The sequence below is a fragment of the Frondihabitans sp. VKM Ac-2883 genome, from assembly GCF_015350875.1.
Lineage (GTDB): Bacteria > Actinomycetota > Actinomycetes > Actinomycetales > Microbacteriaceae > Frondihabitans.
This window is the reverse complement of record NZ_JADKSF010000007.1, coordinates 1-55,005: the sequence shown is the minus strand read 5'-3', so window position 1 is coordinate 55,005 and position 55,005 is coordinate 1. Positions and strand designations below refer to the sequence as shown.

Sequence of the window (55,005 nt, the reverse complement as noted above, 5' to 3'; positions counted from 1 at the left end):
GCCCCTTAAGAGTCTGAGGACGGATGGCACGGATCGTCACCGGTGACCCTGAGGTGTTCTTGATGAGGAAGCTCGCCGCCATCGAGTGGAAGGTCGCGGCATCCGATTCTTGTGGCGATCCGCAGACGCCGATCTGCGGCCCCTGTATCGGTTCCGACCCCTGAGCTGGTTGCGAGGCGCTGATGGCGATGCCCGCGCCGACCGCCGCCGTGATCGCGAGTGCTGTCGACACCCCGAGTACTACCGACCCCACGTTCATGCCCAGAGCGTATCGGCTCGGCGACTCACTTTATGGCTGCGGGGTCTTCGTCAGCTTCGCAACGGGGCCCGAAGTTGACCTCTCGAGAGCCCCTAGCTCACAGTGCGAGCATCGACGTCGAAATGATCGGTCTCGCGAACCTCGAATGCCTCGAGGTCGGGATGGGTGACAATGCGCTGGATGAGGCTCTTCGAACCCCCGACGACGGTGGAGTCGAAGTCGATTTCGCTGGCAACGAGCCACTGATGGTCGTCAGGCCAGATCAAGTGCACACCCATGTCGAGGTCGTCATCGTGCTCGGCTAGGTCTCCCAGCTCCTGCAGGGTGGTGATCGACAGGTAGTACTCCCGGTAGGGCAACTCCAGATAGGGAACCTCGGAGGGTTGGCGCAGATTTCCTGAGCGGAGCTGCGACCACGCTTCCTCAGCCAGGCGCTCCATCAGTGCCCGCATTTCGGCGTCGGTCGGTGCCACTCGGGGCTCTGCTCCGTTCGGCCCGGACGAGGATGCGAACGCGGCCACCGTGCCTGTGCCGGCCTCGAGGCCGGATGCGTTCCAGACGCCGATTGTGATGTCATCTGGGGTCGTCGTCGCCCCCTCCAGAACGGAGGCGAGGTGGCGCAGCAGATGGGGTTCGAGGAGACCCTCCTGGCCAGGGGAGAGGAGGAGGCCACCGACCTCGACCTGGCCGTCGTGGCGCCCGATCGTGTTCCAGTCGACGAGGGGATGCATGCCGACTCCACGGCGCCGGGCGGCCTCGGCCCACGTCCAGTTGTGGTGAACGTACTCTCCATCGACTTCACCGGACGCACTCGCGGGATGAAGGATGCGCGCGTAGGCCTCCCATCCGGTCCCCGCTACGGTGGCAGAGCCGCCGTCGAAGGGAACTCGCTCTCGAAGCCACGCGCCCCGGTCGATGTCATCCGTCCACTTCACCGGCTCAGTCTGAGGCACGCCGACCTTTAGCTGCCACAAGTCGCTCGGTCGCACATTGTCGTGGGGGAGGTGATGGTCGTTCAGCTGCACGCCTCCCGCCCTCCCGAGCGATGAGTGTCCGCGATCTGCTGATGCCGGGCCGCGGACACCAGCAGGTCGGGGACAGTCACCGCTCACGGCGGGCCACCGCCGAGGAGAAACCGACTGCAAGGGCGGGCCCGGGCCGAGCGGCGGGGGTGGCGCCGCGCGACTTCCGGTACGTGCTCACGCTGGCGCCGGATCCTCGGCCCCTCCGCCAATTTGAGAGTGATCATGGCCAGAAGCCGGGCGGATCCGCGTCGAGTCGTTGGTTTTGCTCTCAAATTGGCGCCAGCGCGATCGCCGATGCAACGGGCCGTGAAGCCTCGAGCCGAGCGGCGGCCGCGGAAGAGGGTGCCGGGTGTGGTGGCCGAATCACTCGGAGCGGCGGCGGTTTGGGGCTCAACGGGACGCGAGTCGGGTGCTGAACGGGGCTTTTGTCGGAACGCACGCGGCGGAATGGTGCAGCGCGCTGGCGTAATCGACGCTTAATTCGGAGGGCACGCGACAGAAACGCAGCGGGCGAAGACTGGGCGCAGCCAACCTCGAGGAGAGCGCATGATCGTCACCGTTGTCGCCGGTAATCCCAAGCCGGCTTCTCGCACGCTCGATGCCGCACGGCACGTGGCCGAATCGCTGACCGGCCGAGCGCCCGACCGCGTGGTCGACGTCGTGACGCTGGGGCCCTCGCTGCTCGGCTGGGGCGACGAGACCGTGAAGGCCGCCGTCGAAACCGTCTCGGGCAGCGACCTCGTGGTCGTCGCGTCTCCGACGTACAAGGCGAGCTACACGGGGGTGTTGAAGTGCTTCCTCGACCAGTTCGCCGGAGCGACCGGGCTCGCGGGCGTCACGGTGGTGCCGCTGATGCTCGGGGCGGGGCCGGCGCATGCGTTGGCTCCGGAGTTGCTGCTCAAGCCGATCCTCGTCGAGTTGGGGGCAACCGCACCGACGCAGGGGCTGTATCTGAACGAGAACACGTACGCGGACGCAGGATCCTACGAGAAGTGGCTCGAACAATGGCGCGACATCGTCGTGGCTACGGCGTCGCTGAGCACGCACGAACAGAGCTCACGCGAGCAGACCCTGGCGGTGACGGCATGACCCTCGCCGAGTTCACTCCCGCCCTGCTCACCGGAGTGGAGGATCCCGACGCCGCCCTCGCGATCAAGTCCGCCTTTGGCGCCTTCCCGTCCGGAGTGGCGGCGCTCGCGGCCGAGATCGACGGCGTCAAGGTCGGCATGGTGTCGTCGTCGTTCAGCGTCGGAGTCTCGTTCGATCCGCCCATGGTCATGTTCTCGGTGCAGAATTCGTCGACCACCTGGCCGGTGCTGAAGCAGGCCGAGCGGATCGGCATCTCGATCCTCGCCTCAGCCCACGACGAGGCCTGCTACCAGCTGTCGAGCCGCACCCGCGACCGCTTCGCCGGGCTCGATCTGCACCAGCCCGAGTCGGGGGCGATCTTCGTGCACGACGCCGCGGTGTGGCTCGAATGCGTGATCCGCAGCGAGGTTCCGGCGGGGGATCACCATGTCGTCGTGCTCGAGGTGACGGCCGTGCGAGTCGGCGAAGGGCAGGATCCTCTGATCTATCACGGCACGCGTTTCCGTCACCTGACTGCTGTGTAGCTGGGGCCTCCCGTCTGCGCCCCCGGGGCGGTGAGTGTCCACGATCTGCTGATGCCCGGCCTCGAACATCAGCAGATCGTGGACACTCGCCACTCACCACGCGCCGCCACCCGCCGCGATGCGCCACCACCTCGGTAGCCTGAACCCATGGGGCGAACATGACGGAGTGGGTGACGCTCGCCGAGCCCGCGCCGACCGCCCGCGCCAGGCCAAGACGCCGTGACAAGCCAAGCCGCCGCGCCAAGCCAGGCCGCCGCATGAGGCCGAGCCGCCGCGCCAAGCCAAGCCGCCGCACGACCCCCGCCGCCACCGACGCCCCGCTCCGCCGCCGCCCCATCCTGCTCGGCGCCGTCGCGGTTGCCGTGCTGATCGTCGTCGCCGTCGCGCTCGCCGGGATCGTCGCCGCTCGCCACCTCGCTGAGGCGGAGGCCATCGCCGATGCCTCCTCGACCACGAACCTGCTCGCCGAGAGCGTCGTGCAGCCCGCTCTCTCCGACGACCTGACCGGAACCGGACAGGCCGCCGCCCGGGCCCGCGACGAGCTCGACACCGTCGTCGAGAAGTACCTCGCCACCGACTCGATCGTGCGAGTCAAGGTGTGGACCGCAGACGGGCGAATCGTCTACAGCGATGAATCGCGGCTCGTCGGCGAGACCTTCACCCTGGCCGAAGACGATCAGGAGGGCCTCGAGAGCAAGATCGTCCGCGCCGATGTCACCGATCTCGACGAGCCCGAGAACCGTTACGAACGCGGACGCGGCAAACTGCTCGAGGCATACCGCCAGGTCGCCCTGCCCGACGGCACGCCGCTGCTCTTCGAGGTCTACTTCAGCTACGACCGGGTGCTCGCGCGCAGCGGCCAGCTCTGGTTCGGCTTCGCGGGGATCACGGTCGGCAGCATCCTCCTCTTGACTCTGCTGCTGCTCCCGCTCGTCGCCTGGCTGCTGGCGCGGCTCCGCAAGGCCGAGGTGCAGCGCACCGCCCTGCTCGAACGCGCCCTCGATGCGTCTTCCGCCGAACGCCGTCGCATCGCCGGAGCCCTCCACGACGGCGTGGTGCAAGACCTCGCCGGAACAGCTCTTGGCCTGGCCGGTACCTCCCGGCGCGCAGCGGCCACCGGTGACACCGCGCAGTCCGAGACCCTCGACCTCGCCGCCGCGACCGTGCGCAACTCGATCAGCTCGCTCCGGACCCTGCTGGTCGACATCTACCCGCCGAACCTCGCGACAGCGGGCCTCGGTGCTGCCCTCGGCGACCTCGCGGCCACCGCTCGCGGACGCGGACTCACCGTCACCATCGACATCCCCGACCAGCCGAGCCTCACCGAAGACGATCAGCGGCTCGTCTTCCGCATCACGCACGAGTGCCTCTCGAACGTCATCGCTCACGCGGAGGCGACGACCGTCAGGATCCGACTGCTCCAGCACGCAGACGAGGCGACCCTCGAGATCAGCGACGACGGGCGGGGCTTCGACGCCGAGCACATTCTGCGGCACCCGGCCGACGGGCACTTCGGGCTCCGCGTCCTGGCAGACGTCGCCGCAGCGGCGGGCGCCGGGCTGCGCCTCAGCACGTCGCCCGGAGCGGGGACCCGCTGGATCCTTCGCATTCCCCTCCAAGGGCGAGACCGATGACGGCCGAGCCGACCACGAACGCGAAGGATCCGATGACCCGCGTTCTCATCGTCGACGACCACCCGCTCGTGCGTGCGGGTCTTGCGGGGTTGCTGGCCGCGGCCCATGATCTCGAGGTGGTCGCCGAGGCCTCCGGAGGCGAGCTGGCGCTGCAGCTCGCCGACTCGCACGAGCTCGACGTCGTGCTGATGGACCTCTCGATGCCGGGCATGGGCGGAGTCGAGGCCACCCGGCGGCTCTGCGCGGCGCACCCCGGCGTGCGCGTGGTCGTGCTCACGTCGCTGCACGACCCCGAGAAGGTCACGCAGGCGCTTCGAGCGGGGGCCACGGGCTTCCTGCTCAAAGACAGCGAGCCGGATGCGGTGCTGGCCGCCGTGCGCGGTGCGGCTCGCGGAGAGGTGCCGATCGACCCGCGGGTAGCGCAGGCGCTCCTGCCGAAGCCGAGCGTGGCGCTCAGCGCTCGCGAGGAACAGGTGCTGCGCCGGATCATGGCCGGCCTGTCGAACAAGCAGATCGGCTCCGAGCTCGGAATCGCCGAACGGACGGTCAAGGTGCACGTTGGCAACCTGTTCCGGCGGATCGGCGTGGCCGACCGCACGAGCGCCGCCATGTGGGCGCGCGACCACCTCGCCGACGGGTGACGAGGGGGTACTAGTACCAAGGTCCGATGGTGGGCGTTTTCGTCTCTCAGCAGACTGGGGGCATCACCTGGCCGGCATTCCAGCCAGCATCTCGGTCACCACGGAAGGAACCCCGATGTCCCCTCGCACTCGCACCTTTACTCGCACTCGACTTCTCACCGCCACCCTGACGGCTCTCGCCCTCACCGCCGGTGGCCTCGCGCTCGCCGGCCCCGCCATCGCCTCCGGCAAGACCAGCGCGGGCGGCGACTACGCGGTAACCGTCAACGGCACCACCTACAACCCCGCCGCCGGCAAGAGCACCAAGCTCGACGGCGTCACGCCGAAAGGCCGCATCGCCGTGCGGGGCGTCAACAACAGCTTCGACATCGACGTGTCGACCCTCGGCGTCTACGACTACACGCTGACCGGTGCGCCCGACACGCAGCGCATGGTCACGAAGCCCACCGTCATCTTCGCCTCGAAGGTGCCGACGCTGACCGCCGCGCAGCTCGCCGGAGCCACGATCACCAAGCTCGAGCTGAAAGACGACACCCTCGTCGTGCTGTTCGGCACCACGGCCGGCAAGTTCAAGATCCAGGCGAAAGACGGCGCCCAGGGCGGCATCTTCCAGATGGAGTCGGAGTTCGCCGGCCCCGTCGAGTTCGTGCACACTCTCGCCCCCGGCATCTTCTACTTCGTCAACCAGTACACCGGCAAGGTCAACTTCGGTGACGGAGTCGACGCCGTGACGAGCGGCGCAGGATCCCACCAGATGCTGCTCGGCAAAGACAGCCCCCAGGTCGCGACGAAAACGTTCCAGAGCGGCACCGTCACGAAGTGGCTCGTCACCTCGGGCGGACGCCTCGGCGGAGTGCTCGGCGAAGACGCCATCGAGCTGAGCGCCGGAGCCACGAACTGCACCAGCCAGTGCCAGGCGCAGAACCAGATTCGCGGATCGCTGCCGGTGCCGCCGAACCCGACCAACCCGACGCCGATCGGCTGACTAGCCGCTGCGTCGCTGAGTCACTACTGAGACGCCCCCGTGCTGGATCCTCGGATCCGGTGCGGGGGTTTCTGCCGTTCCGCTCGCCAATTTGAGAGCGATCGGGGCGGCGCGCCGGGCTGATCCGCGTCGGGTCGCGGCTTTCGCTCTCAAATTTGCAGGCCAGCCCAGGGCAAGGCGGCGGCCGGGGCCGGGCGGCCGGGGCCCGGGCGGCGAGCGCAGCCCGCTCAGCCCAGCGACACCACCCGCACGTCGACCACGGCCGGTGGGAACCCGCTCGCGGCGGCAGCGGTGCGAGCGGCAGCAGCCACCGCCCGGGCAACAGCGGGGCCGACCTGGCCGGGCGCGAGGGCGACGTCGAACTCGATGCGGGTGGATTCGTCGGTCACGTGCACGTCGATGGGCGACACCGAGCCGTCGGAGCCCGAGCCCGAGACGACCGCGACGCCCTCGCGCACGATGCGCGACAGCTGGCCGATGCCGGGGCGGGCGTAAACGCCGGCGACACCCGGAGTCGCCCGAGCGAGGGCGAGGATCGCGTCGGCGAGACTGCGAGACACGTCGACGCTCATTGCGAGGCCTCGCTTTCGAGCAGGTGCACGTCGCCGATCACGATGTCGACCGTCTCGACCACGAGCTCTTGCGCGGTCAGCCGATCGGCTACCGCCTGCCTCACCTCGTCGGCCATGGCGGGCACGAACTCGCCGCGGAGCGCGCTGATCGTCACCTCGACGTGCAGTGGCGCGCCCAGCTCGGTGACCGAACCGTCGATCGAGCACGAGATGACGACGGCCCCGGGTACCGAGTCGCCGGCCTCGCGGATGAGGCCGCGCACCGCGCCCTCGGTCACATGGAGGGTCTCGAACGCGTCGCTCGCGAGCAGAGGGATGTCTCGCCCGGAGCGGGCCTCGCGGCGCACGCGGTCCATCACCCCGGAGAACCAGCTCGGGTCGGGCTCCGGTTCGGCTGCGGCCTCGTCAGAGATGAGGCGCCCGGAGAGCGAGCGGAGCCGCTGCAGTACGGCCAACTGCCCGGCGTTCTCGGGGACGTCTTCGATCTCGGGGTCGTAGGGGAACCGGCCCGAATCCAGGTAGTCGGACAGCCGCTCGAGCGTCACGGTCTGCTCGCTCATCGCCACGCCTCCATCTCTCGGGTCAGGGTTTCTCGGGCGCGGGCGAGCTGACCGCGGGCTGCTGTGGTGGTGATGCCGAGGTGCTCGGCGATCTCGCCGTACGACTCACCGCCGACTTCGCGCAGGATCCAGCTCTGCCTCTGCAGAGCCGGAAGCCGATCGAGCGCCGCGCGCAGGCCCGACATGGCGTCGCCCGTGACGGCGAGACGAGCAGGATCCGCGGACTCGCTCACCGGCAACCGGTTCGAGACCGTCTCGTCGTCGATGTCATCCACCGGCTTCCGCGCGCGCATCAGATCGAAGGCCTTGCGCGACACGATGCGCATCATCCAGCCGCGCACCGCGTCGGGGGTGGTCAGCGTCGGCAGCTCGCGCCATATAGCGATCGACGCCTCTTGGACGGCATCGGAGGCATCGGCCCGCGACCCGGTGAGGCGGACTGCGTAAGCGGTCATCAGCGAGAGGTGGCGGCGGAGGAGCACCTCGAAGGCTCGTGAATCGCCATCGGCGGCCCTGCGAGCGAGAAGCCCGTCGGAGGCAGCATCGAGGCCGGCACCGGCCTGGGGGGCGAGCTGCCGCTCGGGCGGGTGCGGGGCCTCAGACGATGCGGCGACCTTCACCCGTTCAGCAAACACCATGCCGACGACAAACGGGGCCCCTAAAACTTTTTCGACGAATTCCGTGACGTTTCTGGAGCGGGTACCGTCTCACTCCTGAGCGGCGATTTCGTCGCCCTCTCACGCATCGAAGGAGCATCACATGGCCGACACCAAGCCCACCGTTCCCACCCCGACTTCGACCAGCCGCGTCGACAAGGTCGCGACCCCGGTCACCACCACGTCGAGTGCTGTCACCGCTTCCGCCGCGACCGGTAAGACCGTCATCGCCGACAGCGTGATCTCGAAGGTCGCCGGCATCGCAGCCCGCGAGGTTCCCGGCGTTTACGCCCTCGGTGGCGGTGCCGCTCGTGCGTTCGGTGCGATCCGCGACGTGATCGGCTCGACCGACCTGTCGCAGGGTGTGCGCGTCGAGGTCGGCGAGACCCAGGTCGCCGCCGACGTCACCATCGTCGTCGAGTACCCGGTGCCGATGAACTCCGTCGCCGAGCAGGTCCGTGTCGCGGTCGCCCAGGCGATCACCGAGCTCGTCGGCATGGAGGTCGCCGAGATCAACGTCGCAATCAACGACGTGCACATCCCCGGTGACGACGACGACAACGACGACCAGCCCGCCGAGAGCCGCGTCTCGTGACCGCCACCACCACCGGTATCGCGATCGGCGCCGTGCTCGGTGTCGTCGCGGTGGCGTTCGGCTTCTGGGCCTTGCTTCTCGTCGCCGTGTTTATCGCTATCGGCGCCCTCGTTGGCCGGATCGCCTCCGGCAAGCTCGACGCCTCGAGTCTCCTCGATGTGTTGCGCGGACGGCGCTCGTCCTGATGGGTCCCCACACCGCCGCGACCGGCGACGCAGCCGGCGCGGCCTCCAGCGAGTGGTCGTCGGATCCTGATTCCCCGACGGCCACTCTTAGCCGTGACGTGCCGGGTGCGAGCCCGGTCATCCCCGGCCACGTGAGCATCGCTCCACGCGCTCTTCAGCGCGTGGGCAGCGCAATCGTCGCAGACGAGCTGCGTGTCTCGCACCACGACGTGCGGGTCGACGCGCACGACGACGAGGGCCGGCTGGCCCTCCGCGTCGCGACCCCGCTGTCGATCCCACGGCTCGACGCCGCGACCGAGGCTCCCGTCGGCGGAGTGATCGGCACCGTGCGGTCGCTCCAAGAGACCGTCACCCGTCGCGTCAACGAGATCGCCGGTCGCGCCGTGTCGCGCGTCGACGTGACGATCACCGGCAGCCAGCTCGAAAAGAAAGAGGAGCTGCGATGACCACCGCACCCACCAGGGATCCCTCGGCCCGCTCCCAGTCGAAGCCGACGTCTGCTGTGGCGCGAGTTCCTTCGGGGGTGACCCGGCGGATCCTGCGTCGCGAGACCCACTCGTCGCGCTCCGGGGCCACCGTCGTGATGCTGATCGTGCTGATCCTCGTGGTCGGGTACGTCGGCGTCGAGGCCGTGTACGCGGCGCTCGGCCAACCGCCCCTGCTGTTCTCGCCCGTCGACGCCGTCGCCACTCTGCTGTCGGCCGCGACCGCACAGCCCGTGCTCGTCATCGCGGCCGGTATCGCCGCGGCCATCCTCGGCCTCGTGCTCGTCGTGATCGGGCTCACCCCGGGCCGCCGCGGTAGGCACACGATCGACGACGACCGCGTCGCCGTGGTCGTCGACGACCAGGTGATTGCCGCTTCTCTCGCCCGCAACGCGCGGCTCGCCGGCGGTCTCGCTCCCGGCCAGGTCGCCGCGTGGGTCGCTCGCTCGAGCGCCCGCATCACGATCACCCCGGCGTCGGGCTCCACCGCCGACACCGACGCCGTGCTGCGCGCCGCCAACGACGAGCTCGGTCGCATCGCATACCGCCCGCCCGTGACCGCCGATGCACGCGTCACCCCGAACGGAAGGCTCGGCGCATGACCACCACGAATCGCTTTGCGAACCGCCTCTTCTTGATCGTGCTCGGCGTCATCTCGCTCGCCGTCGGGCTCTTCGTCGCCGCGACGGCGCTGCCCGGAGCGCCGCTCCTGCGCGACTGGCTGACCACTGCCCGCGACGCCCAGTCGACTGCGCTCTCGAACACCCGGGCCGGCGGCAACGAGCCGTTCGACGGCAGCTACCTTCCGTGGCTGCTTGCCGTGCTCTGCCTGCTGATCGTCATCATCGCTCTGGTTGCCATCGTGACTCGAGGTCGCGGACGCACCGACCGGGTGATCGACCTCGACGAGAACGCCGGACGCGTGATCGTGTCGTCGAGCTTCGCCGAGACCGCTCTGGTCGATGCGCTGTCCTCTCGCCGTGACGTCGCCTCGGTCTCGGTCGTGGCGTACGAACTGAAGGGTGCGCCCGCACTCAAGATCCGCCTGCGGCTCACCGCCGGATCGGCCCCGACCGACGCCGTGCAAGCGGCCTCCGGTGCGGTGCGCGGCCTCGACCGCGTGCTCGGCGGAGAAGCGGAGATCCCGGTGCTGGTCGAGGTCGTCGGTGCATCGCCGGTGCGGCCCGGGGCTGACTCGCGCGTTCGCTGACGCCCCGCCGTCGCCTGCCGTCGGCTAAACACCCCGAATCGGCACAGGCCCGGAGAATCGGCACAGACCCGCAGAGTCGGCCTAAACATTCGCCCTAGGGCAGGTGTTGAGGCCGATCTTGCGGGTCTGAGCCGTCTCCGCGGGTCTGCGCCGAGCGGTCAGACGCCAGCTCGGCCCAGCTACACCTTCAGCAGCAGCTTGCCGATGTGCCCGCCGGCGTCCATCCTCCGGTGGGCGTCGGCGGCCTCGTCGAGCGGGAACACCTCGTCGATGATCGGCTTCACCATGCCGCGCTCGACCAGCGGCCACACATCGCGGCGCACTCCGGCCACGATGTCGGCCTTCTCCTCGATTGGCCGGGCGCGCAGGGTGGTCGCCCAGATGCGTCCGCGCTTCTGCATAAGCGCCCCCAGCTGGAACGACGACGCCTCACCGCTCTGGTTGGCGATCACCATGATCCGGCCGTTCATCGCGAGCGCGTCGATGTTGCGCGCCAGGTAGTCGCCGCCGACGAGGTCGAGGATCACGTCGACGCCACGGCCGTCCGTGAGCTGCTTCGCCGCTTCGACGAAGTCGGTCGAGCGGTAGTTGACTCCCGCGGCGCCGAGGTTGTTCATGAAGGTGACCTTGGCGTCGGATCCTGCGGTCGCGATGGTCTTCGACCCCAGCGCCGTCGCGAGCTGGATCGCGAAGGTGCCGATGCCGCTGGTTCCGCCGTGCACGAGGAGCGTCTCACCCGGCTGCAGGCCCGCGTGCCAGAACACGTTCGACCAGACTGTCGCGGCGACCTCGGGGAGGCCGGCGGCTTCGACGAGGTCGACTCCGGCGGGGACGGGAAGCACGAGGCGCGCATCGACCGCGACGAGTTCGGCGTAGCCGCCGCCCGCGAGTAGAGCGCAGACCTGGTCGCCGACCTTCCACCCGGGGGTGCCGGTGCCGGTGCCTGTGTCGTCGCCATCGCCGGAGTCGCTGGCGCTGGCCGTCTCGATCGCCGGGCCGATGGCCTCGATCGTGCCCGAGACCTCGAGCCCCGGCCACTCGGGGGCTCCGGGAGGCGGCGGGTAGTTGCCCTGGCGCTGGCCGACGTCGGCACGGTTGATGCCGGCGGCCGCGACGCGGATGAGGAGTTCGCCGGGGCCTGCCACGGGGTCGGGGGCGGTTGCGGTGACGAGGGCCTCGGGCCCTCCCGGCTGGGAAATCAGGACTAAGCGCATCCTTCGATCCTGCACCCTGGGGTTTCCGGCGGGCTGGACGCTTATGGCCTGAGTTGCCGACGCGGGGTGGGAGCGGGATCGAGGGGAGAGCGGCGTCGGGGCTGGAGCGGGGTCGGGCCGGATCCTTGTGGCCTGAGTTGTCGACGCGGGCTGCGGCGGGCCCCGGTTCAGTAGGCTGACCGCGTGCTGCTCTCCGACCGCGACATCAAGGCCGAACTCGAACTCGGACGAATCGGGCTCGACCCCCACGACCCCAGTCTCATTCAGCCGTCGAGCATCGATGTGCGCCTCGACCGCTTCTTCCGGCTGTTCGACAACCACAAATACCCGTTCATCGACCCGGCCGACGATCAGCCCGAGCTGACGCATCTCGTCGAGTCGAAGCCCGACGAGCCGTTCATTCTGCACCCGGGCGAGTTCGTGCTCGGCTCGACCTACGAGCGGGTCAGCCTGCCCGACGACATCGCGGCGCGCCTCGAGGGTAAATCGTCGCTCGGCCGGCTCGGCCTGCTGACGCACTCGACCGCCGGGTTCATCGACCCCGGATTCTCGGGCCACGTCACCCTCGAGCTCTCGAACGTCGCGACGCTGCCGATCAAACTGTGGCCCGGCATGAAGATCGGGCAGCTCTGCTACTTCCGGCTGTCGTCGCCGGCTGAGAACCCCTACGGCTCGTCGGTCTACGGGTCGCGCTACCAGGGGCAGCGGGGCCCGACGGCGTCGCGGTCGTTCCAGAACTTCAGCGCGACCGACACCGGCGCCGAGCCGTCGTCTGCTCGCGACTAGCTGCCGCCTCTGCTGCTGCCCTGCCGAATTTGAAGGAGAAACTCGCGATCCGGCAAAAGTGAGGCGGATCCGCGCGGCGTGTCGCGAGGATCTCCTTCAAATTTGCAAAGGCAGTGCCCGGGGCCCAGGATCCGGCGCCCCCGCCTGCAAAAGTGAGAGCAAAACGCGCGACCCGACGCAGATCGGCCCGGCCCGTAGCCGCGATCACTCTCACATTTGCAAGGGAAGCGGGTTGTGCCCGATCGGCGTCGACAGGCGCGCATTCGTCCAATCGGAGCGGCGGCGGCGCCCGGATCCTGGACGTTCTGCACTCGACTGGAACGGGAGCGGCCCGGCACCCATACTCGTGTCGTGACCGTCCAGCCAGCACTTGCTCCCAGCCTCGATTCCCGCCGATTCGTGATGGAGTCGTCGACCAACAGCCCTGTCGACCCCGATTCGCCCTCGCGCTTCCGCTACTTCGAGAAGGACGGCGTGATCTGGGGCGACTACGACGGAGACACCGTCACCTTTGGACGATTTGTCGGCACGAGGGTCGGTGACGACCTATCCGTCTCGTTCGTGCATGTGCTCGTCGAAGACGGCTCGGTCGTCGCGGGCACGGGCGGCAGCGAGGTCGTGGCCGGACCGGACGGCGTGCGCCTCGTGGAGCGCTTCGAGATCGACGGCGTCGACCACGTGAGCGTGTGCGTCGAAGAGCCGGCGCAGGACGAGAGCTAGAAGAACGGGCTACGTCGACAGCCTCAGCGAACCGAGTCGCGCCCGTTTCCGGCGGTCGTGAACCGTGTCATGCCGAGCCGGTTCGACGAGCCAGAGCGGTCGGGAATGTCGGTCGGCAGTAGGTACGACTTGCTCACCACCTCGTCGAGGATGACCACGCTCACCACCGATTTCACCTCGGGCCGCGCGGCCACGACGCCGGTCACGAAGTCGTGCACCCCGCCGATATCCAGGGATCGCACGAGCAGCATGGCGTCGTGCTCGCCGGTCGTGATGCAGCAGTATTCGACGTCGGGCATCTGCAGAATGCCCTCGCGGAACCGGTGCCAGCTCTGCGGGTGCACCGTCACGAACACGAGTGCGCAGACGTCGAGGCCGACCATGCCGGGGTCGATCTGGGCGGTGAAGCCGGTGATCACGCCGGTCGCGGTCATCCGCTCGACGCGGTTGTAGACGCTGGCTCGCGACACGTTAACGGTCTCGGCGAGCGAGGCCATCGAGATGCGTCCGTTCTCGCGGAGCACGCCGAGGATCCGAAGATCCACCTCATCGAGACCGGTCGCCCTTTGTCCAGGGGCCGGGCGGTTGTCTTGCTCGGTGTTCGACACTTGGTACTCCCATCGGGGGCTGAGTCGCAATTTATCCACAGATCAGGGCCTGAGGTGAAGAGGTGCTCGGAATCGTGCCACAGTTTCTCCACACCGTCCAAGGTGACCCCCCTTTCCCCCCAGGAGGAACACGTGGCTTTTTCCACGCGAAACAGCTCCACCACCACGAAGCACACGGCGAAGCGAGTCGCGATCGGTGCAGCAGCCCTCGCCCTCACCCTCGTCGTCGCCGGCTGCTCGTCCGGCAAGGCCTCGAGCACCGACGGCGCGTCGAAGACGCTGACCATCGACAAGGCGTTCGACCTCAAGACGGCCGACCCTGGCCGCATGTACGAGCCGACGGGCCAACTGGTCGACAAGGCCCTCTACGAGACTCTCCTCACCTTCAAGGGCGGCGACGTCTCGAAGGTCGTCGACGGCGTTGCAAGCCTCGACGAGTCGTCCGACGCGAAGATGTTCACCCTGACCCTGAACGGCACGCACACCTTCTCCGATGGCACCGAGATGACGGCCGACGACGTCGTGTTCTCGCTTCAGCGCGTCATCGGCCTCAAGGGCAACCCGTCGTTCCTCCTGGCCGGCGTCACCGTCGCGAAGAAAGACGCGAAGACCGTCGTCTTGACCACGAAGACCGCCACCCCGGCTCTCCCGTCGATCCTCGCCAACCCGGCGCTCGGCATCCTCAACTCCAAGGTCGTCAAGGCCAACGGTGGGGCAACCGACTCGGGTGACACCGCCGAGAAATACCTCAACGCCCACTCCGCCGGCTCCGGCCCGTACGTGCTCGACTCGCTGAACCTGTCGTCGAAGGTCGTTCTGACGGCCAACAAGAAGTACGACGGCGAGCAGCCCGGATACGGCCGCGTCGTGATCCAGAACGTCGAGGGCGCCACCCAGAAGATTAACGTGCAGGGTGGCAGCGCCGACGTGGCCCTCGATCTGTCGGGTACGCAGGCGGCGGGGCTCGGATCCTCGGTCGACGTCACCAGCGACCCGTCGGCCAACGTGATCTTCCTGCTGCTCAACCAGAGCTCTAAGGTGTCGAAGATCACCAGCAACCCCGACTTCGTCAAGGCCGTCAAAGAGGCCATCGACTACGACGACCTCGTCTCGATCGCCGGCACCGGCACCGCTCAGGCGGCCGGCGTCGTGCCGAGCATGTTCCTTGGTGCTCTCGGTGAGGGTGATGCCCTCAAGCAAGATCTGGCCGCGTCGAAGTCCGACCTCGCCAAGAGCGGCTACAACGGCGAGAAGATCACGCTGAACTTCCCCAGCGACATCACGCTCAACGGCATCGAGTTCCCGACGATCGCCCAGCGCCTGCAGTCGCAGTTCAAGACCGCCGGCATCACGGTCGATCTCGCTCCGGCTCCGGTCGCGACCGAGCTCGACGCCTACCGCAACGGCACCGAGACCGTCGGCCTCTGGTACTGGGGCCCCGACTACCCCGACCCGAGCGACTACCTCGTCTTCACCCCGGGCAACGTCGTCGGTCTGCGTGCCGGCTGGGCCGCGGGTGCCGACCCGGCGATCTCGAAGCTCGCCGATGCGGCAGCGGTCGGCGGCTCGAACGACGAGCGTCAGACGCGGTTCGAAGACCTGCAGAAGGCACTCAACGACGACGGCCCGTTCATCCCGCTGTTGCAGCCGGGCAACAACATCGCGGCCGCGTCCGACGTCACCGGCGTCGTTTACAACGCCGTCTGGACCATCGATATCGCGGCCCTCCGCAGCAAGTAGTCGACTGTGACAACCAGCACCGTCACCCGACCCCCGCGCGCACGCTCCGTGTCGCGCGGGGGTCACCCCTTCGCCCGGTACGCCCTGCGTCGCGTGATCACCTCGCTGCTGCTGGTGGTCGGTGTCACCCTGGTGACGTTCATCCTGACGAACCTCGTGCCGGGTGACCCGGTCGCGGCGGCGCTCGGTCAGCGGGCCGCAGAAGACCCCGCGATCGTCGCTCAGTTCCGGTCGGAGTACGGCCTCGACAAGCCGCTTGTGGTGCAGTACTTCACCTACCTCGGCAACCTCCTTCACGGCGACCTCGGCACGTCCACCACCACGCACAACGCGGTGACGTCCGACCTCTCCTCGGCACTTCCCGCGACGCTCGAGATCGCGATCGGCGCCATCGTGCTCAGCGTGATCATAGGCGTCGTGCTCGGCACGATCGCGGCCTACCGCCGCGGCAAGGCATCCGACCACGTGCTCCGCGTCGTCTCGCTCGCGGGCCTCAGCGTGCCGACCTTCTGGCTGGCGCTGGTGCTCTACTACGTCTTCTACTTCAAGTTGCACATCGCGCCCGGTTCGGGTCGACTGAGCAGCGACTTCAACGCCCCGCCGACGATCACCGGCCTCTACACGGTCGACGCGCTGCTCGCCGGTCAGCTCGACACGTTCCTCGACGCGGCCGCGCACCTCTTCTTGCCTGTGCTCGTGCTGACGCTGTACACGGTCGGCCTGCTCACCCGGTTCGTCCGCACGGCCGTGCTCGAGATCCTCGACCAGGACTACGTGCGGGCCGCCCGTGCCAAGGGCCTGCCGACCCGCACGGTGATCTGGAGCTACGTGCTCCGCGGCGCGAGCATCCCCATCCTCACCGTCGTCGGCCTCGCCTTCGGCAGCCTGCTGAGCGGCACCGTGCTGGTCGAATCGATCTTCGCCTGGCCAGGCATCGGCAGCTATGCGTACCAGGCCGCGTCGCACCTCGACCTCCCCGGCGTCATGGGCGTCGGCCTCCTGATCGGAGTGATGTACCTGCTGGTGAACCTCGTCGTCGACCTTCTCTACGGAGTCATCGACCCGCGCGTCAGGCTGGCGTCGTGAGCCGGCCCACGCTCGACCGGGCGTCCTCGAAAGCTGCCGCGTCGGATCCCGCGCTCGATCTTCCGGGCCGCTGGCGTCGCCCGCGACTGCGGCTCGGCCGCTGGTCGGCCCCGCTCGGCATCGCCGGCGCGCTAGTGGCCCTGCTGTGGATCGTCATCGCGATCCTCGCCCCGGTGATCCAGCCGCACGATACCCTCGCGCAAGACCTGCCGATCCTCCAGGCGCCCGGCCAGGGTACGTTCCTCGGCACCGACGCGCTCGGTCGCGACGTGTTCTCGCGGCTGCTGTCGGGTGCTCGCGTCACGATCCCGCTGGCTCTCCTGCTGGTCGTGATGAGCGTGCTGATCGGCGCGATCCTCGGGGCGGTCGCCGGCTTCTTCGGCCGCTGGGTCGACGAGCTGATCATGCGCGTCACCGACCTCGTGATGGCGTTCCCGACGGTGATCCTCGCGATGGTGATTGCGGCAGCCCTCGGCGCCTCGCTGCTCAACGCGGTGCTCGCGGCGCTGATCGTGTCGTGGCCGTCGTACGCGCGGCTGACCCGCGGCCTCGTGCTCGGGCTCCGCACCTCGAACTACGTCGTGTCGGGGCAGCTGCTCGGCTTCAGCCCGCTGCGGTCGCTCTGGCGCGACATCGCCCCGAACATCGTCGGGCCGATCCTGGTGCTCGCGAGTCTCGACATCGGCACGGCCATCCTGCTGCTGTCCGGGCTGTCGTTCCTCGGGCTCGGGGCCAAGCCGCCGACGCCGGAGTGGGGCTCGATGGTCTCCGACGCCGTCCAGAACTTCGACTCGTGGTGGCTCGGCGTGTTCCCGGGCCTGGCGATCCTCACGATCGTGGTCGCGTTCAACTTCGTCGGCGACGCCCTCCGTGACGCCCTCGACCCGAAGTCGCGCACGCTGCGCGGAGGAGGCCCGACCCTGTGACCGACTCGCTCACCATCACCGATCTGCGCATCGACCTCCGCACACCCGACGGCCCCCGGCCGATCGTCGGCGGCATCGATCTCGCGCTCGAACGCGGTCGCATCCACGGCCTGGCCGGCGAATCAGGATCCGGCAAGACCATGACGGCCTTGGCCGTCCTTGGCCTGCTCCCCGACACCATGACGGCCACCGGCTCGATCCTCCTGTCGACCCCCGTCTCGGCGGGCGGCGACTCTGTCGAGCTCGTGGGCGCGTCGCGCCAGGTGCTCGGCGCCATCCGCGGCCGTCGCGTGGCGATGGTGTTCCAGGATCCCTCGACCAGCCTCCACCCGCAGCTCACCGTCGGGCGCCAGCTCACCGATCACCTGCGGCACCACCTGAAGCTGAGCAAGGCGGCAGCGCAGGAGCAGGCGCACGGGCTGCTCGATCGTGTGCGGGTGCCGGATCCTGCGGGCGCTCTCGCGAAGTACCCCCACCAGTTCTCGGGCGGCCAGAGGCAGCGGATCGCCATCGCCGTCGCGCTGGCGTGCGGCCCCGACGTGCTGCTGGCCGACGAGCCGACCACCGCGCTCGACGTGACCGTGCAGGCCGGCGTGCTGCACCTGCTGCGCGAGCTCGTCGACGAGGGCGGGCTCAGCGTGCTGCTCGTCACGCACGATCTCGGCGTGATGAGTGCCGTCGCCGACGTGGTGACGGTCATGCGCCAGGGCGTCGTGGTCGAGTCGGCGCCGCGCGAGCAGCTGTTCACCGCGCCGCAGCACGACTACACGCGCTCGTTGCTGGCGGCCCTGCCCGGGTCGACGCTCGAAGAGACCCCCGACGAGCTCGTCGACGATCTGCTCGCAGAAGGCGGACACCATGACTCCTGAGCCACGCACCGGCGGCATCGGCACCAGCCGCCCTGGCAGCACCGCGGGTCCCGTTCTGACAGCGACCGACGTCGCCGTCGAGTATCGCCGCCCCGCCCTTCGCGCCGTCGACGGGGTGTCGCTCTCCATCGCCCCCGGCGAGGTCGTCGCGCTCGTCGGCGAGAGCGGGTGCGGCAAGTCGAGCCTCGCCCGCGCGGTGGTTGGCATCGAGAAGCGGGCCGGCGGCTCCGTGTTGCTCGGCGACGCCGAGGTGCCCGTGCTCGGGTTGCGACGCCGAAGCACCGAGATGACCGGCGTGCAGATGGTCTTCCAAGATCCGAACTCGTCGCTGAACCCCCGCCGCCCGGTGGGGGAGCAGATCGGCGACGGAGTGCGGGCCGCTGTCGCCCGCGGTGATGAGCCGTCCGATCCCGCGGAGTGGCTCTCTCGCGTCGGCCTCGACCCGGCCATGGTCGGCCGCTATCCGCACGAGTTCTCGGGCGGGCAGAAGCAGCGCATCGCCATCGCCCGGGCGCTCGCCGCGAGGCCGCGCCTGCTGGTCGCCGACGAGCCGATCTCGGCCCTCGATGCCTCGACCCAGACCAGTGTGGCGGCCCTGATGCGCACGCTCAGCGTCGAGGCCGGTGCCGGCATGCTCTTCATCTCGCACGACCTCTCGGTGGTCAGGCGCATCGCCGATCGCACGCTCGTGATGTACCGCGGGCGCATCGTCGAGTCGGGCCACACCGAGACGATCTGGCAGAACCCGGTGCACCCGTACACGCGTGCTTTGCTGGCGGCGATCCCGGTGCCCGACGGCTCGGGCCGGCTGCCGCTTGCCCCGGCCGAGGGCGATCGCGTCGACTGGACCGCGGCCCTGCCCGCCGCTCTCGAAAGGACCCCCGCGTGACGACCGTCGACGCTCACCCGTCCGCTCTCTGGCGCATGCCGCGGGCGCAGAACCGCGCTCCGCTCCCCGGCAACGGCGCGTTCATGCTGGCGGGCTGGGGCGATGCCGCTCCGGTGCTCACGGCCGACGACCCGGTCGTCTCGTACACGGCCGAGCGTCGCGCCCGGCTCGCCGAGGCGCTGCCGGCCGAGCTGCTCGTGATCCCGACCGGCGAGATCCGCACCCGGTCGAACGACACCTCGTTCGGATTCCGCCCCGGCACCGACCACCTCTGGCTGACCGGCAACCGCTCGGCCTCGAGCGTGCTGCTGGTCGACACGACCGGTGGCGAGGCCGGCGCCGTGCTGTACCTGCACGCTCCGTCCGGTCGCGAGACCGACGAGTTCTGGCGCAACGACGCGATCGGCGACCTGTGGGTCGGGCCGCGCCCGTCGCTCCGCGAGACCCAGGACGCCCTCGGCATCGAGTGCCGCTCCCTCGACGACTTCGAGGCCGACCTCGCGAGTGCGGCTCGCCGGGCCAAGCGGGTCCGCGTGCTGCCGACCCTCGACGACCGGGTCGACGAGCTCGTCAAGTCGATCTGCGGGCCCGACTTCGAGCCGCACCTGCTGCTCAAGAGCACCCTCGACGAGCTCCGTCTGATCAAGAACGACTGGGAGATCGGGCAGCTCCAGGCCGCGGTCGACGCCACCGTGCTCGGTTTCGACGACTGCGCTCGAGAGTGGTCGGCGGCTCGCGCCTCCGGTCGTGGCGAGCGCTACCTCGAGGGCACCTTCACCCGTCGTGCGCGCCTCGACGGCGAAGGCCCCGCTTACGGATCGATCGTAGGATCCGGGGCGCACGCCACCACGCTGCACTGGACGTCCAATTCGGGGCCGCTCCGCGATGGCGACCTCGTGCTGATGGACATGGGCGTCGAACTCGAGTCCCTCTACTCAGCCGACGTCTCTCGCACCCTTCCGGTCACTGGCGAGTTCACGAGCCTGCAGCGCGACGTCTACTCGATCGTGCTGCGCGCCCAGCAGGCCGGTATCGACACACTCCGGGCCGGAGTCGCGTTCCAGGCCTACCAGGATGCCTGTGCGCGCTCACTGAGCGAGGGCCTCATCGATCTCGGACTCCTGACGTGCTCGGTCGACGAGGCGATGGATCCTTCTGCCCTGTATCAGCGCCGCTGGAGCATCTCGCGATCCGGCCACATGCTCGGCATGGACATCCACGACTGCAACCACGCGCCGCAGGCCTCGTACCTCACCGGCATGCTGTCGGCCGGCAATGCGCTCACGGTCGAGCCCGGGCTGTACTTCCAGCAGAACGACCTGACGGTGCCGGCCGAGCTGCGGGGCATGGGCATCCGGATCGAAGATGACCTCATCGTGACCGAGACCTCGTCGATCAACCTGTCGGCGGCGCTGCCCCGCGAGCCCGGCGAGGTCGAGGCCTGGATGGCCGAGCGCGCTCGGTAGCTCGGCCGCGCCCCGCCGACGCGAGACCGCAGCTAGCTGGGCCAGGCCTCGAGCTGCCACCCGAGCCACGGGCTCCAGGCGAAGGGGGCGCCAGCCACCGAGGCGCGCAGGTCGGCGGGAGACACCCAGGCCCACTCGGCGACCTCGTCGGGCGACGGCTGCGGCGAACCGACGGCGACGGCCGTGAACACCGGGCAGATCTCGTTTTCGACGACACCCGACGCGTCGACCGCGCGGTAGCGGAAGTCAGGCAGGATCGGCGTGATCTCGGCGACCTCCATGCCCAGCTCCTGGAACGCCCGCCGCTGGACGGCCTCGGCCGGGGTCTCGCCCGGTGCCGGGTGGCCGCAGAACGAGTTGGTCCAGACGCCGGGCCAGGTGGCTTTCGTCAGTGCGCGACGGGTGACGAGAATGTCTCCGGCGTCGTTCGCGACGTGGCAGGAGAAGGCCAGGTGGAGCGGCGTCTCGGTGGTGTGCACGTCGCGCTTGGGGTACACCCCCGAGGGATTTCCCCCCTCATCGAGCAATACCACGAGCTCGTCGTGGAGAACGGTGTCGGCAGCGGTCGACTGCTGGGGAAGTGCCTGGGGTTCGGGATTCATCTCGCGGTAGTCTGCCCTAATGGACGGTGATCACCTGCTCGCAGAGATGCGAGATAGGCCTATGGACGGTGGGGCGTCCTCTGACACTACGGCGTCAACCCTCTCGACGACCGAGCGGGTCGACGGCGTGCTCGGCGATTTCTTCGCCGAGGGCAAGCGACGCGCCTCTCTTCTCGGAGCCCGTTACGTCGACCTCTGGAACGTGCTCGAGCGCAATTCGATCGGCGGCAAGCGGTTCCGGCCGCGCATGGTCGTGGCCGCCTACGAAGGTCTCGGCGGCAGAGACGAAGACGCCTGCGCTGCAGTAGGCGCCGCTTTTGAGCTGCTGCACACCGCGCTCATCGTCCACGACGACGTGATCGACCGCGACTTCTCTCGCCGCGGCATCCCCAACGTCTCCGGCAGCTACCGCGACACGGCGACGACGGCCGGTTTCTCCACTCCGGCCGCCGAGCACCGCGGCATGAGCGCCGGGGTCATCGCCGGCGACCTCGCTCTCACCGGTGCGAGCCGCCTCCTCCTCGCCGTGACGTGCGAGGCCGACGTCAGGGCGAGACTCCTCGACGTGCTCGACGACGCCATATTCGCCAGCGCCGGCGGTGAACTGCTCGATGTCGAGCTGAGCCTCGCTCCCGAGATGCCGACTGTCGCCGAGATCCTCGAGATGGAGCGCGCGAAGACTGCCGTCTACTCGTTCGAGGCCCCGCTCATGGCCGGGGCGATCCTCGCCGGAGCCGACGACGCCATCGTCGACGCTCTCGAGGCGTTCGGTCGCGAGGTCGGCATCGCCTACCAGATCGTCGACGATCTCCTCGGGGTCTACGGGGTCGAAGAAGAGACCGGCAAGACCACCCTCGGCGACCTCCGCGAGGGCAAGCGCACGGTGCTCATCGCGCACGCCGCGACCACAGACGAGTGGTTCGCCATTCGCCCGTTTATCGGCAAGGCCGACCTCACCCGCGAGGAGGCCGAGCACGTGCGCGGCCGCCTCGACTCCTGCGGGTCGCGGGCCCTGGCCGAGCGACTCATCGACGAGCACGCCGACCGCGCGCTCGCCGTGCTCGACAACGAGGTCATCTCGAACGACCTCCGCGACGTGCTCCGCCCCATCGTCGACACCGTGCTCGAACGGACTCGATGACTCGCCTGGCCCTTTACGACCGCGTCGCCCACGAGGCGTCGGCCGATGTCATCCGCAGCTACTCGACGTCGTTCGGGCTGGCATCGCGCCTGCTCGGTGCCGAGGTGCGGTCGCACGTCGAGAACATCTATGCGCTGGTGCGAGTGGCCGACGAGATCGTCGACGGCCCGGCGGCCGAGGCGGGTAATGATGCTGAGGCGTGCGCCCGGATCCTCGATGCCTTCGAAGCCGAGACCGAGCAGGCGATCCAACTCGGATTCAGCGCCAACCTCGTCGTGCACGCGTTCGCGGCGACCGCCCGCGAGACCGGCTTCGGCGCCGAGCTGACCGCGCCGTTCTTCACGTCGATGCGCAACGACCTCGAGCAGTCCGAGCACGATGCGGAGTCGTTCGACACCTACGTGTACGGGTCGGCCGAGGTGGTCGGCCTGATGTGCCTGCGGGCGTTCGTGCAGGGCCGGTCGTACGACGAAGTCACCAGCGAGCGGCTCGTTCGCGGCGCGCGGGCTCTCGGCGCCGCCTTTCAGAAGGTCAATTTCTTGCGCGACCTCTCCGACGACTTCGAGACCCTCGGCCGCAGCTATTTTCCGGGCGTCGACCCGACGTCGTTCACCGATGCCGAGCGCGACCGCCTCGTGGCTGACATCGACGACGACCTCCGGGTGTCGGGCGAGATCATCCCGCTGCTGCCGAATTCGTCGCGTCGCGCCGTGGCCCTCGCCCACGGTCTCTTCGCCGAGCTCAATCGACGCCTGGCAGTGACGCCGGCGTCTGAGCTGATGCACACGCGGATCCGGGTGCCGAACCCGGTCAAACTGCGGATCGCCGCGGCCTCGGCGGCGGGCCGCATCACGACAGTGGGAGCCCGATGAGTACCGAGTCCGGTCTGAGCTCGAAAAAGGGTCTGAGCTCGAAAAACGGCCAGAGCCCCAAGAACGGCCAGGGCCCCAAGAAGGGCCAGAGCGTCGTCATCATCGGCGGCGGCATCTCGGGTCTGGCGTCGGCCGGGCTACTCGCCCGCGACGGCTACGACGTCACGATCCTCGAGAAGTCAGACCAGGTCGGCGGGCGCGCCTCGTCGTGGCAGGCCGATGGATTCCGCTTCGACATGGGCCCGAGTTGGTACCTCATGCCCGAGGTGTTCGACCACTTCTTCCGCCTGATGGGCACGACCGCCGAGGCAGAACTCGACCTCCGCGCCCTCGACCCGGGCTACCGCGTCTACTTCGAGGGCGAGCGCGAGCCGATAGACATCCCGCTCGGCCTCGAGAAGAATGTCGACCTGTTCGACCGCATCGAGCCCGGTGCCGGCGCCCGCATGCGCGACTATCTCGCCTCCAGCCGCGACACGTACGACATTGCCAAGCGCCGCTTTCTCTACACGTCGTTCCGCACCCTGCTGCCGCTGCTGCGCCGTGACGTGCTGACGCGGCTGCCCAAGCTCGCGCGGCTGCTGCTGCAGAATCTCGACTCGTTCGTAGGTCGCACCGTCTCGGATCCTCGTCTTCGGCAGATCCTCGGCTACCCGGCCGTCTTCTTGGGCTCCTCGCCCTTCGAGACTCCGAGCATGTACCACCTCATGTCGACGCTCGACCTCGACGACGGCGTGCAGTACCCGATGGGCGGTATCAGCGCCGTCATCGGCAGCATCGAGCGGCTCGCCCGTGACGCCGGCGTGACCATCGTCACCGAGGCGACAGCGACAAGGATCCGAACCAGCGGCGGCCTCCACCCCCGAGCCACCGGTGTCGAGTGGTCTGATGCGAGCGGCACGACGCACCTCGTCCGCGCCGACCTCGTGGTCTCCGCCGCCGATCTCCACCACACCGAGACGAAGCTCCTCCCCGCGAAGCTGCAGACGTACGGCGAGTCGTACTGGGCCGAGAAAAACCCCGGGCCGAGCGCTCTGCTGCTGTATCTGGGTGTCGAGGGCGAAATCCCCGAGCTCGAGCACCACACGCTGCTGTTCTCCCGCGACTGGCACGACAACTTCGGCCGCATCTTCGGTGAGCCGAAGAGCATTCCCGAGCCGCCGTCGTTCTACGTCTGCAAGCCGTCGGTCGTCGACCCGGCCACCGCGCCGGAGGGGCAGACGAACCTCTTCGTACTGGTGCCTCTGCCAGCGCAGCCCGAGCTCGGGCTGGGGTCGATGCCGGGTGCCGCTGGCTCTGAAGGCGCTGCCGATGGTGCTGCCGTCGGTGTCGGCAATTCAGGCCCGGGGCAGCTCGAGCGTCTCGGCGATGCCGTCATTCAGCAGATCGCCGACTGGGCGGGTGTCCCCGACCTGAATTCTCGAATCGTGCTCCGCCGCAGCCGTGGCCCGCAGGACTTCGTCGACGACTACAACTCGTGGTCGGGCAGCATGCTCGGGCCAGCTCACACGCTGGCGCAGAGCGCGATGTTCCGTGCCGGAAACCAGTCGAAGAAGGTCCGTGGCCTGCACTACGTGGGCGGATCCGTGCGGCCCGGTATCGGCCTCCCGATGTGCCTGATCAGCGCCGAGGTGCTGCTGAAGAACCTCCGGGGCGACACCAGCACCGAGCCTCTGCCCGAGCCTCACCTGCCCTGATGCCGGTTCTCTACCTCCTCGGCCTGCTCGTCGCCCTCACCGGGATGGTCGTGCTCGACCGACGGTTCACACTGTTCTTCTGGCGAGACGCACGCCGTGCCGCCATCGTGCTCGTCGCCGGAATCGTCTTCTTCCTGGTCTGGGATCTCTTCGGAATCGGCCTCGGCGTCTTCTTCCGCGGCGAGACCAGCTTCATGACCGGCATTGAAATCGCCCGTGAGCTGCCGGTCGAGGAACTCTTTTTCTTGACGCTGCTCTGTTACCTGACGATGAACCTGGCCGCCGGCGTGCCGCTGATCACCCGGGCGCTGCGTGCCCGGAGCGACGGGGCGCGAGCTGGCTCCGCGGTTCTCGAGGAGCGTCCGTGACCTACTGGGGCCTGAACGTTCCGTTCCTCGCAGTCGCGGCCGTGACCGGCATCGCCGCTCTCCTCGTGCGGCGTCGTCGTCGTGCTCCTCGAGCCAGCCTCGCCACCGCCGCCCTCGTCGCCGGAATCCTGCTCGTCATGACCGCCGTTTTCGACAACGTCATGATCGGCATCGGCCTCGTCGGGTATGACGAGGCCAAGATCAGCGGAGTCTTCGTCGGCATCGCGCCCCTCGAAGACTTCGCCTACGCGGTGGCGGCGCTGGTGCTGCTGCCGTCGCTGTGGGTGCTGCTCGAACGACGCCCGGCCCCGAATCAAAACGAGAGGCCCTCCCGGTGAAAACCCTTCGCGCGCTCTTCGCGGTCTCGCGACCGCTGAGCTGGATCAACACCGCGTTCCCGTTCGCCGCCGCGTACATCCTCGGATCGGCGGGCACTCCGGGGCTCGCCGCCGGTCGCGGCAGCGACTGGACCATCGGCTTCGCCGACGGCGCCCTCAACACGGGCGACCTGCTCAAGGTCACCGACTTCGACTTCGCGAGGGTCGACTGGCTGATCGCGGTCGTCGGGATCCTCTATTTCTTGATTCCCTACAACCTCGCCATGTACGGCATCAACGACGTCTTCGACTACGAGAGCGACCTGCGCAATCCGCGCAAGGGCGGCGTCGAGGGGGCGATGCTCGGCCGCAGCTTCCACAGTGCGATCCTGCGGGCCGTCGTGCTCACGAACGTGCCGTTCCTGGTGTTCCTGATCGCGGTCGGCAGCCCGCTGAGCTGGCTGGTGCTCGCGGTGAGCATCTTCGCGGTGATTGCTTATTCGCTGGGCGGCCTCCGCTTCAAAGAGCGGCCCTTCCTCGACTCGCTGACGTCGAGCACCCACTTCACCAGCCCGGCCGTCTACGGGCTGGTGCTCGCCGGCGCGACGTTCACCCCGCAGCTGTACGCCCTGCTCGGCGCTTTCTTCCTGTGGGGCATTGCGAGCCACGCGTTCGGGGCCGTGCAAGACGTCGTCGCCGACCGCGAGGGCGGCATCGCGTCGATCGCCACAGTGATCGGCGCGCGCGCGACCGTGCGGTTCTCGTTCGTCGCCTACGCGCTCGGTGGTGTCTTGATGCTCCTGACTCGCTGGCCCGGACCCCTTGCGGCGCTTCTCGTGGTGCCGTACCTGGTGACGGTGGCGCCCTGGTGGTCGGTGCCCGATGACCGCGCCGAGGAGGCGAACCGTGGCTGGCGCCGGTTCTTGGCGATCAACTTCGTCTGCGGGTTCGTCACGACGATGCTGTTGATCTGGTGGGTCGTGCTCGGCGGCTGATGGCGGATCTGGCCGCTCGCCCCTCGTACGTGGCACCGTAGGATCCTACGAACCGAACAACCCCAGAAGGAGAACCCCATGAAAGGCAAGATCCTGTTTGTCGCCGGCCTCGCCGCGGGCTACGTAGTGGGTGCCCGCGCGGGTCGCCAGTCGTACGAGAAGATCAAGAACCGCGCCGACCAGGTCTGGAACGACCCGAACGTTCAGCGTGGCGTGACCAAGGCCGAAGACTTCGTGGCCGAGAAGGCCCCGATCGTTGGCAAGAAGATCCAGGAGACGGCCTCCGATGCCGCTCACGCCGCCACCGAGAAGGTCAAGTCGGCCACCTCGAAGAACGACACCCCGTAAGGCCGCAGATGTCTGACTCCTCTGAGCGTCGTTCGCTCGGCAGCCTGTTTTCGTCGTTGCCCGATCTGATCTCGCGCCTCATCCGAGGCGAGATCCGTCTGGTGCGCGCCGAACTGACGGCGAAACTGAAAGCCGCAGGAGTCGGCATCGGCATCCTCGCCGCCGCGGCCCTCTTCGGGTTCCTCCTTCTGGAGGTCTTGATCGCCGCGGCGGTTCTCGCCACCGCGACCGTCTTCCCGGCCTGGCTCGCCGCACTTCTGATCGCGGCGGGGCTTCTGATCATCACCGCGATCCTCGCACTGGTGGGTATTCGCGCGCTCAAGCGTGGCGTGCCTCCCGTGCCGACCGAGACCGTCGCGAGCCTCAAGAGCGACGTGAATGCACTGAAGGGCACGAAATGACCCCCGCAGCGAAGGATCCCTCGGGGCCCGGCACCGAAGACGAGTCGCCGAAGACTGTTCCCGGCATCGCCGACGAGGTTGCCCGAACTCGTGACGAGTTCGCCGCGACCCTCGACGAGATCGAAGATCGCCTCAACCCGAAGGCCAACATCCGGCGGGCCAAGAGCAAGGTGACGAACGACCCCAAGGTGTTGGCGGTTGCTGCCGCCGGTGCTGCCGGTCTGGCCGCCGTCGTCACCGGTATTGCCAAGCTCGCCGCGCGCTCGCGCCGCTAACCGCCCCCCCCCTTTTTCTCGGAGACCACCGTGGCCCAGAGCTCTGCGTCCCTCAAAGACACCCCTCCCGTCGAGGATGACGCCAAACCCGACACCCTGCCCGAGATCACCAAGCGGACCTGGGTGTACACGTTCAAGAAGACCATTCGCGAGTTTTCGCGCGACCAGTGCACTGACCTGGCCGCGGCACTGACCTACTTCGCTGTGCAGGCTCTCTTCCCCGCCCTGCTCGCGATCGTGTCGATCCTCGGTCTCTTCGGCCAAGCCGGCAACACCACCGACCAGGTCCTCGCCCTCGTGAAGCAGTTGGGCGGTGGCGACGTCGCAAAAACCATCAGCGGCCCGGTCGAGGCGTTGGCGAACTCCGACGCGGCCGGCATCACCTTCGTCGTGGGTGTGCTGGGCGCCATCTGGTCGGCGTCGGGCTACGTCGGCGCGTTCGGCCGGGCCCTGAACCGCATCTACAGCCGCGACGAGGGTCGTCCGATCTGGAAGCTGCGTCCCACCAACCTGCTCGTGACCATCGTGGCCGTCGTGCTCATCGTGGTCGCGGGGCTGATCCTCGTTCTCTCGGGCGATATCGCCCGCACGGTCGGCGATTTCATCGGCCTGGGCGATGCGGCCGTCACCGTCTGGCTCATCGTCAAGTGGCCGGTGCTCGCCGTCATCGTCGTGGTCGTGGTCGCCGTGCTCTACTACTTCGCCCCGAACGTGAAGCAGCCGAAGTTCCGCTGGATGAGCATGGGGGCGTTCCTCGCCATCTTCATCTGGCTGCTCGCCTCGGTGGGCTTCGCGTTCTACGTCGCGAACTTCTCGAGCTACAACAAGACGTACGGCGCCCTCGGTGGTGTAATCATCTTCCTGCTCTGGCTCTGGATCACGAACATCGCGCTGCTGTTCGGCGCCGAGTTCGACGCCGAGGTCGAGCGGGGGCGCGAGCTCCAGGCCGGAATCAAGGCCGAGGAGGAGATCCAGCTTCCGCCGCGCGACACGCGTCAGATCGAGAAAAAGGAAGAGAAGCACGCTAAAGACGTCGAAGAGGCGGTCGAGGTGCGCGAGGCGGCCGAGGAGTGGCGGGAGAACGAAGAGGCGAACCGTCGAGAAGACGACCGCAAGCCGAAGAATCCCGCCGACAACCCGGCCGACTTCGTCTAGACCGGGTCGTCGACGGGGCGCTCAGAAGGCGAACCCGAGCTCGGCCGGGTAATCGCCCTTCGCGGTCAATGTCGTGGCGGCGTCGCGCAGGTGCGACAGGGTGAGGCCCATCACCGTCGGGCCGAAGCTGACCCGCGAGATGCCGAGCTCGGCGAGACGAGCCAGGGGCACCTGCGAGGGGTTCGCGATGACCGACACCTTGCCGTGGATGGCGGCGAGGGCACGCTCGACGGTCTCCTCGGTCGAGAGCCCGAGCACGAACGCCACGTCGGCCCCGGCGTCGAGGTAGGCGTTGGCGCGGGTCATCGCGTCGTCCCAGAGCGACGGGTCACCGGCGAGGGCGTCGACGCGCGCGTTGATGACGATGGGCACGCCGGCACGGTCACCGGCCGCTCGCGCCGCGGCGATCTTGGAGACCTGGGTGTCGATGTCGTAGAGCTCGGCCTTGCTCCGGCCGATCGAGTCTTCGAGGTTGAGGCCGGCGGCGCCGGCCTCGATCAGCCGCCAGACGTTGTCGCGAGTGCCGGCTGCATCGGAGGCATAAGCCTTCTCGAAGTCGACTGACACCGGCAGATCAACCGATCGGATGATCAACCGCGCGGCAGCGAGAGCCTCGTCGACGTCGAGCCCCTCGCCGTCTTCGACCTCGTGCGCCTCGCTGATGGAGTGGCTCGCCGTGGCGAGTGCCTTGACACCGTCGGCCCCCGCGACGATGCGGGCGGTGATGCTGTCCCACACGTTGGTCACGATGAGCGGGTCGCCGGGGATGTGGAGGGAGCGGAGGAGCTCGGCCTTCTCGGCCGTGGACTGGATCGACATGGCACCAGCCAACCAGTCCTGGCCCGGAGGCGCCAGCGCTAGCTCGATGCGCCTAGCGTCGCCCGGCCTCCCCTGCCGCCCCTCTGCAACGCCGCCCCTCTGCAAATTGGAAGGAGATTTCGGCACCGCACCCCGTCGGATCCTTGATTCTGCGTGCGGCCCGGCCGTTTTCTCCTTCGAATTTGCACGCGACCCGCCGCAAACCCCCGCCGACCCGACGAATTACACTGGGAGCACGGCCTTTGGCCCAGCGATCACGGGGGAGTGCAATGCAGAAGGTTCCCACCGTCTACGACGTCGCCGATCACGCCGGGGTGTCGATCGCCACGGTCTCGCGCGTCCTTCGTCGGCCCGACGCCGTCCGGCCCGAGACGCGAGCGCGAGTGCTGTCGTCCGTGCGCGACCTCGGCTACGTGCCGAGCGGTTCAGCGCGGGGCCTGGCCGGACGGCGAACCGGGGTTCTCGGCCTCTTCCTCCCGGGCCACGACGGCCTCGACGAGACCGCGCCGCCCGCCCACACCGGAGACGAAGCCGGGGCAGACGCCGCCGCCGCGGACGCGGCTACCGCAACTACAGCCGACGCAGCTACCGCCGACGCAGGTGCCAGCGGCACCGCGGCAACGCCCCTCATCGACGATCGCGACGACCGCGCGGCCCCGGCCCCGTCCGGCCTCTACTTCGACGAGGTTCTGCGTGGAGCCGAGATCGAGGCGTGGCGCCACGGGTTCGCTCTCATGGTGGCCGCCGGTCGCGGTTCCAGTCGCGAGGTGATGGTGAACGACATCGCGGGCCGCGTCGATGGGCTGGCAGTGCTGTCGCAGACGGTTCCGGCCGATCTCGTCTCGCACGTGGCACGTCGGATCCCTGTCGTCTTAGTCGCCGACTCGCGCCCGGGCGACGACATCGATCACGTCGGTGTCGACAACCTCGGGGGCATGCGTGCTCTGGCCCGGCACGTTATCGCGTCGCACTCCGTCCGTTCTCTGGTCTACGTCTCCGGCCCCGCCGATTCGCCCGACGAGGCCGATCGCCGCGCGGGTCTGGACGAGGGCCTCCGCGAGGGCGCCTTCGCGGGCAATCTTCGCGTCGTCCCTGGCACGTTCGGTCGCGACCGGGGCCGCGAGGTGGCGACGGAGCTCCTGGTCGGCGGTCGAGTTCCGGACGCCGTAATGTGCGCCAACGATCAGACGGCGCTGGGCGTCCTCGACGTGTTCGCGGCTGAGGGGGTCGATGTGCCGGGCCGAGTGCTGGTCACCGGCTTCGACGGGATCGAGGCGGGCCGGTTCTCCAGGCCCCGCCTCACGACGGTCCGTCAGCCCATGGCCGAGCTCGGGCGCGCCGCCGTGCGAGCCATCGTCGACCGGCTGGCCGCCCCCGAGCGGGAGCCTCAGCGCGTCACGCTTCCCGTCGAGGTGCTTCTGCGCGAGAGTTGCCCGCCGGCCCCCTAGCTCGCCGTACCCGTTGCAAATTCGAAGGAGATTTGCGCACCGCACCCCGCCGGATCCTTCATTTTGTGCTCGCCCGCGGCAGTTTTTCCTTCAAATTTGCAACCACCCCGGCAAACGGCCTGCAGCAGCCCCGGCAACGCCCCGCCCCGCCCGCCGCAACCGCGCCGCAGGCGCAAACCCCTAGAAGTCGGTCATCCCGTGCACCGGCCGGTCCGCCGCGAACAGTCGCGTCGCGAGCCCCAGCGCGCCCGCGGTGTGCTCGACCACGAGTCCCGCTTCGGCCAGCACCGTCACGGCCACGCCGCCGAGGTAGAGCGTTGCCAGCGTCGCGGCGTCGAGCTCGAGGTCGGCCGGTTCGCTCTCGCCGACGCGCACCGCATGCCCGGCTCCGTCGGATGCCTCGAGCCGGAACGTCCCGTCGGCGTGCCCGAGCTTGTCGTGCACCTTCAGGGTGAGGGTTCCGTCGATCGGGTAGGGGCGGGCCGAGAGGGCGGCGGGAGCATCGAGGATCCGCAGCCACACGTGATCGTGCTCGCTCTCGGTCTCGAGAGAGCGGCTCGATGCCAGCGCGTGCAGCAGCGGTCCTTCGACGGGCGCCTTGCGCCAGCGGACCAGGTCGACGAGGTCGACGGATCCGAGGAAGTCCCAGAGTGCGAGGAACGCGGCCGAGTCGGCGGCCACGAGGTCGGCGATCGTGAGCACCGACTTGCCGGCCTCCTCTTTCACCGAGTAGACGACATAGCCGTCGGGTTCTCCACCTGCGGCGGGCACGTGGATCGCGGCGCGGGCGTGCTCGTCGGGCTTGCCGGTGCCGTAGTCGAGTCCGTTGTAGAGATTGGCGTACTGCCCTTGCCGGTCGACCGAGCCGGGCGTCGTCTCGTGGAAGCGCGCGAAGACTCGGGGCCCGACGGCCGCGATAGCGGTGGCGGGGGCGAGCTCGACGCGTCCGGTGGGCTGCGAGAGCAGGGCGAACGGCGTCTCGCGATGCAGCACGACCGTGCGCTTGCGGGTCGCGGGCCCGAAGCCGAAGCGGCGGTAGATGGTGGATTCGCTGGCGGTCAGTGCCGCGAGTGCGTGGCCGGCGGCTGCTGCCGCTGCCAGGCGCTCGGTCATCAGGTGACGGAGCATGCCGCGACGCCGGTGGGTAGGCCTGACCGTGACGTCTGAGATCAGGTAGGTGTCGACGAGGCGGCCGCCGCCCACATTGACGGTCTTCGTGTAGCCGGTGTACGTCGCGACAGGCCAGGTCTCGTCGAGGGTGCCGGGCAGCGGGTGCCTGTTGTAGACGCCGGTGAAGGCGCGGCCGTCGTCGATCGCGCCGATCGCCGATTCGCGGATGTTGTCGGCGCTCGAGTTCTCGTGGAATCCGATGCGAGTCGCACCGAGCCAGCCCGCTGTGGCGGCGTCGGGCACGCCGTCGTCGAGGGCTGGGGTGAAGGTGCGGACGGTGTAGTCATCGTCGAAGGAGGCCATCGTTCCAGCGTAGTCACCCGAATTCGAAGGAAAAACGCCCAGCCCCGAACGAGAAATCAAGGATCCGCCGCCCCCGCCTCCACGGATCTCCTTCAAATTCGGCAGGCGGCCCTTGCGTGCAGTGAATGTATGCGCTTACACTCGGGCACAGTTGAACCGACGGAGATGTCGAAGACGACCGCACAGAAAGCACGTGGCAAAGATGCACACGAACACCCCGAAACGCCGGCGCCGCCTCACGGCGGTCATCGCCGCACTCGCGACCTCGGCCCTCGTCCTCACCGGCTGCAGCATCGACATCAAGAGCGCGCCCGACCCGAGCCTCGGCGCCGACACCCTCTTGATCGCGGCCGACACGGGCAGCCCGTCGATGCAGCGGGTCTTCAACCCGTACCTGCCCAACACCCGCATCGGCAGCTGGAACATGTTCGAGCCGCTCGCGATCCTCAACGACCTCACGGGCGAAGACGTGCCGTGGCTCGCATCGAAGACGACCATTCCCGATCCGCAGACCGTCGTCTTCACGATCCGCCAGGGTGTCAAGTGGTCTGACGGCCAGGCCTTCACGCCCGCCGACGTCGCATTCACCTTCGACCTCCTGAAGAAGAACCCGAGCCTCGACCTCAAGGGCGCGTGGCAGTACATGAAGAGCGTCGAGGTAAAGGGCGACGACGTCGTGGTGCACCTCAACGGCGACGATGTGCCGGCCGCGCAGGTCATCGAGCAGACGCAGATCGTGCCCGAGCACATCTGGTCGAAGGTGAAAGACCCGACGACCTTCACCAACCCCGATCCGGTCGGCACCGGCCCGTACACCCTCGGCAACTTCACGCCGCAGGAGTACGCGATGGACAAAAACGAGCTCTACTGGCAGGCCGACAAGGTCGAGGCCGAGCACCTCGTCTACCCGGCGAGCAACACGCAGCTCGACGTGGTGACGAAGGGCTACGACTGGGGCTTCTCGTTCATCACCGACGTCAAGGGCACGTGGGAGAAGGCGAATCCCTCGAACACCTACTGGTTCCCGCCGGGAGGCACGATCAGCCTGTTCCCGAACCTGACCGAGAAGCCGTTCAACGACGTGAACTTCCGGAAGGGCCTCAGCTACGCCCTCGACCGCAAGGCCGTCGGCGACGCAGCCGCCGAGGGCTACATGGAGCAGGCCGGCCAGACCGGCATGCTGCTTCCCAACCAGGACGCCCTGCTCAACCCCGCGATCCCCGACAAGGGCCTCATCACCCAGAACGACAAGACCGCGGCGAGCTACTTCGGCAAAGCCGGCTACACGACCAAGAACGGCAAACTCGTAGGATCCGACGGAAAGCCGCTCACCATCACGATCACGACGGCCAACGGGTATACCGACTGGCTCCGTGCCGTGCAGTCGATCACCAAGCAGTGGGCCGCGATCGGCATCACAGTCAAGGTCGCTCAGCCTCAACCGGCGGCGTATCAACTCGCCCTCCGCAACGGCGACTTCCAGCTCGCCATGGGCTCGGTCGGTGGCACCGGATCGGTGTACCAAGACTTCGCCAACAACCTGTCGAGCGAGTTCTACGCGCCGATCGGCAAGCAGGCATCGGGCAACTTCGGCCGCTACAAGAGCTCGGAGGTCGACGCTCTTCTGACCCGGTTCAAGTCGACCACCGACGAGCAGGAGCAGAAGGAGCTGGGGTACCAGCTGCAGCAGATCTACTACGACGAGCTGCCCTCGATCGGGCTGTACTACGGCGGATCCTGGGGTCTCTTCTCCACCCAGAAGTTCACCGGCTGGCCCAGCGCGAAAGACCCGTACACCAGCCCGAAGACGTACGTGTCGACGGCGCTGTTGATCCTCACCCACCTGAAGAAGTCGGAGGCGACCAAGTGAAGTACGCACTCCGCAAGGTCGGCCTGCTGATCCTCACCCTGTGGGCGGCCATCACGCTGAACTTCTTCCTGCCGCGGCTCATGCCGGGCTCTCCGACCGATGCCGCGATCGCCAAGCTGTCGCAGAACGGCCCGGTCACGGCGGCGACGCGCAAGGCGATCGAGATCCAGCTCGGTGTGCCCGACGGCAACGTCCTCGAGCAGTACTTCCAGTACCTCAAGCAGGTCGTGACGCTGCAGTTCGGCATCAGCTACACCTTCTATCCGCAGCCGGTCGCCGAGCTCGTCAGCCAGGCGCTGCCGTACACCCTGATCCTGGTCGGGCTCGTGACGATCGTCGCCTTCGTCTGCGGCACGCTCCTCGGCGTGCTGGCGGCGTGGAAGCGCGGCACCTGGCTCGACACCCTGCCGACTCTCGGCGGCTCGTTCGCCAGCGCGTTCCCGTACTTCTGGACGGCCCTGCTGCTCCTCTTCTTCCTCGGCTACGTCTTCAAGATCTTCCCGACGTCGGGCGCCTACGGGGTGACGAACACCCCGGGCCTCAACGCGGCGTTCCTGGGCTCGGCCGCCGTCCACGCGGTGCTTCCCGCGTTGACGATCCTGATCACGTCGCTGGGCGGCTGGATCCTGGGCATGCGCAACACGATGATCTCGACCCTCGGCGACGACTACGTCACCTTCGCCGAGGCCAACGGCCTGAAGCCCCGCACGGTGGCGCTCCGCTACGCGGCCCGCAACGCGATCCTGCCGAACCTCACCAGCTTCGGGCTCGCCCTCGGTGGCGTCGTCGGCGGCTCCGTGCTGGTCGAGACCGTCTTCGGCTATCCCGGCATCGGCTACCTGCTGCTCAAGGCCGTGACCAACCAGGACTACCCGCTCATGCAGGCCCTGTTCTTGATGATCACGGTGAGCGTGCTGCTCGCCAACTTCCTCGTCGACATCCTGTACGGCGTCCTCGACCCGCGAACCAGAAAGTAGAGGTGCGACGATGACGACGACACCGCTGAACCCGAGCGCCGAGACCGTTCCGGTCGACGATACGCTGCTGGCCGCCCCCGGCCCCTGGCAGGTGATCACGCGTGTGGCCTCGACCATCTGGTCGAATACCAAGGCCCGCATCGGCGTGATCATCCTCCTGCTCTTCGTGGTGGTGGCGATCTTCGCCCCGCTGCTCGCTCCCTACGACCCGAGCGCGACCACCTTCGCTCGCAGCCAGGACGCGGGTGCCGCCCACTGGCTCGGAACGACCGCGGCCGGCGAAGACGTGCTGAGTCAGCTCATCCAGGGCGCCCGAATCAGCGTTTTCGTGGGATTCGTGGCAGGCCTGCTCTCGACCGCCATCGCCGTGCTCATCGGCCTCAGCTGGGGCTACGTGAAGGGCTGGGGAGCCGACGTCATCAACTTCGTCGTCAACCTGTTCCTGGTCGTGCCCGGGCTGCCGCTCATGATCGTGATCGCCGCCTACCTGCAGAACGGCGGCATCGGCATGATCATCCTGGTGGTCGTGATCACCGGATGGGCCTGGGGTGCGCGCGTGCTGCGCAGCCAGACGCAGTCGCTCCGCGGTCGCGACTTCGTGACGGCGGCCGTGTTCAGCGGCGAACGCCCGGCTCGCATCGTCTTCCGCGAGATCCTCCCCAACATGACCTCGCTCATCGTCGGCAACTTCTTCGGCGCCGCGACGAGCGCGATCCTCGCCGAGGCCGGCCTCGAGTTCTTGGGGCTCGGCGACCCGTCGACGGTCAGCTGGGGAACGATGCTCTTCTGGGCACAGAACTCCAACGCCCTCCTCACCGGTCAGTGGGCGCTCCTATTCGCCCCGGGTCTCTGCATCGCTCTGCTTGCGACGAGTCTCACCCTCATCAACTTCGGCGTCGACGGCCTCAGCAACCCGCGACTCCGCGAATCGCGAAAGGCCGCGAAATGAGCACCGAAGCCCCCGGTCCCGCCGCCCCCTCAGACGCGCTCCTGTCGGTCCGCGACCTCAGCGTCGTCTACGAGCCCGCCGGTGCCGACCCGACGTTCGCCGTCGAGAACGTGTCGTTCGATCTCCGGCGCGGCGAATTCGTCGGGCTGGTCGGTGAATCAGGATCCGGCAAATCGACCCTGGGGTTCGCGCTGACCCGCCTGTCCAAGCCCCCGGCTCGGATCAGCCACGGCCGGATCCTCTTCGACGGTCGCGACATAGCCTCGATCGACTCCGAGGCCCTGCGTGAGCAGCGGCAGGGCGGTTTCGCGATGGTGCTGCAGTCGGGCATGAACGCGCTCAACCCGGTGCGATCGATCCGCAACCACTTTTTCGACGTCTTCAAGGCGCACGGGCACGTGCCGCACGACCGTCGCGAGCAGCGCGCCCGCGACCTGATCGGCAAGGTCGAGCTGCCCGCGGCGACGCTCGACCGCTTTCCGGGCGAGCTCTCGGGAGGCATGCGTCAGCGCGTGTCCATCGCCCTGGCTCTCTCGCTCGAGCCGCAGCTAATGGTCTTCGACGAGCCGACGACGGCCCTTGACGTGCTCGTGCAGCACGCGGTGATGAACACGATCCGCGACCTGCAGAAGTCCGAGGGCTTCACCGCCGTGCTGATCAGCCACGATCTCGGCATCGTGCTGGAGGCCACCGAGCGAGTGCTGGTGATGCACGAGGGGGTCATCGTCGAAGACGGTCCGTCGTCTCAGATACTCAGCAACCCCTCGGCCGACTACACGCGGATGCTGCTCAGCCACTACGCCGACCCTCGCGCCGAAATCGTCTCCCTCCCGGGCTTCGAAGACCGCTCGATCCGCCGAGACCAGGGTGTCAGCCGCAGCGCACTCGTGTCGCCCGAGCACGCGCCGACCGTCGTGACGAGGTCGATCAGCACCGCGCAGGAGTCGATCGTCGTGAAGGGCGTCTCCAAGACCTACCCGCCGCCCCGCCGCGGCGAGCAGCCGGTCCTGGCGGTGCGCGACGTCTCGTTCACACTGGAGCCCGGCCAGTCGCTCGCGCTCGTCGGCCAGTCGGGATCGGGTAAGTCGACGATCGCCAAGATGATCACCGGCGTCGAGAAGCCCTCTGAGGGGAGCATCTTGTTCGGCGGCCTCGACGTGGCCAAGCTCCGCCGCGGCCAGCTGCGCGACCTTCACAGCAACGTGCAGATGGTCTTCCAAGACCCGTACGCCGCGCTCAACCCGCTGCACACCATCGAGTACACGCTGATGCGCCCCGTGGTGAACTTCACCGGGCTGAAGGGCGACGACGCTCGGCATCGCGTCCGCGAGCTGCTCGACACCGTCGGGCTCACGCCGGTCGAACAGTTCGCCGCGAAGCTGCCGCACGAGCTCTCGGGCGGTCAGCGCCAGCGCGTCGTCATCGCTCGTGCCCTCGCCTCCGACCCCCAGGTGATCATCGCCGACGAGCCGGTCTCGATGCTCGACGTGTCGCTCCGCGCCGGCGTGCTCGCGCTGCTCGAAGACCTCCGCGAGAAGTGGGGCGTCAGCCTGCTCTACATCACGCACGACCTGCTCAGCGCGAGGCTCATCACCGACAACATCATGGTGCTGCACGACGGCGCCGTGGTCGAGCGCGGCGAGACCGCCGAAGTGCTGCAGCGACCGACCGACGCGTACACGGTCGCGCTGCTGGACGCCGTGCCGAACCCGGCGCGAGCGCACGGGACCACGTGACCCTGTCGGATCCTCGTCTTCTTCCCGTTTCCTCCCCGAAAGGAGCACCCGTGCTCACCTTCCCCGATGGCTTCCTGTGGGGTGCCGCCACCGCGGCGCACCAGATCGAAGGCAACAACGTCAACAGCAACTGGTGGGTGCACGAGCACACACCGGGCACCTCGATCGTCGAGCCCTCGGGCGACGCGGCCGACAGCTACCACCGGTTCCGCGACGACATCCGCACCCTCGCGGAGCTCGGGCTGAACAGCTACCGGTTCAGCATCGAGTGGGCCCGCATCGAGCCCGAGCGCGGGTTCGTCTCGCGAGCCGAGCTCGATCACTACCGCCGCATGGTCGACACCTGCCACGAGTTCGGCATCGAGCCGATCGTCACACTGATGCACTTCACCGTGCCGCGCTGGTTCGAGCGCGACGGCTTCTGGCGGGCGAGCGACGCGGCCGACCTCTTCGCCCGCTACACCGAGGCCGCCCTGCCGGTCGTGTCGGAGGGCGTGCGCTACGTCTGCACCATCAACGAGCCCAACATCGCGGCCATGCTCGCCGGGGGAGAGGACGCGTCGAACCTCGTCGCTCATGGCCTGCCCGATCCCGACCTGCAGGTGGCCGACGCCCTCCTGGCCTCGCACAAGCGCTCGCGGGAGGTGCTGTCGCAGGTGTCCGGCCTGAAGACCGGCTGGACTGTCGCGACGCAGGCGTTCAAGGCCGTCGACGAGCCCGGCGCGGCCGAGAAGCTCCGCGAGTACGCGTACCCCCGCGACGACTGGTACCTCGAGAACGCCCGCGGCGACGACTTCGTCGGGGTGCAGGCCTATACGCAGACGTTCATCGGGCCGGAGGGCCCTCGCCCTGTCGCCGAGGGGCTCGAGACGACGCTGACCGGCTGGGAGTTCTATCCGCCCGCCGCCGCCGAGGGCATCCGCGCCGCCTGGGAGCTCAGTGGGCACGTGCCCGTCATGGTCACCGAGAACGGCATCGCCACGGCCGACGACGACCGTCGAATCGCCTACACGCAGGGAGCGCTCGAGGGCATTCACCAAACGATCGAGGAGGGTGTCGACGTTCTTGGATATCAGCACTGGAGTGCACTCGACAACTACGAGTGGGCCTCGGGATTCCGGCCGACGTTCGGGCTCATCGCCTGGAACAAGGAGACGTTCGAGCGCACCCCGAAGCCGAGCGCGCACTGGTACGGCGAGGTGGCGAAGGCGAACGCGATGGGCTGAGACCGAGCGGGGCTGACCTCTCAGCGTTTCGGCATGTAATATTTGTATTCTCTTTTTCGACCGTGCCCCGATCGCGAGGAGAATGCAGTGCCGAACCCCGCCCGCCCCACCAAGCTCGAACGCCGCGAAGCCGCCCGAGAGCGTGCCCGAGCCGCCATGGCGGCGCAAAAAAAGCGCGAACTTCGCCAGAAGCTGCTCGTCCGATCGGGCATTCTCGTCGGCATCGTGGCGTTCGTCGCCGTGGTCGCGCTCGTCATCGTGACCGGCATTAAGCCGGCGGGGCCCGGCCCGCGCAACATGGCGAGCGACGGCATCGTCATCGGCAAGGGGCTCGTGGCTGAGCGCACGGCAGCCCTCGCGGCCGGCCAGGAGCCCACCCCGACGACGACGCCGTCGACTGACAAGGTCGCTCACATTCGCCTCTACAGCGACTTCCTCTGCCCCAACTGCGGAGCGTTCGAGCAGCAGAACGGCGGCTACATCAAGGGTCTCGTGAAGTCGGGCGGGGCGACCATCGAGTACCACCCGATCGCGATCCTCGATCGGGCATCGATGGGCACCGACTACTCGACTCGAGCGGCGAACGCTGCCGCCGCGGTCGCCAACTACTCGCCCGACTCGTACTTCGCGTTCAACGAGGCTCTCTTCGCGGCCCAGCCGGCCGAAAACTCCGCGGGTCTCTCCGACGCTCGACTCAAGGCGCTTGCCGGCGACGTCAAGGGAATCGACCACCTCTCCAGCATCGAGAAGGCCATCGACGACCGCGAGTTCGCGGGCTGGGTGGCCGATGCCACCTCGCGCGCAGGCGACAACGCGATGCAGGGCAGCGACCTGAAAAAATTCATCGGAACGCCCACCGTGATCGTCAACGGCAAGTCCTGGGACGGCACGAAGCTCACCTTTACGGAGTTCGTCACCGCCGCGATCTCTGACTCCACGAAGAACTAGCCGTCACCGCGGCACGCCCGCCCGCCTCGATCGGCGTCAAATTTGATGCCGCGCAAAACGTCTCGACGGGGGTGCCACCTCCCGCGAGTGCGGCGGCGACACCTGGCGCCGACCGACGTATTCCTCGGGTCGACGAATGCCGCCAAATGTCGTCCGATAGGCAGCCCGCCGAGCATTTGGCGGCACTCGGCACGCGGCCCGCGACGCGGCCAGCGCGGCCGGCCCGGCCGGCCCGGCCAGCACCGACCCAGCGGCTCAGTCGATCGCGCGCTGAGTCGCGTGCACCCGAGTCATGAGCACCAGCCCGACAGTGAGCACGATGGCGATGCCGATCGCCCCGAACCGGGTGTCGCCGGTCAGCGTGACGAACAGCGTGAACAGGGCCGGCGCCATGAAGCTGACGGCGCGGCCGGTCGTCGCGTAGAGCCCAAATATCTCGCCTTCGCGCCCGGGCGGGGTCACCCGGGCCAAGAACGAGCGGCTCGACGACTGGGCTGGGCCCACGAACAGCGAGAGGAAGAGGCCGCAGGCCCAGAACCCCGCCTTGCCGTCACCGACGAAGAGGATCGCGACGGCCGCCACCACGAGACCTCCGACGCACACGACGATGATCGTCTTTGCGCCGAGGCGGTCGTCGAGGCGCCCTGCCAAGAAGGCCCCGGTGCCGGCGACTACGTTTGCGGCAACGGCGAAGTAGAGCACCTCGGTCGGCGTGAAGCCGAAGACTACCGCCGCGATGATCGCGCCGAACGTGAAGACGGCCGCGATGCCGTCGCGGTAGACGGCGGAGGCCGCCAGGAAGAGCAGCACCTGCGGGTTCTTGCGGTAGAGCTCGGCGATCGTCCGGCCGATGCGTCGGTACGAGCCGAGCACGCTCAGGCGGTCCCGGGCCGGGCCGGTCGGCGGCATCTCCGGAACGGCGAGAAACAGCGGCACGGCGAACAGGGCGAACCAGGCCGCCGAGGCGAGGATCGCGAATCGCACCGTCCACACGCCGCCGGCGATCGATGAGTCGAGGCCGAGCAGTCCCGCGTGCCCCTCGACACCGAAGCTCTGGATGAACAGCACGAGCAGGATCACGAGCAGCACGATGCCGCCGAGGTAGCCGGCGCCCCATCCCCAGCTCGAGACGCGCCCGACGTTCTTCGGGGTCGACACCTGCACCAGCATCGCGTTGTAGTTGACGTTCGCGAACTCGATCACGACGCTGCCGAGAGCCAGCAGGCACGCCCCGAGCAGCAGGTACGAGGGGATCGGCGCCACGAACACCATCGCGATCATGACCACGATCACGATGCCGGTGTTCACGCCCAGCCAGAGCTTTCGCTTGCCGGTTCCGTCGGAGCGCTGTCCGAGGAGAGGGGCGAGCAACGCGATGAGCAGCCCCGCGACGGTCAGTGCCGTCGACACGACCGAGGCGTTGTGCGCTTTCGCGGCGACCAGGGCCGCGTTCGAGGCGTTGGAGCCGGCCGCCGCCACGATGTCGGGGGAGACGAACGAGTTGGAGGCGAGGTAGGTCGAGAAGACGAACGTGATGACGATCGTGTTGAATCCCGCCGAGCCGGCGTCCCACAGCGCCCACGAGACGATGCGCCGGCGCGGAACCGGGGTGGTGTCAGCCAGCGTCGCCTGAGTCATGTCGCGACGATATCCCGTCGGGGAGCCAGGGCGCTACCGCGGCCGGATGAACGGTGTCGGCGACAGCCCACCGGCGCGGAACGCCCCGGCGTCATTCTTCGGGGATGGCGACGCGTGTCGTCGACTCCCCGTCGGAGGCGAGCACGGTGGCGACGGAGTCTCGGCCCTCGGGCAGGAGCCGGGCGACCACCCGGCCCCCGGTTGCCGCGTCGAGGTGCTCGACCACCACCGACTCGACGCGTTCACGCACGCTCTCCGATACCTCGGCCCCGTGACGGTCGTCGAGCAGCGACACGTCGATGCCGCGGGCGCGAGCCCGGGTCGCCGCGTCCGTCACGCGAGTCGTCGCCAGGTTGCTGGCCCGGAGCTGATCCCGCAGACCCGCTTCGACGAGCGCGAATGCCTGTCGGTCGTCCTCGGTGATCCGCTCCGCCGAGAGGAGCCGTTCGAGCGCCGGCGTGGCCAGGTGTCGCAGCTGCTCGAGGCGGGTGTTCTGCTCTTCGAGGGCCGCGGTGGCCGCCGCTTCGGAGCGCACACGGCTGAGCTCGATCCGCTGTAGTCGCCGGATCGCCCTCCTGGTGCGGCTGAGCAGGAGCGAGAAGAGCCAGACGACGAGCACGAGGGCGGCGGAGCGGATTACGAAGCCGATACCGGCGGCCGCCCCTCGTCCGACCTCGACGCTCCAGACGATCGTCAGGCCGGTCATGATGCCGAAGCCGATCCAGGTCCATCCCGGCCGGCCCCTCAGGGTGAGCAGGAACAGCACAAACGACACCGCGCCCCAGTGCCAGGTCGCCCAGCCCGGCCAGCCCCGGTCCGGCAGGTTCCAGGCGTTGAGCGAGCCGAGCGTCGTCAGGCCGACCACGACGAGCGTGAGCCGCAGCGGGAAGGGCTCTTCGGCCGGCAGCGTGACGAGATAGCCCGCGAGCAGAATGCACGCGAGGGCGACCAGCGTCAGGGCCGGCACGGTGTCCTGCGGGAGGCCGTAGAGGGCCACGGCGATGTGGGTCAGCGCGAACAGGCCGAAGAGGAGAGTCGTCGCGGCCCCGGTGAGGCGGAGGAACGACGGAGCGCTGGTCGTCACGAGGTCATCTCCGACCGCCAGCCGATCGTCACCCGGGTGCCGGTGCCGCGCCCGCTGTCGACGTCGGCATAGCCGCCGGGCAGAGTGGACATGCGGTTCAGGATGCTGACACGCACCCCGAGGCGCTCCGGCGGGATCCTTCGGCTGTTGAATCCGACGCCGTCGTCTGTCACGCCGATTTCGATGCCCGAGGTCGCCGTTCGCACGCTGACCCGTCGTGTGACCTCGGCTCGACCCTGCCCCGCATGCCGGAGGGAGTTGCGAAGGGCTTCCGCTGTCGCCTCGAGAAGCGCCTGAGCGATGTCGGAGGGAATGCGTGCCTCGTTGACCGACATCTCGAACTCGATTCCACTCGACTGCGACGAGACCGACGATCGAAGTCGCCCGACGAACTCGTCGCCGCTCAGCAGCTCGCTCGGCGGGAGGGCGTCTTCGCTCAGGGTTGCGAGCGTGGTCGCGGCGAGAGTGCGGAGCGCCGGGGTCGGCACGTCGTCGGCGCGGGAGGCGATGAGCAGAGCCGACAGCACGTGATCGTGCACGAGAGCATCGATGCGGATCCGCTGCTGCACCCGGGCGGTCGTCTCCGCCTCCCGGGAGGTCTTGATCTGCGCGGCGGCGGCGGCCTCGTCCAATCGGCGCGCGCTCGATCGGCTGACCAGGGTGATCGCGACGAAGACCGTGTCGAAGAACGTGTTGTAGAGCAGGTCGAGCCCCGCGACCGCGAGCCCCTCGTCGGGCGCTGTGAGTGAGCGGATCACGCCGGAGGTGATGCCGGTCACGACGACGTACGGCCAGATCGTCCGTTGGCGCGCCCCGATGGCGAGAGCGATTGCGGGAATCGCCATGAGGTCGTTGGTCCACGGCGAACCGTCGTCGGGCAGGGGTGGCCGCGCGAAGAGGGGGAAGGTGACCATCACGGCCAGGAACACGAGCGCGTACGCGCCGGCGATCCGATTCAGGATCCGAAGCGGCAACCAGAGAGACGTCGTCGCGAGCACGACCGGGCCGCCGGCCGCGAGCAGGTAGGCGACGAGGGCCCACCCGTGCTCCATGGCTTCGATCTGAGCCGCCGCTTTGCCGAAGCCGACTCCGAGATACACCAGCCCCCCGATGCCGATTGAGAGGTAGATGATGCGGAGGACGCGGCGTTCCGCTTCGCCCGCGTCGTCGAGGGCCGATCCGCCGCGAGGAGCCGGGGCCGTCACTCTCGGCGCGCGGGCAGGTCGCCGCCGATGAGGCCGTCCTCGGCGGCGCGCCGGTGCAGATCGACTTTGGTGTGGGCGGGGCGCCCGGCGTTGGCGTACTTCGCCCGGATCCTCGAGACGTAGTTGGCCACCGTCGACTTCGAGAGGCCGGTCAGGTAGGCGACCGACTGCGCTTTCTCGCCGGAGGCGTAGAGCGCGAGGATCTCTTGCTCGCGGGCGCTGAGCCCGGCGTCGGCGAGCCCCGCGTCGCCGTCGATCGCGGCGGCCCAGTCGAGGCCGGCGACCGTCTCGCCGCTCGCCGCCGCGCGGATCGCCTCGACCAGTTCGTCGACGGGCTGCGACTTGCGGACGATCCCGAGCACACCCGCCTTCGCTGCGTCGCGGATGGCCTGCGGGTCTTCTGCCGCGGTGAGGATCAGCACGTCGATCCCTGCCGCGGCAAGCTGACGGATGTTGTCTGTGGCGCTCGAACCGTCGCCGAGCCGGAGGTCGAGCACGACCAGGTCGACCGGGGCGGCCACGAAATCGAGTTCGCGGACGGTTGCGGCCACGGTCACAACGTCGATGTCGGCGTACTGTCGCAGAAGTTCGGCGAAGCCGACGGCGACGATCTCGTGGTCTTCGACCAGGGCGACGCGCAGCACGGGAAGGCGCAGGCTGTCGGCGATTTCGGTGCGGTCGGCGGGCATCGGGTTGCTCATCGGTCCTCCTGCACGAAGTCTAGGGTTCGTCGATTTCGGAGAAAACCCCCAGCTCGGTGGGTATACCCCCCGTTCGGGTGCCAGCACATGTGATTCTGTCGAACTGAATGGGTTGGTGCGATTCTGATCTCGTCGGAAGAGACGCCGACCTCGATGCCCGAATCATCGAGACGCTCAGAGGGGCTGCCGCGCCAACTGTGGGGAAACCGATCGACCGGCCGGGGGGCCACGGTCCGGATCCCTACGTCGCGGCAGCCCTCACCCGTCTCTCGGCAGACCGCCGACGGGGAGCATCGAATTCGTCCGCTCTCGCCCGCTCGCAGGCTTTGATAGTCGCCGCGCGGAGGCCTCGGGTCACCCGGTGCCGCGATCGGTCTCGACGCGGAAGTAGACCCAACCCTGTCAAAAGGGCCGCTCCGTCGCCGGAGCGGTCATCCGACTTTTCTTAGAGTTGAGTCCACGTTGCTCAAGTTTTGACCATTCAACTTGACGTGGAGAAGTCGATGCGTAAACTTGAGCCAGTCGGACTCAACCCCGATCCTCAGATTTGTTCGGCTGCCTTGCGCAGCACCCGCACGACGAAGGAGAACAGCCACATGGCACGTGCAGTAGGAATCGACCTCGGTACCACCAACTCGGTGGTGGCCGTCCTCGAAGGTGGCGAGCCCACCGTTATCGCCAACGCCGAGGGTCTTCGCACGACCCCCTCGGTCGTGGCGTTCACCAAAGACGGCGAGGTGCTGGTCGGTGAGACCGCCAAGCGCCAGAACGTCACCAACGTCGACCGCACCATCGCGTCGGTCAAGCGTCACGTCGGCACCGACTGGAAGGTCGAGATCGACGACAAGAAGTACACCCCGCAAGAGATCTCGGCGCGCATCCTCGGCAAGCTGAAGCGCGACGCCGAGCAGTACCTCGGCGAAGACGTGACCGACGCCGTCATCACCGTCCCCGCCTACTTCAACGACTCCGAGCGTCAGGCGACGAAGGAGGCCGGCGAGATCGCGGGCCTCAACGTGCTTCGCATCATCAACGAGCCGACCGCCGCCGCTCTCGCCTACGGCCTCGACAAGGGCAAAGAAGACGAGCTCATCCTGGTCTTCGACCTCGGTGGCGGAACCTTCGACGTCTCCCTCCTCGAGGTGGGCAAAGACGACGACTTCTCCACCATCCAGGTGCGCTCGACCTCGGGTGACAACCGCCTCGGCGGCGACGACTGGGACAACCGCATCGTCGAGCACCTCATCAAGAAGTTCAAAGACGCGAACGGCGTCGACCTCTCGACCGACAAGATCGCCAAGCAGCGGCTCAAAGAGGCCGCGGAGCAGGCGAAGAAGGAGCTCAGCTCCTCGACCTCGACGAGCATTCAGCTCCCGTACCTCACGCTGACGGCAGAGGGTCCGCTCAACCTCGACGAGACGATCTCGCGCTCGCAGTTCGAGCAGTGGACCTCCGACCTTCTCGACCGCACCAAGAAGCCGTTCAACGACGTCATCAAGGAGGCCGGCGTCAAGGTCTCCGACATCTCGCATGTTGTGCTCGTGGGTGGTTCCACCCGCATGCCCGCCGTGACCGAGGTCGTCAAGCAGCTGACCGGTGGCCAGGAGCCCAACAAGGGCGTCAACCCTGACGAGGTCGTCGCCGTCGGAGCAGCCCTCCAGGCCGGCGTCCTCAAGGGAGAGCGCAAAGACGTCCTCCTCATCGACGTCACGCCCCTGTCGCTCGGTATCGAGACCAAGGGTGGCGCGATGACCAAGCTCATCGAGCGCAACACGGCCATCCCGACCAAGCGCAGCGAGACCTTCACCACGGCCGACGACAACCAGCCGTCCGTAGCGATTCAGGTGTTCCAGGGCGAGCGCGAGTTCACCCGCGACAACAAGAACCTCGGCACCTTCGAGCTCACGGGTATCGCTCCGGCGCCCCGCGGCATCCCGCAGGTCGAGGTCACCTTCGACATTGACGCCAACGGCATCGTGCACGTGTCGGCGAAAGACAAGGGCACCGGCAAAGAGCAGTCGATGGTCATCTCGGGCGGCTCGTCGCTGTCGAAAGATGACATCGACCGCATGGTCCGCGAGGCCGAAGAGCACGCAGCCGAAGACAAGGCCCGCCGTGAGGCGAACGAGGTCCGCAACAACGGCGAGCAGATGGTCTACTCCATCGAGAAGCTCCTCAAGGAGAACGACGAGAAGCTTCCTGCCGATGTGAAGACCGAGGTCCAGGCCGACGTCGACGCGCTGAAGACGGCTCTCGCCGGCGACGACGAGGCGGCCATCAAGCCGGCCGTCGACAAGCTCTCCGAGTCGCAGCAGAAGATCGGTCAGGCGCTCTATGCGTCCGACCAGGCCTCCGCTTCGGCACCCACCGACGAGCAGCCGGCTGATGGCCAGGCTCAGGGCGACGACGAAGACATCGTCGACGCCGAGGTCGTCGACGACGAAGACGACAAGAAGTAGCCGATGGTTGACGAGAAGAACGGCGCTCCCGACGAGGAGCCCACCGTGCCCGCCGCCGATCAGCCGCAGCCCGGTGAAGCGACTCCCTCCGAAGACGGCGGCACCGCCGACGTCGACGGCGCGGAGGAGCTCATCGAGGCCGAGGGCCCCGATGTCGAACTGAGCACCGAAGACGAGGCCATCCTCGATCAGGCGTCGGTCGACCTCGTGGCTGACATGCGCCAAGACATGCTCCGTGCTCAGGCCGAGCTGGTGAACTTCCGCAAGCGCGTCGAGCGTGACCGCGAAGCCAACCGCGACGCCGTGATCGCCGAGGTCGTCCGGGCGGTACTGCCGGCCCTCGACGACCTCAGCCGTGCCGAGCAGCACGGCGACCTCGCCGACGGGCCCATGGTGGTCATCGCGCAGAAGCTCCGCGGCGGGTTCGACCGCTTCGGGCTGACGCAGATCGGTGCCAAGGGCGACGTGTTCGACCCAAAGATCCACGAGGCGATCGTCCAGCTCCCGACGGCCGACGTCACGGTCAACACCGTGGCCGACGTCATCGAGCCGGGCTACACCCTCGGTGACCGAGTCCTTCGGGCGGCCAAGGTCGCCGTCTCGGTCCCGGCCTAACACCACCAGCACTACCGGCGGCGGGTCCCCTCGGGGGCCCGCCGCCCATACTTGGAACCAGCAGACTTCTGAAACACACGAAAGGCGGCGCCCCTTGGCCAGCCAGGATTGGTTCGACAAAGACTTCTACGCCGTTCTCGGCGTCTCGAAAGACGTCACCCCGGCCGAGCTCAAGAAGGTCTACCGCAAGCTCGCCCGCAAGTACCACCCCGACTCGAACCCGGGCGACGCGGCGGCCGAAGCGAAGTTCAAAGAGATCTCCGAAGCCCACTCGGTGCTCTCCGACGCGGAGCAGCGCAAAGAATACGACCAGATCCGCGCCATGGGGTCGGGGGCCCGATTCACGGCCGGTTCCGGCGCTCAAGGCGGTGGCGGTGGCGGTTTCGAAGACGTCTTCGGCGGCATGTTCGGCCAGCAGGGCGGCGGTCGACGCACCTCGGGTGGCGGCGGTGGCGGCTTCGAAGACATCTTCAGCGGGATGTTCGGCGGCGGCGGCTTCGGGCAGACCTCGGGCGGCTACCGCGGCTACGGCGGGCCCACCAAGGGTCGCGACATCGTCGCCTCCACGACGCTCGATTTCCGCACCGCCATCGGAGGCGACACGATCACTCTCACGCAGGCGCAGGGCAAGCCGATCAAGGTGCGCATCCCCGCGGGCGTGCACGACGGCCAGAAGATCCGCCTCCGTGGCCGCGGAGAGCCGAGTGCCGACGGCGGCGAATCCGGCGACATCGTTCTGACGGTGGCTGTGCGACCGCACCCGATCTTTGAGCGCGACGGCCTCAACCTCCGTCTCGACGTTCCTGTGACCTTCGCCGAGGCGGCGCTCGGGGCGACCATCGAGGTTCCGACGCTCGGTGGCGAGCCGGTCCGGCTGCGCGTTGCTCCGGGCACCCCGAGCGGGCGCGTCCTGCGAGTAAAGGGGCGCGGCGTCGATGCGAAAGACGGCAAGGGAGACCTGCTGGCAACCGTGCAGGTCGCGGTTCCCTCGCACCTCAGTGACCGGGCTCGCGAGGCCGTCGAGGCTCTGGCCGAGGCGCTTCCCGGCGAGAACCCCCGGAGCGACTTGCTCGATCGAGCGCGTCAGTAGCGACCACTCCTGCAGCAGAAGTCCACCGAACCGATGCGGAGGCCCGCCATGGATGAACACTCCCCGATCTTCGCGATCGCGGTCGCGGCCGAGCTCGCCGAGATGCACCCGCAGACGCTGAGGCAGTACGACCGACTGGGGCTCGTCACCCCGACGCGAACAGCCGGCAAGTCTCGGCGGTATTCGATGCGCGACGTCAATCAGCTGCGGGAGATCTCGAGGCTGAGCGGTGAGGGTGTCAGCCTGGAAGGAATCAAAAGGATCCTCGAGCTCGAGAATCAGGTCACCGCACTTCAGTCGCGGGTCCGCGAGCTCGAATCGGCTTTGGCCGACGAATTGCTCAACCGGCCGGGGTCGCGTGTCTTCGCGGCATCGCAGCACGGGGGTGCCGTTCCCCTTCGGCATGGCGCCCGGCCTCAACGCCCCACAGCAGTCGTCCTCTGGCGCCCGCACGGCTGATCCTGCGAGCATGCTCTGATGAAGGTAGCTCAGCTGCCGAGTGGTCCGGTCGCGGTTCCCCCGCGGATCGACGAGCTCGCGGCCGGTGCCGAGATCACGCCCGTCTGGCTCAACGAGGTCGGTGGTCTGACGTTCCAGCTCGGTGACGGAGCGACGCGCCGATTCGCGAAGTGGGCACCTCGCGGCCGCGGTCTCGACCTCCGCGCCGAAGAGGAGCGCCTCGGCTGGGCCGTCTCCTACACCCCCGTGCCGAGAGTGCTGGCCTCGGGTCGCGACTCCGATGCCGACTGGCTCGTGACGGAGGGGCTCCCGGGTCGCAGCGCCGTCGACGCACGGTGGCGTGCCGAGCCGGAGCGCGCGGTCGCGGCGTTGGGCACGGGCCTGCGGCGGCTGCACGACGCGCTGCCGGTGGACGAGTGCCCGTTCGACTGGTCGGTCGAGATGCGACTGGGGCGGTCTGAGAAGGCGACCACGAAGGATCCTGCGCTTCTCCCGTTCGGCCCCGTCCCTTCCGTCGATCGTCTCGTGGTCTGTCACGGCGACCCGTGCGCCCCCAACACCCTCATCGCCGATGACGGGAGCTGGGCGGGCCACGTCGATCTGGATGCGATGGGAGTTGCTGACCGCTGGGCTGATATCGCTGTGGCCACGATGAGTCTGGAGTGGAACTACGGCGCAGGTTGGGACGATCTCTTTCTGCAGGCCTACGGTGTGAAGCCCGATGGGCAGAGAACCGCGTTCTATCGCTCTCTCTGGAACGGCACCTGAGATCGACACCTAAATCAGCCCTAGGTATGAATATCCGAAATACTATCGAGCCTAGGATCGAGCTATGACCCTGACGCAGACAAGTCCCGCGGTCCAGAACCCGACCCAGACCCGATCTCCGGGTGCCGGCCGCACCCCGGTTCGCCGCCTTACCTTGGCCGTGGCGCAGGCCTACTTCGTCGCCAATGTTGTCGCCTGGATCGCCCTCTGCGCTCTGGCGATCGCTGGCATCCTCGTTGTGCGCCAGCCCCTCGACGCGATCGACGTGGTCGTCGCACTCCCGCTGGGGCTAGGTATCGGCACTGTCTGGCTGGGCGGGCTCCGCGCCTACGCGTTCTTCCTTGCCCGCCGTCCTCTCCGCCGGGCGCGAGCCGCGTCGGTGCCTGAGTCGTCGGGTTCCTCGTCTCGGGTCGCATTGCTCTACTGCACGGCCGACGACGTCAACCCTGAGGCTCTTCGCCTCTCGGCCCGGCAGACTCACGACGACGTGACGGTGGTCATTCTCGACGACTCCTCCTCGGTCGACGCGCGTGCCACCGTCGATCGTCTCGCCATCGAACTGGGTGCGCTCGTCGTTCGGCGTGAGATCAAGACGGGCTTCAAGGCCGGCAATCTCAACCATTTCCTTCGCACCGGACCGCGGTTCGAGCACTACGCGATCCTCGACAGCGACGAGATCCTGCAACCCACCTTCGTCGAGCGGGCGCTCGATCACTTCGCTGCGGGTGGCGCGGGCGACCCCATCGGCGTCGTCCAGGGTCGCCATGAGGCGAAGGTGGGCGACACCCAGTTCACCAGCGAGTTCGCGCCCATGCTCGGCACCCATGTCGCCACGAACCAGCTGTCGCGTTCGGCGGTCGGCTTCTCGATGTTCATGGGTCGCGGGGCGCTATTGAGCGATGCCGTCGTTCGCGCCACCGGCGGGTTTCCCGAGGTCGTCGCCGAAGACGTCGCGTTCACGATCCAGGCACGCGAGGCCGGGTTCCGCGTGAAGTACGCCCCCGACATCGTCAGCGTCGAAGACTTCCCGATCGACTATCACGCCTTCAAGAAGCAGCACGGCAAGATGGTGCAGGGGGCCACAGAGCTCATTCGCCATTTCGCGCTACCGGCTCTCCGCTCGAGAATGAGCGCGGCTGAAAAACTCGACCTCCTCGCCGAGCTCGTCATGATCCCGCTCGGTTCGCTGCTCGGCATCCTCCTGTTCGCGACCTCGCTCGTAACTTCCTCTCTCGGGGTTCCGCTGTTCTCCCCGTGGGTCGGCTTCGGGCTCGCGGTGAGCGGCCTAGCGCCACTCCTGCCGGAGGCGATTCGCCGCACGAGTCGATCAACTCCCTGGACCGGAGCAGTCTTCCTCAGCCGCGCTTTCGCGCTCTACAGCTCGATGTTCTGGACCACCCTGCGCTCGGTCGTCCACGTCGTCATCGGGCGTCGCGCCCTGTTTGTGATCACGCCGAAGCGTCGATCGGCTGCGGGCTGGCGGGCCACCGTCTTGGCCGACCTGATCGTGGCCGTAGTGGCGCTCGCTGTGTCTTTCGCCCTCTCGGGGTCGTTCGCGCCGGCGATGACGGCCGTAGCGGCTGCGGCTGCTGCGATCTATCTCACTCGCTTCAGCGGGCGGGCGGTCGTTACGAGCTGACGCGCTGGGGTTCCGGGCTTGTGACGGGCAGCTGGTGCAGCCTCTCGGCGGCCAACTCCGCCGCTATCGCGTCTCCGGCCTCGACGGCAGACCGCAGATCACGGAACGACTGCGCGAGGTCAGCCCAGTTGAAGATGCGCACCAGGTTAGGCAGGCGCAGTTTGAAGGCCAGGCCTGCGCTCGTGTCGTGGCACAGCTTGATCAGGTGCGAGTTGCCGCACTGCTCGACGAAGAGGTCGAAGGTTGCCAGAGTGTGCACGTTGAGAGCCGGAACATCACGGCGCTCGAGGTCGGTCAGGCACGAATCCAGAGAGTCGAGGATCCGCGCCCGCACGTCATCCACGAGAAGTGGCGTGGCGAGGCGCACGGCCCCGCCGAAGATCACCCCGAGCGTCTGCACGACCTCGAAGGCCTCCTCGGGCCGCGGCGACGCGACCCGTGTGTAGCGGTTCGGCATCACCTCGATCAGGCCAGCGTGTTCGAGATCGTTCAGGGCCTCGCGGATGGGGGTGCGCGAGCAGCCGAGCCATTCGGCGAGTTCGTCGTCGGACAGGCGCTCGCCGGGAGTGAATGTGCCGTCGAGGATTGCGCGTCTGATCTCGTGGCGAATTTTGTCGCGCATGAGCATGCGCGGGCTGGAGGGGGAGCTGACGATGGGGACAGGCATGACTCTCTCCTGGTCAAGGTGCGAATGATCTGTTCACTCTTCTAGCCGGCTGTATATCTGTCAAGTACTTCATTAAGAATGCAGAATAAGAAGTGAACGGCAACTCCGAGGCGACCGAACGGTTCGATACCGCCGCACGACGGCCGGGCCATGTCTCGACAGGGCTGCCTAGTGCTCCTAGAGTTCACCCATGAAGAAGGTGTCAGGGGCTGTCTCTCATCCTCTCGTCGTCGAAGAGCCGCTCGTCCTCACCGGCACAGCGTTGCGGGGTGCTCTCGTCTGTGACGGAGGGTCGCTCGATCTTCGGGGTGCCGTGGCCGACAAGCTCACGATCGAACCGGGTGGTTACGTCTTGCTCAGCGGCACGTGCACCGGCTCGATCGTCGTCCATCCGGGCGCTCTGCTTGAGATTTCAGGCACGGTCACCGGCGAGATCACCCGCAACGACGGCGAGGTGTGGGCAATGGCCGGAGCCACAATCGGCGGCCGGATGGTCGGCAGCGGCGGCTTCTTCGTCGCAGCAGTCCCCGAAGCGGCGCCCGTGCTCGATCCGCCGCGATTCCGCATCGCCGGGCAAGGGCCCCTCGTCGACGTCGTCGCCTGAGTCGGGCACGCCGGGCCGCCCCCCTAGGGTTGAACCATGTTTTTCGACTTCGCCGACCTCCGCCGCCGCCCCGACTTCGAAGCCGCGAACCTCGTCGCCGTCGACGCGACCGACCGCCTCCTCCTCGACGAAGCCGCCTCGGCGCTCGGCGCGGCTTCTGTGGGCCAGGTCGTCGTCATCGGTGATCACTACGGCGCGCTGACGCTCGGCGCAGCGGCCCTCCACGGCCTGACGGGCATTCGCGTGCACCAGGATCCCGTCGTCGGCGAACTCGCGCTCGGCCTCAATGCCGACGAAGCGGGCCTTGCCGGCACCTACACCCAGCACCCGCTTAACGAGAGCCTCGTGGCGGGCGCCCGGGTCGTGCTCCTCCAGCTTCCCCGCAGTCTCGCCGCCCTCGACGAGATCGCCGGCCTGATTGCGCGCCACGCCGATCCCGAGGTCGTCGTCTTCGCGGGCGGCCGCCTCAAGCACATGGCCACCACGATGAACGACGTGCTCCGTGAGCACTTCGAGGTGCTGTACGCGGGCCTCGCCCGGCAAAAGTCGCGGGTGCTCACGGCATCCCAGCCTGTCTCCCCACCGGTCGAGTCGACCTGGCCGCGCACGCAGCACCACGACGACCTCGGGCTCGAGATTGCCGCGTTCGGTGGCACATTCGCCGGCGCGAAGATCGATATCGGCACCAGGGCGCTGCTCGAGGTCCTGCCGCAGGCGGTGCCCGGGGCCGAGACGATCGTCGACCTCGGGTGCGGGTCGGGTGTACTCGCCGTGGCCGCGGCGGTCGCGCGCCCGTCCGCGCAGATCGTGGCAAGCGACCAGTCGGCAGCGGCGGTGGCATCGACGCGAGCGACTGCCGAGGCGAATGGGGTGGCCGAGCGGGTGACCGTGGTGCGTGACGATGCCCTGTCGAGTCAGCCCGACGCATCCTTCGATCTGGTGCTGCTCAACCCGCCGTTCCACGTCGACGCGGCAGTGGAGCCGGGCGTCGCGCTCAAGCTCTTCGAGGCGGCTGCCCGCGTGCTCAAGCCGGGTGGTGAGCTCTGGACGGTCTACAACTCGCACCTGAAACACCGCGACACCCTGCAGGAGGTCGTCGGCGAGACGCGTCAGGTGACGCGCAACCCGAAGTTCACGGTCACGGCGTCGGTTCGTCGGGGCTGATCTCGAGGCTCGACTTGATGTAGTCGAGCAAGGCGAGGGCGTAGGCGCTTTCGGCGTCGGTCGCCGAGTAGCTGTCGAGCTGGGTCTCGACGGTGAAGTCGGTGCCCTGGTGGGTGAGCGAGCGGAATGACGGGCCCAGAAGGATCCGCAGCTGGTCTTCTCGAGGAAGCCAGAGTGAGTCGTCGGCCGCCACCGAGTCGAGCGCCCACTCGGTGGTGCCGTTGAAGCCGAGCACGGTCGTGCCCGAGTAGTCGTGCGCTTCGATCGTCATCTCGCTGATCGTGAACACTTCGTCGGCGAATTCGTCGCCGTCGATCGCGAAGCGGTCTCCGGGGGCGGGGTGCCACCGGAGCCCCGCGTCGCGGAGGGCTCGGGCCAGAGCTGCGGTGATCATCCGCTCATTGTGCTCTGGGGAGGATGGGAGAGTACGGCAGATGCCGGCCGCCCCGTTGAGGCGACCGGCATCTGTTGTCGGTGGAATCTAGTGAGCGCGAGGTGCGAAGTTGCGGAGTTCGGTTTTCTTTTCGGTGGTGGTGCCTTTGTCGGCGATGAAGTCGAGGGAGTAGGTGTA

At 68.2% G+C, this 55,005-nt stretch carries 59 protein-coding genes (1 of these 59 only partly in view); 43 read left to right on the top strand and 16 right to left on the bottom strand.

The window, feature by feature from the left end; all coding sequences use genetic code 11:
* Both ITJ49_RS13310 and ITJ49_RS13305 read right to left on the bottom strand, forming a co-directional pair.
* A protein-coding gene (locus ITJ49_RS13310) for a hypothetical protein (RefSeq protein ID WP_194606076.1) crosses the window boundary here: on the bottom strand, window positions 1-259 show its 5' end (the start). Its footprint begins 320 nt before the window's first position; only the first 259 of its 579 coding nucleotides appear in the window; it begins with the start codon at window positions 257-259; its stop codon lies beyond the left edge, outside the window.
* Between the two features lie 92 nt (window positions 260-351).
* Complete coding sequence (locus ITJ49_RS13305; protein ID WP_194606074.1) at window positions 352-1,194, bottom strand: hypothetical protein; 843 nt, start codon at window positions 1,192-1,194, stop codon at window positions 352-354.
* A 636-nt stretch (window positions 1,195-1,830) separates the two neighbouring features.
* On the opposite strand from ITJ49_RS13305, the gene ITJ49_RS13300 reads away from it, so the two are divergent.
* The 5 genes from ITJ49_RS13300 to ITJ49_RS13280 all read left to right on the top strand — a co-directional run bounded on the left by ITJ49_RS13300 (window position 1,831) and on the right by ITJ49_RS13280 (window position 6,157).
* Window positions 1,831-2,373, top strand: a complete 543-nt coding sequence (locus ITJ49_RS13300; protein WP_194606072.1) for an NADPH-dependent FMN reductase — start codon at window positions 1,831-1,833, stop codon at window positions 2,371-2,373.
* Window positions 2,370-2,897, top strand: coding sequence for a flavin reductase family protein (locus tag ITJ49_RS13295; protein ID WP_194606070.1), 528 nt, complete (start codon window positions 2,370-2,372; stop codon window positions 2,895-2,897). Before ITJ49_RS13300 ends, ITJ49_RS13295 begins: the two co-directional genes overlap by 4 nt.
* Window positions 2,898-3,154: 257 nt before the next feature.
* Complete coding sequence (locus tag ITJ49_RS13290; RefSeq protein WP_194606068.1) at window positions 3,155-4,531, top strand: sensor histidine kinase; 1,377 nt, start codon at window positions 3,155-3,157, stop codon at window positions 4,529-4,531.
* Window positions 4,528-5,172 carry a response regulator transcription factor gene (locus ITJ49_RS13285; protein ID WP_228514480.1) on the top strand — a complete coding sequence of 215 codons (645 nt, stop codon included), beginning with the start codon at window positions 4,528-4,530 and terminating at the stop codon, window positions 5,170-5,172. The genes ITJ49_RS13290 and ITJ49_RS13285 overlap by 4 nt, the downstream gene beginning before the upstream one ends.
* 115 nt (window positions 5,173-5,287) lie before the next feature.
* Window positions 5,288-6,157, top strand: coding sequence for a hypothetical protein (locus ITJ49_RS13280; RefSeq protein WP_194606066.1), 870 nt, complete (start codon window positions 5,288-5,290; stop codon window positions 6,155-6,157).
* A gap of 227 nt (window positions 6,158-6,384) precedes the next feature.
* On the opposite strand, the gene ITJ49_RS13275 is transcribed toward ITJ49_RS13280, so the two are convergent.
* Genes ITJ49_RS13275 through ITJ49_RS13265 form a run of 3 tightly spaced genes read right to left on the bottom strand, consistent with a single transcriptional unit; the run spans window position 6,385 to window position 7,909 of the window.
* Window positions 6,385-6,729 (bottom strand): hypothetical protein, encoded by a 345-nt coding sequence (locus tag ITJ49_RS13275; protein ID WP_194606064.1) that lies wholly within the window; start codon window positions 6,727-6,729, stop codon window positions 6,385-6,387.
* The gene (locus ITJ49_RS13270) at window positions 6,726-7,289 is read right to left on the bottom strand and encodes a hypothetical protein (protein ID WP_194606062.1); all 564 of its coding nucleotides are present in this window, start codon (window positions 7,287-7,289) and stop codon (window positions 6,726-6,728) included. The genes ITJ49_RS13275 and ITJ49_RS13270 overlap by 4 nt, the downstream gene beginning before the upstream one ends.
* Window positions 7,286-7,909: an RNA polymerase sigma factor gene (locus ITJ49_RS13265; RefSeq protein WP_370544518.1), complete on the bottom strand. Its 624-nt coding sequence runs from the start codon at window positions 7,907-7,909 to the stop codon at window positions 7,286-7,288. Before ITJ49_RS13265 ends, ITJ49_RS13270 begins: the two co-directional genes overlap by 4 nt.
* Before the next feature lie 139 nt (window positions 7,910-8,048).
* Between ITJ49_RS13265 and ITJ49_RS13260 the strand changes: the two genes are divergently transcribed.
* From ITJ49_RS13260 to ITJ49_RS13240, 5 genes are read left to right on the top strand one after another with little or no spacing between them, the layout of a single operon-like run.
* On the top strand, window positions 8,049-8,540 hold the full coding sequence (locus ITJ49_RS13260) for an Asp23/Gls24 family envelope stress response protein (protein ID WP_194606058.1): 492 nt from the start codon (window positions 8,049-8,051) through the stop codon (window positions 8,538-8,540).
* Window positions 8,537-8,725, top strand: a complete 189-nt coding sequence (locus ITJ49_RS13255; RefSeq protein WP_194606056.1) for a DUF2273 domain-containing protein — start codon at window positions 8,537-8,539, stop codon at window positions 8,723-8,725. Before ITJ49_RS13260 ends, ITJ49_RS13255 begins: the two co-directional genes overlap by 4 nt.
* The gene (locus ITJ49_RS13250; protein ID WP_194606054.1) at window positions 8,725-9,171 is read left to right on the top strand and encodes a hypothetical protein; all 447 of its coding nucleotides are present in this window, start codon (window positions 8,725-8,727) and stop codon (window positions 9,169-9,171) included. The genes ITJ49_RS13255 and ITJ49_RS13250 overlap by 1 nt, the downstream gene beginning before the upstream one ends.
* A complete protein-coding gene (locus ITJ49_RS13245; RefSeq protein ID WP_194606052.1) occupies window positions 9,168-9,812 on the top strand; it encodes a DUF6286 domain-containing protein in 645 nt (214 codons plus the stop codon). The genes ITJ49_RS13250 and ITJ49_RS13245 overlap by 4 nt, the downstream gene beginning before the upstream one ends.
* Entirely contained in the window at window positions 9,809-10,420 is a 612-nt protein-coding gene (locus tag ITJ49_RS13240; protein WP_194606050.1) for a hypothetical protein, read from the top strand. Before ITJ49_RS13245 ends, ITJ49_RS13240 begins: the two co-directional genes overlap by 4 nt.
* Before the next feature lie 179 nt (window positions 10,421-10,599).
* Here ITJ49_RS13240 and ITJ49_RS13235 read toward each other — a convergent pair whose 3' ends face one another.
* Window positions 10,600-11,634, bottom strand: coding sequence for an NAD(P)H-quinone oxidoreductase (locus tag ITJ49_RS13235; RefSeq protein WP_194606048.1), 1,035 nt, complete (start codon window positions 11,632-11,634; stop codon window positions 10,600-10,602).
* A 183-nt stretch (window positions 11,635-11,817) separates the two neighbouring features.
* Here ITJ49_RS13235 and dcd point away from each other — a divergent pair, with 183 nt between their 5' ends.
* Window positions 11,818-12,420: a dCTP deaminase gene (gene dcd, locus ITJ49_RS13230; RefSeq protein ID WP_194606046.1), complete on the top strand. Its 603-nt coding sequence runs from the start codon at window positions 11,818-11,820 to the stop codon at window positions 12,418-12,420.
* Between the two features lie 351 nt (window positions 12,421-12,771).
* Window positions 12,772-13,140, top strand: a complete 369-nt coding sequence (locus ITJ49_RS13225) for a hypothetical protein (RefSeq protein WP_370544517.1) — start codon at window positions 12,772-12,774, stop codon at window positions 13,138-13,140.
* 23 nt (window positions 13,141-13,163) lie between these two features.
* Here the strand turns inward: ITJ49_RS13225 and ITJ49_RS13220 are convergent, their stop codons facing one another.
* Entirely contained in the window at window positions 13,164-13,748 is a 585-nt protein-coding gene (locus tag ITJ49_RS13220; protein WP_233572956.1) for an Lrp/AsnC family transcriptional regulator, read from the bottom strand.
* 132 nt (window positions 13,749-13,880) lie between these two features.
* Between ITJ49_RS13220 and ITJ49_RS13215 the strand changes: the two genes are divergently transcribed.
* From ITJ49_RS13215 to ITJ49_RS13190, 6 genes are read left to right on the top strand one after another with little or no spacing between them, the layout of a single operon-like run.
* Window positions 13,881-15,488: an ABC transporter substrate-binding protein gene (locus ITJ49_RS13215; RefSeq protein ID WP_370544516.1), complete on the top strand. Its 1,608-nt coding sequence runs from the start codon at window positions 13,881-13,883 to the stop codon at window positions 15,486-15,488.
* A gap of 6 nt (window positions 15,489-15,494) precedes the next feature.
* Window positions 15,495-16,574: an ABC transporter permease gene (locus tag ITJ49_RS13210; RefSeq protein ID WP_370544515.1), complete on the top strand. Its 1,080-nt coding sequence runs from the start codon at window positions 15,495-15,497 to the stop codon at window positions 16,572-16,574.
* Window positions 16,571-17,500 carry an ABC transporter permease gene (locus tag ITJ49_RS13205; protein WP_370544514.1) on the top strand — a complete coding sequence of 310 codons (930 nt, stop codon included), beginning with the start codon at window positions 16,571-16,573 and terminating at the stop codon, window positions 17,498-17,500. The genes ITJ49_RS13210 and ITJ49_RS13205 overlap by 4 nt, the downstream gene beginning before the upstream one ends.
* A complete protein-coding gene (locus ITJ49_RS13200; protein WP_194606045.1) occupies window positions 17,497-18,369 on the top strand; it encodes an ABC transporter ATP-binding protein in 873 nt (290 codons plus the stop codon). Before ITJ49_RS13205 ends, ITJ49_RS13200 begins: the two co-directional genes overlap by 4 nt.
* The gene (locus tag ITJ49_RS13195) at window positions 18,359-19,258 is read left to right on the top strand and encodes an ABC transporter ATP-binding protein (protein ID WP_194606043.1); all 900 of its coding nucleotides are present in this window, start codon (window positions 18,359-18,361) and stop codon (window positions 19,256-19,258) included. Before ITJ49_RS13200 ends, ITJ49_RS13195 begins: the two co-directional genes overlap by 11 nt.
* On the top strand, window positions 19,255-20,724 hold the full coding sequence (locus tag ITJ49_RS13190) for an aminopeptidase P family protein (protein WP_370544513.1): 1,470 nt from the start codon (window positions 19,255-19,257) through the stop codon (window positions 20,722-20,724). The genes ITJ49_RS13195 and ITJ49_RS13190 overlap by 4 nt, the downstream gene beginning before the upstream one ends.
* A gap of 32 nt (window positions 20,725-20,756) precedes the next feature.
* Here ITJ49_RS13190 and idi read toward each other — a convergent pair whose 3' ends face one another.
* Window positions 20,757-21,326, bottom strand: a complete 570-nt coding sequence (idi, locus tag ITJ49_RS13185; protein ID WP_194606041.1) for an isopentenyl-diphosphate Delta-isomerase — start codon at window positions 21,324-21,326, stop codon at window positions 20,757-20,759.
* A 19-nt stretch (window positions 21,327-21,345) separates the two neighbouring features.
* Between idi and ITJ49_RS13180 the strand changes: the two genes are divergently transcribed.
* The 10 genes from ITJ49_RS13180 to ITJ49_RS13135 all read left to right on the top strand — a co-directional run bounded on the left by ITJ49_RS13180 (window position 21,346) and on the right by ITJ49_RS13135 (window position 28,895).
* Entirely contained in the window at window positions 21,346-22,467 is a 1,122-nt protein-coding gene (locus ITJ49_RS13180; RefSeq protein ID WP_228514479.1) for a polyprenyl synthetase family protein, read from the top strand.
* Window positions 22,464-23,339 carry a phytoene/squalene synthase family protein gene (locus ITJ49_RS13175; RefSeq protein WP_194606039.1) on the top strand — a complete coding sequence of 292 codons (876 nt, stop codon included), beginning with the start codon at window positions 22,464-22,466 and terminating at the stop codon, window positions 23,337-23,339. The genes ITJ49_RS13180 and ITJ49_RS13175 overlap by 4 nt, the downstream gene beginning before the upstream one ends.
* Window positions 23,336-25,036, top strand: coding sequence for a phytoene desaturase family protein (crtI, locus tag ITJ49_RS13170; RefSeq protein WP_194606037.1), 1,701 nt, complete (start codon window positions 23,336-23,338; stop codon window positions 25,034-25,036). The genes ITJ49_RS13175 and crtI overlap by 4 nt, the downstream gene beginning before the upstream one ends.
* Window positions 25,036-25,404, top strand: a complete 369-nt coding sequence (locus ITJ49_RS13165) for a lycopene cyclase domain-containing protein (RefSeq protein ID WP_194606035.1) — start codon at window positions 25,036-25,038, stop codon at window positions 25,402-25,404. The genes crtI and ITJ49_RS13165 overlap by 1 nt, the downstream gene beginning before the upstream one ends.
* Complete coding sequence (locus ITJ49_RS13160) at window positions 25,401-25,742, top strand: lycopene cyclase domain-containing protein (protein WP_194606033.1); 342 nt, start codon at window positions 25,401-25,403, stop codon at window positions 25,740-25,742. Before ITJ49_RS13165 ends, ITJ49_RS13160 begins: the two co-directional genes overlap by 4 nt.
* Entirely contained in the window at window positions 25,739-26,716 is a 978-nt protein-coding gene (locus ITJ49_RS13155) for a prenyltransferase (protein WP_370544512.1), read from the top strand. The genes ITJ49_RS13160 and ITJ49_RS13155 overlap by 4 nt, the downstream gene beginning before the upstream one ends.
* A gap of 78 nt (window positions 26,717-26,794) precedes the next feature.
* Entirely contained in the window at window positions 26,795-27,064 is a 270-nt protein-coding gene (locus ITJ49_RS13150; RefSeq protein ID WP_084816065.1) for a hypothetical protein, read from the top strand.
* A gap of 8 nt (window positions 27,065-27,072) precedes the next feature.
* Window positions 27,073-27,465, top strand: a complete 393-nt coding sequence (locus tag ITJ49_RS13145; protein WP_055961238.1) for a phage holin family protein — start codon at window positions 27,073-27,075, stop codon at window positions 27,463-27,465.
* A complete protein-coding gene (locus ITJ49_RS13140; protein ID WP_055961236.1) occupies window positions 27,462-27,740 on the top strand; it encodes a DUF3618 domain-containing protein in 279 nt (92 codons plus the stop codon). The genes ITJ49_RS13145 and ITJ49_RS13140 overlap by 4 nt, the downstream gene beginning before the upstream one ends.
* Before the next feature lie 30 nt (window positions 27,741-27,770).
* On the top strand, window positions 27,771-28,895 hold the full coding sequence (locus ITJ49_RS13135; RefSeq protein ID WP_370544511.1) for a YhjD/YihY/BrkB family envelope integrity protein: 1,125 nt from the start codon (window positions 27,771-27,773) through the stop codon (window positions 28,893-28,895).
* A 21-nt stretch (window positions 28,896-28,916) separates the two neighbouring features.
* Here ITJ49_RS13135 and ITJ49_RS13130 read toward each other — a convergent pair whose 3' ends face one another.
* Complete coding sequence (locus tag ITJ49_RS13130; RefSeq protein WP_194606031.1) at window positions 28,917-29,714, bottom strand: isocitrate lyase/phosphoenolpyruvate mutase family protein; 798 nt, start codon at window positions 29,712-29,714, stop codon at window positions 28,917-28,919.
* Window positions 29,715-29,983: 269 nt separating this feature from the next.
* Here ITJ49_RS13130 and ITJ49_RS13125 point away from each other — a divergent pair, with 269 nt between their 5' ends.
* Window positions 29,984-31,162: a LacI family DNA-binding transcriptional regulator gene (locus tag ITJ49_RS13125; RefSeq protein ID WP_194606029.1), complete on the top strand. Its 1,179-nt coding sequence runs from the start codon at window positions 29,984-29,986 to the stop codon at window positions 31,160-31,162.
* Between the two features lie 180 nt (window positions 31,163-31,342).
* On the opposite strand, the gene ITJ49_RS13120 is transcribed toward ITJ49_RS13125, so the two are convergent.
* Entirely contained in the window at window positions 31,343-32,635 is a 1,293-nt protein-coding gene (locus ITJ49_RS13120; protein WP_194606027.1) for a GNAT family N-acetyltransferase, read from the bottom strand.
* A 202-nt stretch (window positions 32,636-32,837) separates the two neighbouring features.
* Here ITJ49_RS13120 and ITJ49_RS13115 point away from each other — a divergent pair, with 202 nt between their 5' ends.
* The 6 genes from ITJ49_RS13115 to ITJ49_RS13090 all read left to right on the top strand — a co-directional run bounded on the left by ITJ49_RS13115 (window position 32,838) and on the right by ITJ49_RS13090 (window position 40,341).
* On the top strand, window positions 32,838-34,505 hold the full coding sequence (locus tag ITJ49_RS13115; protein WP_194606248.1) for an ABC transporter substrate-binding protein: 1,668 nt from the start codon (window positions 32,838-32,840) through the stop codon (window positions 34,503-34,505).
* A complete protein-coding gene (locus tag ITJ49_RS13110; protein ID WP_194606025.1) occupies window positions 34,502-35,482 on the top strand; it encodes an ABC transporter permease in 981 nt (326 codons plus the stop codon). Before ITJ49_RS13115 ends, ITJ49_RS13110 begins: the two co-directional genes overlap by 4 nt.
* Before the next feature lie 10 nt (window positions 35,483-35,492).
* Window positions 35,493-36,431 carry an ABC transporter permease gene (locus tag ITJ49_RS13105; protein ID WP_194606023.1) on the top strand — a complete coding sequence of 313 codons (939 nt, stop codon included), beginning with the start codon at window positions 35,493-35,495 and terminating at the stop codon, window positions 36,429-36,431.
* Window positions 36,428-38,167 (top strand): ABC transporter ATP-binding protein, encoded by a 1,740-nt coding sequence (locus ITJ49_RS13100; protein ID WP_194606020.1) that lies wholly within the window; start codon window positions 36,428-36,430, stop codon window positions 38,165-38,167. The genes ITJ49_RS13105 and ITJ49_RS13100 overlap by 4 nt, the downstream gene beginning before the upstream one ends.
* Window positions 38,168-38,217: 50 nt before the next feature.
* Window positions 38,218-39,393, top strand: a complete 1,176-nt coding sequence (locus tag ITJ49_RS13095) for a family 1 glycosylhydrolase (RefSeq protein WP_194606019.1) — start codon at window positions 38,218-38,220, stop codon at window positions 39,391-39,393.
* 87 nt (window positions 39,394-39,480) lie between these two features.
* The gene (locus ITJ49_RS13090; RefSeq protein ID WP_194606017.1) at window positions 39,481-40,341 is read left to right on the top strand and encodes a thioredoxin domain-containing protein; all 861 of its coding nucleotides are present in this window, start codon (window positions 39,481-39,483) and stop codon (window positions 40,339-40,341) included.
* 255 nt (window positions 40,342-40,596) lie between these two features.
* Here ITJ49_RS13090 and ITJ49_RS13085 read toward each other — a convergent pair whose 3' ends face one another.
* The 4 genes from ITJ49_RS13085 to ITJ49_RS13070 all read right to left on the bottom strand — a co-directional run bounded on the left by ITJ49_RS13085 (window position 40,597) and on the right by ITJ49_RS13070 (window position 44,969).
* Complete coding sequence (locus ITJ49_RS13085) at window positions 40,597-41,979, bottom strand: MFS transporter (RefSeq protein ID WP_194606015.1); 1,383 nt, start codon at window positions 41,977-41,979, stop codon at window positions 40,597-40,599.
* 91 nt (window positions 41,980-42,070) lie between these two features.
* Entirely contained in the window at window positions 42,071-43,063 is a 993-nt protein-coding gene (locus tag ITJ49_RS13080; RefSeq protein ID WP_194606013.1) for a hypothetical protein, read from the bottom strand.
* Window positions 43,060-44,268 (bottom strand): sensor histidine kinase, encoded by a 1,209-nt coding sequence (locus ITJ49_RS13075; protein WP_194606011.1) that lies wholly within the window; start codon window positions 44,266-44,268, stop codon window positions 43,060-43,062. The genes ITJ49_RS13080 and ITJ49_RS13075 overlap by 4 nt, the downstream gene beginning before the upstream one ends.
* The gene (locus ITJ49_RS13070; RefSeq protein ID WP_228514478.1) at window positions 44,265-44,969 is read right to left on the bottom strand and encodes a response regulator transcription factor; all 705 of its coding nucleotides are present in this window, start codon (window positions 44,967-44,969) and stop codon (window positions 44,265-44,267) included. Before ITJ49_RS13070 ends, ITJ49_RS13075 begins: the two co-directional genes overlap by 4 nt.
* Before the next feature lie 596 nt (window positions 44,970-45,565).
* On the opposite strand from ITJ49_RS13070, the gene dnaK reads away from it, so the two are divergent.
* From dnaK to ITJ49_RS13040, 6 genes are all read left to right on the top strand, one after another.
* Window positions 45,566-47,428 (top strand): molecular chaperone DnaK, encoded by a 1,863-nt coding sequence (gene dnaK, locus ITJ49_RS13065; RefSeq protein ID WP_055961183.1) that lies wholly within the window; start codon window positions 45,566-45,568, stop codon window positions 47,426-47,428.
* A 3-nt stretch (window positions 47,429-47,431) separates the two neighbouring features.
* Window positions 47,432-48,043, top strand: coding sequence for a nucleotide exchange factor GrpE (locus tag ITJ49_RS13060; RefSeq protein ID WP_228514477.1), 612 nt, complete (start codon window positions 47,432-47,434; stop codon window positions 48,041-48,043).
* 94 nt (window positions 48,044-48,137) lie between these two features.
* A complete protein-coding gene (locus ITJ49_RS13055) occupies window positions 48,138-49,133 on the top strand; it encodes a DnaJ C-terminal domain-containing protein (RefSeq protein ID WP_055961180.1) in 996 nt (331 codons plus the stop codon).
* A gap of 48 nt (window positions 49,134-49,181) precedes the next feature.
* A complete protein-coding gene (locus ITJ49_RS13050) occupies window positions 49,182-49,592 on the top strand; it encodes a heat shock protein transcriptional repressor HspR (RefSeq protein WP_194606009.1) in 411 nt (136 codons plus the stop codon).
* A gap of 18 nt (window positions 49,593-49,610) precedes the next feature.
* Window positions 49,611-50,360: an aminoglycoside 3'-phosphotransferase gene (locus ITJ49_RS13045; protein WP_194606007.1), complete on the top strand. Its 750-nt coding sequence runs from the start codon at window positions 49,611-49,613 to the stop codon at window positions 50,358-50,360.
* A gap of 64 nt (window positions 50,361-50,424) precedes the next feature.
* Window positions 50,425-51,999, top strand: a complete 1,575-nt coding sequence (locus tag ITJ49_RS13040; RefSeq protein WP_194606005.1) for a glycosyltransferase — start codon at window positions 50,425-50,427, stop codon at window positions 51,997-51,999.
* On the opposite strand, the gene ITJ49_RS13035 is transcribed toward ITJ49_RS13040, so the two are convergent.
* A complete protein-coding gene (locus ITJ49_RS13035) occupies window positions 51,989-52,666 on the bottom strand; it encodes a GntR family transcriptional regulator (protein WP_194606003.1) in 678 nt (225 codons plus the stop codon). The genes ITJ49_RS13040 and ITJ49_RS13035 overlap by 11 nt on opposite strands.
* Window positions 52,667-52,856: 190 nt before the next feature.
* Between ITJ49_RS13035 and ITJ49_RS13030 the strand changes: the two genes are divergently transcribed.
* Together ITJ49_RS13030 and ITJ49_RS13025 are read left to right on the top strand one after the other, a co-directional pair.
* A complete protein-coding gene (locus tag ITJ49_RS13030) occupies window positions 52,857-53,270 on the top strand; it encodes a hypothetical protein (RefSeq protein WP_194606002.1) in 414 nt (137 codons plus the stop codon).
* 36 nt (window positions 53,271-53,306) lie between these two features.
* On the top strand, window positions 53,307-54,434 hold the full coding sequence (locus ITJ49_RS13025) for a class I SAM-dependent methyltransferase (RefSeq protein ID WP_194606000.1): 1,128 nt from the start codon (window positions 53,307-53,309) through the stop codon (window positions 54,432-54,434).
* On the opposite strand, the gene ITJ49_RS13020 is transcribed toward ITJ49_RS13025, so the two are convergent.
* On the bottom strand, window positions 54,409-54,828 hold the full coding sequence (locus tag ITJ49_RS13020; RefSeq protein ID WP_194605998.1) for a pilus assembly protein CpaE: 420 nt from the start codon (window positions 54,826-54,828) through the stop codon (window positions 54,409-54,411). The genes ITJ49_RS13025 and ITJ49_RS13020 overlap by 26 nt on opposite strands.
* Window positions 54,829-55,005 lie beyond the last annotated feature (177 nt).

Coding starts and splice junctions, on each gene's coding strand:
- ITJ49_RS13165 (WP_194606035.1), top strand. CDS start 25,036: ATGCCGGTTCTCTACCTCCTCGGCCTGCTCGTCGCCCTCACCGGGATG.
- ITJ49_RS13050 (WP_194606009.1), top strand. CDS start 49,182: ATGGATGAACACTCCCCGATCTTCGCGATCGCGGTCGCGGCCGAGCTC.
- ITJ49_RS13180 (WP_228514479.1), top strand. CDS start 21,346: ATGGACGGTGATCACCTGCTCGCAGAGATGCGAGATAGGCCTATGGAC.
- ITJ49_RS13125 (WP_194606029.1), top strand. CDS start 29,984: ATGCAGAAGGTTCCCACCGTCTACGACGTCGCCGATCACGCCGGGGTG.
- ITJ49_RS13105 (WP_194606023.1), top strand. CDS start 35,493: ATGACGACGACACCGCTGAACCCGAGCGCCGAGACCGTTCCGGTCGAC.
- dnaK (WP_055961183.1), top strand. CDS start 45,566: ATGGCACGTGCAGTAGGAATCGACCTCGGTACCACCAACTCGGTGGTG.
- ITJ49_RS13045 (WP_194606007.1), top strand. CDS start 49,611: ATGAAGGTAGCTCAGCTGCCGAGTGGTCCGGTCGCGGTTCCCCCGCGG.
- ITJ49_RS13260 (WP_194606058.1), top strand. CDS start 8,049: ATGGCCGACACCAAGCCCACCGTTCCCACCCCGACTTCGACCAGCCGC.
- ITJ49_RS13085 (WP_194606015.1), bottom strand. CDS start 41,979: ATGACTCAGGCGACGCTGGCTGACACCACCCCGGTTCCGCGCCGGCGC.
- ITJ49_RS13120 (WP_194606027.1), bottom strand. CDS start 32,635: ATGGCCTCCTTCGACGATGACTACACCGTCCGCACCTTCACCCCAGCC.
- ITJ49_RS13175 (WP_194606039.1), top strand. CDS start 22,464: ATGACTCGCCTGGCCCTTTACGACCGCGTCGCCCACGAGGCGTCGGCC.
- ITJ49_RS13030 (WP_194606002.1), top strand. CDS start 52,857: ATGAAGAAGGTGTCAGGGGCTGTCTCTCATCCTCTCGTCGTCGAAGAG.
- ITJ49_RS13240 (WP_194606050.1), top strand. CDS start 9,809: ATGACCACCACGAATCGCTTTGCGAACCGCCTCTTCTTGATCGTGCTC.
- ITJ49_RS13130 (WP_194606031.1), bottom strand. CDS start 29,714: ATGTCGATCCAGTCCACGGCCGAGAAGGCCGAGCTCCTCCGCTCCCTC.
- ITJ49_RS13070 (WP_228514478.1), bottom strand. CDS start 44,969: ATGAGCAACCCGATGCCCGCCGACCGCACCGAAATCGCCGACAGCCTG.
- ITJ49_RS13285 (WP_228514480.1), top strand. CDS start 4,528: ATGACGGCCGAGCCGACCACGAACGCGAAGGATCCGATGACCCGCGTT.
- ITJ49_RS13115 (WP_194606248.1), top strand. CDS start 32,838: ATGCACACGAACACCCCGAAACGCCGGCGCCGCCTCACGGCGGTCATC.
- ITJ49_RS13140 (WP_055961236.1), top strand. CDS start 27,462: ATGACCCCCGCAGCGAAGGATCCCTCGGGGCCCGGCACCGAAGACGAG.
- crtI (WP_194606037.1), top strand. CDS start 23,336: ATGAGTACCGAGTCCGGTCTGAGCTCGAAAAAGGGTCTGAGCTCGAAA.
- ITJ49_RS13300 (WP_194606072.1), top strand. CDS start 1,831: ATGATCGTCACCGTTGTCGCCGGTAATCCCAAGCCGGCTTCTCGCACG.
- ITJ49_RS13245 (WP_194606052.1), top strand. CDS start 9,168: ATGACCACCGCACCCACCAGGGATCCCTCGGCCCGCTCCCAGTCGAAG.
- ITJ49_RS13290 (WP_194606068.1), top strand. CDS start 3,155: ATGAGGCCGAGCCGCCGCGCCAAGCCAAGCCGCCGCACGACCCCCGCC.
- ITJ49_RS13270 (WP_194606062.1), bottom strand. CDS start 7,289: ATGAGCGAGCAGACCGTGACGCTCGAGCGGCTGTCCGACTACCTGGAT.
- ITJ49_RS13025 (WP_194606000.1), top strand. CDS start 53,307: ATGTTTTTCGACTTCGCCGACCTCCGCCGCCGCCCCGACTTCGAAGCC.
- ITJ49_RS13195 (WP_194606043.1), top strand. CDS start 18,359: ATGACTCCTGAGCCACGCACCGGCGGCATCGGCACCAGCCGCCCTGGC.
- ITJ49_RS13235 (WP_194606048.1), bottom strand. CDS start 11,634: ATGCGCTTAGTCCTGATTTCCCAGCCGGGAGGGCCCGAGGCCCTCGTC.
- ITJ49_RS13020 (WP_194605998.1), bottom strand. CDS start 54,828: ATGATCACCGCAGCTCTGGCCCGAGCCCTCCGCGACGCGGGGCTCCGG.
- ITJ49_RS13035 (WP_194606003.1), bottom strand. CDS start 52,666: ATGCCTGTCCCCATCGTCAGCTCCCCCTCCAGCCCGCGCATGCTCATG.
- ITJ49_RS13275 (WP_194606064.1), bottom strand. CDS start 6,729: ATGAGCGTCGACGTGTCTCGCAGTCTCGCCGACGCGATCCTCGCCCTC.
- ITJ49_RS13250 (WP_194606054.1), top strand. CDS start 8,725: ATGGGTCCCCACACCGCCGCGACCGGCGACGCAGCCGGCGCGGCCTCC.
- idi (WP_194606041.1), bottom strand. CDS start 21,326: ATGAATCCCGAACCCCAGGCACTTCCCCAGCAGTCGACCGCTGCCGAC.
- ITJ49_RS13060 (WP_228514477.1), top strand. CDS start 47,432: ATGGTTGACGAGAAGAACGGCGCTCCCGACGAGGAGCCCACCGTGCCC.
- ITJ49_RS13100 (WP_194606020.1), top strand. CDS start 36,428: ATGAGCACCGAAGCCCCCGGTCCCGCCGCCCCCTCAGACGCGCTCCTG.
- ITJ49_RS13150 (WP_084816065.1), top strand. CDS start 26,795: ATGAAAGGCAAGATCCTGTTTGTCGCCGGCCTCGCCGCGGGCTACGTA.
- ITJ49_RS13280 (WP_194606066.1), top strand. CDS start 5,288: ATGTCCCCTCGCACTCGCACCTTTACTCGCACTCGACTTCTCACCGCC.
- ITJ49_RS13145 (WP_055961238.1), top strand. CDS start 27,073: ATGTCTGACTCCTCTGAGCGTCGTTCGCTCGGCAGCCTGTTTTCGTCG.
- ITJ49_RS13040 (WP_194606005.1), top strand. CDS start 50,425: ATGACCCTGACGCAGACAAGTCCCGCGGTCCAGAACCCGACCCAGACC.
- ITJ49_RS13295 (WP_194606070.1), top strand. CDS start 2,370: ATGACCCTCGCCGAGTTCACTCCCGCCCTGCTCACCGGAGTGGAGGAT.